The sequence below is a fragment of the Roseovarius sp. THAF9 genome, from assembly GCF_009363715.1.
Classification (GTDB): domain Bacteria; phylum Pseudomonadota; class Alphaproteobacteria; order Rhodobacterales; family Rhodobacteraceae; genus Roseovarius.
Genome location: NZ_CP045404.1, coordinates 673,215 through 726,762 on the forward strand (window position 1 = coordinate 673,215; position 53,548 = coordinate 726,762).

66 protein-coding genes (2 of these 66 only partly in view) are annotated in these 53,548 nt (G+C 62.7%); 52 read left to right on the forward strand and 14 right to left on the reverse strand.

What is annotated here, in order from left to right; genetic code table 11:
• The 7 genes from FIU86_RS03340 to FIU86_RS03370 form a co-directional block, all read left to right on the forward strand.
• Positions 1–493: the 3' portion of a DUF2125 domain-containing protein gene (locus FIU86_RS03340; RefSeq protein ID WP_172977416.1), read on the forward strand. It extends 1,049 nt beyond the left edge of the window; only the last 493 of its 1,542 coding nucleotides appear in the window; its start codon lies beyond the left edge, outside the window; it ends in the stop codon at positions 491–493.
• Between the two features lie 87 nt (positions 494–580).
• Positions 581–2,101: a DUF2125 domain-containing protein gene (locus FIU86_RS03345; protein WP_172977417.1), complete on the forward strand. Its 1,521-nt coding sequence runs from the start codon at positions 581–583 to the stop codon at positions 2,099–2,101.
• Positions 2,064–3,629 carry a hypothetical protein gene (locus tag FIU86_RS03350; protein ID WP_152473785.1) on the forward strand — a complete coding sequence of 522 codons (1,566 nt, stop codon included), beginning with the start codon at positions 2,064–2,066 and terminating at the stop codon, positions 3,627–3,629. Before FIU86_RS03345 ends, FIU86_RS03350 begins: the two co-directional genes overlap by 38 nt.
• A gap of 112 nt (positions 3,630–3,741) precedes the next feature.
• Positions 3,742–5,085, forward strand: coding sequence for a TldD/PmbA family protein (locus FIU86_RS03355; RefSeq protein WP_152473786.1), 1,344 nt, complete (start codon positions 3,742–3,744; stop codon positions 5,083–5,085).
• The gene (locus tag FIU86_RS03360; RefSeq protein ID WP_152473787.1) at positions 5,072–5,863 is read left to right on the forward strand and encodes a 3'(2'),5'-bisphosphate nucleotidase CysQ; all 792 of its coding nucleotides are present in this window, start codon (positions 5,072–5,074) and stop codon (positions 5,861–5,863) included. The genes FIU86_RS03355 and FIU86_RS03360 overlap by 14 nt, the downstream gene beginning before the upstream one ends.
• 157 nt (positions 5,864–6,020) lie before the next feature.
• Positions 6,021–6,290 (forward strand): hypothetical protein, encoded by a 270-nt coding sequence (locus tag FIU86_RS03365; RefSeq protein WP_152473788.1) that lies wholly within the window; start codon positions 6,021–6,023, stop codon positions 6,288–6,290.
• A 47-nt stretch (positions 6,291–6,337) separates the two neighbouring features.
• On the forward strand, positions 6,338–7,240 hold the full coding sequence (locus FIU86_RS03370; protein WP_152473789.1) for a DMT family transporter: 903 nt from the start codon (positions 6,338–6,340) through the stop codon (positions 7,238–7,240).
• Here the strand turns inward: FIU86_RS03370 and FIU86_RS03375 are convergent.
• On the reverse strand, positions 7,173–8,000 hold the full coding sequence (locus FIU86_RS03375; RefSeq protein WP_152473790.1) for a glycosyltransferase: 828 nt from the start codon (positions 7,998–8,000) through the stop codon (positions 7,173–7,175). The two genes, FIU86_RS03370 and FIU86_RS03375, sit on opposite strands and share 68 nt — an antisense overlap.
• 457 nt (positions 8,001–8,457) lie before the next feature.
• Between FIU86_RS03375 and rpsL the strand changes: the two genes are divergently transcribed.
• The 15 genes from rpsL to rplP all read left to right on the forward strand — a co-directional run bounded on the left by rpsL (position 8,458) and on the right by rplP (position 19,110).
• On the forward strand, positions 8,458–8,829 hold the full coding sequence (gene rpsL, locus FIU86_RS03380; RefSeq protein WP_103762132.1) for a 30S ribosomal protein S12: 372 nt from the start codon (positions 8,458–8,460) through the stop codon (positions 8,827–8,829).
• A 12-nt stretch (positions 8,830–8,841) separates the two neighbouring features.
• Complete coding sequence (gene rpsG, locus FIU86_RS03385) at positions 8,842–9,312, forward strand: 30S ribosomal protein S7 (protein WP_057796812.1); 471 nt, start codon at positions 8,842–8,844, stop codon at positions 9,310–9,312.
• Positions 9,313–9,333: 21 nt separating this feature from the next.
• Positions 9,334–11,457, forward strand: coding sequence for an elongation factor G (gene fusA / locus FIU86_RS03390; protein ID WP_152473791.1), 2,124 nt, complete (start codon positions 9,334–9,336; stop codon positions 11,455–11,457).
• The gene (locus tag FIU86_RS03395) at positions 11,454–12,215 is read left to right on the forward strand and encodes a hypothetical protein (RefSeq protein WP_152473792.1); all 762 of its coding nucleotides are present in this window, start codon (positions 11,454–11,456) and stop codon (positions 12,213–12,215) included. The genes fusA and FIU86_RS03395 overlap by 4 nt, the downstream gene beginning before the upstream one ends.
• Before the next feature lie 47 nt (positions 12,216–12,262).
• Positions 12,263–13,438, forward strand: coding sequence for an elongation factor Tu (gene tuf / locus FIU86_RS03400; RefSeq protein WP_152473753.1), 1,176 nt, complete (start codon positions 12,263–12,265; stop codon positions 13,436–13,438).
• 154 nt (positions 13,439–13,592) lie between these two features.
• A complete protein-coding gene (gene rpsJ / locus FIU86_RS03405; protein WP_103762134.1) occupies positions 13,593–13,907 on the forward strand; it encodes a 30S ribosomal protein S10 in 315 nt (104 codons plus the stop codon).
• Between the two features lie 12 nt (positions 13,908–13,919).
• Complete coding sequence (rplC, locus tag FIU86_RS03410) at positions 13,920–14,786, forward strand: 50S ribosomal protein L3 (RefSeq protein ID WP_152473793.1); 867 nt, start codon at positions 13,920–13,922, stop codon at positions 14,784–14,786.
• A complete protein-coding gene (rplD, locus tag FIU86_RS03415; protein WP_152473794.1) occupies positions 14,783–15,400 on the forward strand; it encodes a 50S ribosomal protein L4 in 618 nt (205 codons plus the stop codon). Before rplC ends, rplD begins: the two co-directional genes overlap by 4 nt.
• Positions 15,397–15,693, forward strand: a complete 297-nt coding sequence (locus FIU86_RS03420) for a 50S ribosomal protein L23 (protein ID WP_103762137.1) — start codon at positions 15,397–15,399, stop codon at positions 15,691–15,693. Before rplD ends, FIU86_RS03420 begins: the two co-directional genes overlap by 4 nt.
• Positions 15,694–15,976: 283 nt before the next feature.
• Positions 15,977–16,183: a cold-shock protein gene (locus FIU86_RS03425; protein WP_057794967.1), complete on the forward strand. Its 207-nt coding sequence runs from the start codon at positions 15,977–15,979 to the stop codon at positions 16,181–16,183.
• 282 nt (positions 16,184–16,465) lie between these two features.
• Positions 16,466–17,308: a 50S ribosomal protein L2 gene (gene rplB, locus FIU86_RS03430; protein WP_103762138.1), complete on the forward strand. Its 843-nt coding sequence runs from the start codon at positions 16,466–16,468 to the stop codon at positions 17,306–17,308.
• Between the two features lie 3 nt (positions 17,309–17,311).
• Positions 17,312–17,590, forward strand: a complete 279-nt coding sequence (gene rpsS, locus FIU86_RS03435) for a 30S ribosomal protein S19 (RefSeq protein WP_057794973.1) — start codon at positions 17,312–17,314, stop codon at positions 17,588–17,590.
• A gap of 3 nt (positions 17,591–17,593) precedes the next feature.
• Positions 17,594–17,974 (forward strand): 50S ribosomal protein L22, encoded by a 381-nt coding sequence (gene rplV / locus FIU86_RS03440; RefSeq protein WP_152473795.1) that lies wholly within the window; start codon positions 17,594–17,596, stop codon positions 17,972–17,974.
• Entirely contained in the window at positions 17,974–18,684 is a 711-nt protein-coding gene (rpsC, locus tag FIU86_RS03445; protein WP_103762140.1) for a 30S ribosomal protein S3, read from the forward strand. The genes rplV and rpsC overlap by 1 nt, the downstream gene beginning before the upstream one ends.
• A 12-nt stretch (positions 18,685–18,696) precedes the next feature.
• Positions 18,697–19,110 carry a 50S ribosomal protein L16 gene (gene rplP, locus FIU86_RS03450; protein ID WP_103762141.1) on the forward strand — a complete coding sequence of 138 codons (414 nt, stop codon included), beginning with the start codon at positions 18,697–18,699 and terminating at the stop codon, positions 19,108–19,110.
• 141 nt (positions 19,111–19,251) lie between these two features.
• On the opposite strand, the gene FIU86_RS03455 is transcribed toward rplP, so the two are convergent.
• Together FIU86_RS03455 and FIU86_RS03460 are read right to left on the reverse strand one after the other, a co-directional pair.
• The gene (locus FIU86_RS03455; RefSeq protein WP_152473796.1) at positions 19,252–20,187 is read right to left on the reverse strand and encodes a hypothetical protein; all 936 of its coding nucleotides are present in this window, start codon (positions 20,185–20,187) and stop codon (positions 19,252–19,254) included.
• 135 nt (positions 20,188–20,322) lie between these two features.
• A complete protein-coding gene (locus FIU86_RS03460; RefSeq protein ID WP_152473797.1) occupies positions 20,323–21,030 on the reverse strand; it encodes a hypothetical protein in 708 nt (235 codons plus the stop codon).
• 89 nt (positions 21,031–21,119) lie between these two features.
• On the opposite strand from FIU86_RS03460, the gene FIU86_RS03465 reads away from it, so the two are divergent.
• Complete coding sequence (locus FIU86_RS03465) at positions 21,120–21,740, forward strand: 2OG-Fe(II) oxygenase family protein (protein WP_152473798.1); 621 nt, start codon at positions 21,120–21,122, stop codon at positions 21,738–21,740.
• A 31-nt stretch (positions 21,741–21,771) separates the two neighbouring features.
• Here the strand turns inward: FIU86_RS03465 and FIU86_RS03470 are convergent, their stop codons facing one another.
• On the reverse strand, positions 21,772–22,212 hold the full coding sequence (locus tag FIU86_RS03470) for a GFA family protein (protein ID WP_152473799.1): 441 nt from the start codon (positions 22,210–22,212) through the stop codon (positions 21,772–21,774).
• 306 nt (positions 22,213–22,518) lie between these two features.
• On the opposite strand from FIU86_RS03470, the gene rpmC reads away from it, so the two are divergent.
• The 11 genes from rpmC to rpmD all read left to right on the forward strand — a co-directional run bounded on the left by rpmC (position 22,519) and on the right by rpmD (position 26,814).
• Positions 22,519–22,719 carry a 50S ribosomal protein L29 gene (gene rpmC / locus FIU86_RS03475; RefSeq protein WP_057794983.1) on the forward strand — a complete coding sequence of 67 codons (201 nt, stop codon included), beginning with the start codon at positions 22,519–22,521 and terminating at the stop codon, positions 22,717–22,719.
• 11 nt (positions 22,720–22,730) lie between these two features.
• A complete protein-coding gene (rpsQ, locus tag FIU86_RS03480; protein ID WP_103762145.1) occupies positions 22,731–22,961 on the forward strand; it encodes a 30S ribosomal protein S17 in 231 nt (76 codons plus the stop codon).
• Positions 22,962–23,041: 80 nt separating this feature from the next.
• A complete protein-coding gene (rplN, locus tag FIU86_RS03485) occupies positions 23,042–23,410 on the forward strand; it encodes a 50S ribosomal protein L14 (protein WP_103762146.1) in 369 nt (122 codons plus the stop codon).
• Between the two features lies 1 nt (position 23,411).
• The gene (rplX, locus tag FIU86_RS03490; protein WP_057794992.1) at positions 23,412–23,723 is read left to right on the forward strand and encodes a 50S ribosomal protein L24; all 312 of its coding nucleotides are present in this window, start codon (positions 23,412–23,414) and stop codon (positions 23,721–23,723) included.
• Entirely contained in the window at positions 23,716–24,279 is a 564-nt protein-coding gene (rplE, locus tag FIU86_RS03495; protein WP_103762147.1) for a 50S ribosomal protein L5, read from the forward strand. The genes rplX and rplE overlap by 8 nt, the downstream gene beginning before the upstream one ends.
• 18 nt (positions 24,280–24,297) lie before the next feature.
• Positions 24,298–24,603 (forward strand): 30S ribosomal protein S14, encoded by a 306-nt coding sequence (gene rpsN, locus FIU86_RS03500; RefSeq protein WP_152473800.1) that lies wholly within the window; start codon positions 24,298–24,300, stop codon positions 24,601–24,603.
• Between the two features lie 13 nt (positions 24,604–24,616).
• Positions 24,617–25,009 (forward strand): 30S ribosomal protein S8, encoded by a 393-nt coding sequence (gene rpsH / locus FIU86_RS03505; protein ID WP_103762149.1) that lies wholly within the window; start codon positions 24,617–24,619, stop codon positions 25,007–25,009.
• Positions 25,010–25,022: 13 nt separating this feature from the next.
• The gene (gene rplF / locus FIU86_RS03510; protein WP_152473801.1) at positions 25,023–25,556 is read left to right on the forward strand and encodes a 50S ribosomal protein L6; all 534 of its coding nucleotides are present in this window, start codon (positions 25,023–25,025) and stop codon (positions 25,554–25,556) included.
• Positions 25,557–25,568: 12 nt separating this feature from the next.
• A complete protein-coding gene (rplR, locus tag FIU86_RS03515; protein ID WP_152473802.1) occupies positions 25,569–25,928 on the forward strand; it encodes a 50S ribosomal protein L18 in 360 nt (119 codons plus the stop codon).
• A gap of 118 nt (positions 25,929–26,046) precedes the next feature.
• Complete coding sequence (gene rpsE, locus FIU86_RS03520) at positions 26,047–26,622, forward strand: 30S ribosomal protein S5 (RefSeq protein WP_057795007.1); 576 nt, start codon at positions 26,047–26,049, stop codon at positions 26,620–26,622.
• A gap of 3 nt (positions 26,623–26,625) precedes the next feature.
• A complete protein-coding gene (gene rpmD, locus FIU86_RS03525) occupies positions 26,626–26,814 on the forward strand; it encodes a 50S ribosomal protein L30 (protein WP_057795009.1) in 189 nt (62 codons plus the stop codon).
• 172 nt (positions 26,815–26,986) lie between these two features.
• Here the strand turns inward: rpmD and FIU86_RS03530 are convergent, their stop codons facing one another.
• Together FIU86_RS03530 and FIU86_RS03535 are read right to left on the reverse strand one after the other, a co-directional pair.
• Positions 26,987–27,574: a DUF4230 domain-containing protein gene (locus FIU86_RS03530; RefSeq protein WP_172977418.1), complete on the reverse strand. Its 588-nt coding sequence runs from the start codon at positions 27,572–27,574 to the stop codon at positions 26,987–26,989.
• Positions 27,575–27,770: 196 nt separating this feature from the next.
• Positions 27,771–28,484, reverse strand: coding sequence for a VWA domain-containing protein (locus FIU86_RS03535; RefSeq protein WP_254703928.1), 714 nt, complete (start codon positions 28,482–28,484; stop codon positions 27,771–27,773).
• A gap of 46 nt (positions 28,485–28,530) precedes the next feature.
• Between FIU86_RS03535 and FIU86_RS03540 the strand changes: the two genes are divergently transcribed.
• Entirely contained in the window at positions 28,531–28,914 is a 384-nt protein-coding gene (locus FIU86_RS03540) for an ectoine synthase (protein ID WP_152473804.1), read from the forward strand.
• A 9-nt stretch (positions 28,915–28,923) separates the two neighbouring features.
• Here the strand turns inward: FIU86_RS03540 and FIU86_RS22685 are convergent, their stop codons facing one another.
• Positions 28,924–29,529, reverse strand: coding sequence for a hypothetical protein (locus FIU86_RS22685; RefSeq protein ID WP_216647199.1), 606 nt, complete (start codon positions 29,527–29,529; stop codon positions 28,924–28,926).
• Positions 29,530–30,057: 528 nt separating this feature from the next.
• On the opposite strand from FIU86_RS22685, the gene FIU86_RS03550 reads away from it, so the two are divergent.
• The gene (locus FIU86_RS03550) at positions 30,058–30,345 is read left to right on the forward strand and encodes a hypothetical protein (protein WP_152473805.1); all 288 of its coding nucleotides are present in this window, start codon (positions 30,058–30,060) and stop codon (positions 30,343–30,345) included.
• Positions 30,346–30,457: 112 nt separating this feature from the next.
• On the opposite strand, the gene FIU86_RS03555 is transcribed toward FIU86_RS03550, so the two are convergent.
• Positions 30,458–30,700, reverse strand: coding sequence for a hypothetical protein (locus tag FIU86_RS03555; RefSeq protein WP_152473806.1), 243 nt, complete (start codon positions 30,698–30,700; stop codon positions 30,458–30,460).
• Positions 30,701–30,874: 174 nt separating this feature from the next.
• Here FIU86_RS03555 and FIU86_RS03560 point away from each other — a divergent pair, with 174 nt between their 5' ends.
• The 8 genes from FIU86_RS03560 to rplQ all read left to right on the forward strand — a co-directional run bounded on the left by FIU86_RS03560 (position 30,875) and on the right by rplQ (position 36,843).
• The gene (locus FIU86_RS03560) at positions 30,875–31,369 is read left to right on the forward strand and encodes a response regulator (protein ID WP_172977419.1); all 495 of its coding nucleotides are present in this window, start codon (positions 30,875–30,877) and stop codon (positions 31,367–31,369) included.
• A 147-nt stretch (positions 31,370–31,516) separates the two neighbouring features.
• On the forward strand, positions 31,517–31,990 hold the full coding sequence (gene rplO, locus FIU86_RS03565) for a 50S ribosomal protein L15 (RefSeq protein ID WP_152473808.1): 474 nt from the start codon (positions 31,517–31,519) through the stop codon (positions 31,988–31,990).
• 109 nt (positions 31,991–32,099) lie between these two features.
• A complete protein-coding gene (secY, locus tag FIU86_RS03570; RefSeq protein WP_152473809.1) occupies positions 32,100–33,464 on the forward strand; it encodes a preprotein translocase subunit SecY in 1,365 nt (454 codons plus the stop codon).
• Entirely contained in the window at positions 33,461–34,105 is a 645-nt protein-coding gene (locus FIU86_RS03575) for an adenylate kinase (RefSeq protein WP_152473810.1), read from the forward strand. The genes secY and FIU86_RS03575 overlap by 4 nt, the downstream gene beginning before the upstream one ends.
• 262 nt (positions 34,106–34,367) lie before the next feature.
• Entirely contained in the window at positions 34,368–34,736 is a 369-nt protein-coding gene (gene rpsM / locus FIU86_RS03580) for a 30S ribosomal protein S13 (protein ID WP_103762161.1), read from the forward strand.
• Between the two features lie 15 nt (positions 34,737–34,751).
• Positions 34,752–35,141, forward strand: a complete 390-nt coding sequence (gene rpsK, locus FIU86_RS03585) for a 30S ribosomal protein S11 (protein ID WP_007817184.1) — start codon at positions 34,752–34,754, stop codon at positions 35,139–35,141.
• A gap of 117 nt (positions 35,142–35,258) precedes the next feature.
• Entirely contained in the window at positions 35,259–36,275 is a 1,017-nt protein-coding gene (locus FIU86_RS03590; protein WP_057795023.1) for a DNA-directed RNA polymerase subunit alpha, read from the forward strand.
• 145 nt (positions 36,276–36,420) lie between these two features.
• The gene (gene rplQ / locus FIU86_RS03595; RefSeq protein WP_152473811.1) at positions 36,421–36,843 is read left to right on the forward strand and encodes a 50S ribosomal protein L17; all 423 of its coding nucleotides are present in this window, start codon (positions 36,421–36,423) and stop codon (positions 36,841–36,843) included.
• A gap of 81 nt (positions 36,844–36,924) precedes the next feature.
• Here the strand turns inward: rplQ and FIU86_RS03600 are convergent, their stop codons facing one another.
• Both FIU86_RS03600 and FIU86_RS03605 read right to left on the reverse strand, forming a co-directional pair.
• The gene (locus tag FIU86_RS03600; protein WP_152473812.1) at positions 36,925–37,380 is read right to left on the reverse strand and encodes a host attachment family protein; all 456 of its coding nucleotides are present in this window, start codon (positions 37,378–37,380) and stop codon (positions 36,925–36,927) included.
• Positions 37,373–37,618 (reverse strand): hypothetical protein, encoded by a 246-nt coding sequence (locus FIU86_RS03605; RefSeq protein ID WP_103762164.1) that lies wholly within the window; start codon positions 37,616–37,618, stop codon positions 37,373–37,375. Before FIU86_RS03605 ends, FIU86_RS03600 begins: the two co-directional genes overlap by 8 nt.
• A gap of 177 nt (positions 37,619–37,795) precedes the next feature.
• Between FIU86_RS03605 and FIU86_RS03610 the strand changes: the two genes are divergently transcribed.
• From FIU86_RS03610 to FIU86_RS03635, 6 genes are all read left to right on the forward strand, one after another.
• Positions 37,796–39,181 carry a trypsin-like peptidase domain-containing protein gene (locus FIU86_RS03610; protein ID WP_152473813.1) on the forward strand — a complete coding sequence of 462 codons (1,386 nt, stop codon included), beginning with the start codon at positions 37,796–37,798 and terminating at the stop codon, positions 39,179–39,181.
• Between the two features lie 2 nt (positions 39,182–39,183).
• Positions 39,184–40,515, forward strand: coding sequence for a replication-associated recombination protein A (locus tag FIU86_RS03615; protein ID WP_152473814.1), 1,332 nt, complete (start codon positions 39,184–39,186; stop codon positions 40,513–40,515).
• A 301-nt stretch (positions 40,516–40,816) separates the two neighbouring features.
• Positions 40,817–42,430, forward strand: coding sequence for an ABC transporter substrate-binding protein (locus FIU86_RS03620; protein ID WP_152473815.1), 1,614 nt, complete (start codon positions 40,817–40,819; stop codon positions 42,428–42,430).
• Between the two features lie 194 nt (positions 42,431–42,624).
• A complete protein-coding gene (locus FIU86_RS03625; RefSeq protein ID WP_152473816.1) occupies positions 42,625–43,581 on the forward strand; it encodes an ABC transporter permease in 957 nt (318 codons plus the stop codon).
• 12 nt (positions 43,582–43,593) lie between these two features.
• Positions 43,594–44,826: an ABC transporter permease gene (locus FIU86_RS03630; protein ID WP_152473817.1), complete on the forward strand. Its 1,233-nt coding sequence runs from the start codon at positions 43,594–43,596 to the stop codon at positions 44,824–44,826.
• 6 nt (positions 44,827–44,832) lie between these two features.
• Entirely contained in the window at positions 44,833–46,533 is a 1,701-nt protein-coding gene (locus FIU86_RS03635) for an ABC transporter ATP-binding protein (RefSeq protein WP_152473818.1), read from the forward strand.
• Between the two features lie 75 nt (positions 46,534–46,608).
• Here FIU86_RS03635 and FIU86_RS22985 read toward each other — a convergent pair whose 3' ends face one another.
• The 3 genes from FIU86_RS22985 to carB form a co-directional block, all read right to left on the reverse strand.
• Complete coding sequence (locus FIU86_RS22985; protein ID WP_302848757.1) at positions 46,609–46,731, reverse strand: hypothetical protein; 123 nt, start codon at positions 46,729–46,731, stop codon at positions 46,609–46,611.
• 108 nt (positions 46,732–46,839) lie between these two features.
• A complete protein-coding gene (locus tag FIU86_RS22990) occupies positions 46,840–46,962 on the reverse strand; it encodes a hypothetical protein (RefSeq protein WP_274592583.1) in 123 nt (40 codons plus the stop codon).
• Between the two features lie 219 nt (positions 46,963–47,181).
• Positions 47,182–50,478 (reverse strand): carbamoyl-phosphate synthase large subunit, encoded by a 3,297-nt coding sequence (gene carB, locus FIU86_RS03640; protein WP_152473819.1) that lies wholly within the window; start codon positions 50,476–50,478, stop codon positions 47,182–47,184.
• Positions 50,479–50,630: 152 nt separating this feature from the next.
• On the opposite strand from carB, the gene FIU86_RS03645 reads away from it, so the two are divergent.
• Complete coding sequence (locus FIU86_RS03645; RefSeq protein ID WP_152473820.1) at positions 50,631–51,755, forward strand: aminodeoxychorismate synthase component I; 1,125 nt, start codon at positions 50,631–50,633, stop codon at positions 51,753–51,755.
• Positions 51,710–52,348, forward strand: coding sequence for an aminotransferase class IV family protein (locus FIU86_RS03650; protein WP_152473821.1), 639 nt, complete (start codon positions 51,710–51,712; stop codon positions 52,346–52,348). The genes FIU86_RS03645 and FIU86_RS03650 overlap by 46 nt, the downstream gene beginning before the upstream one ends.
• A 3-nt stretch (positions 52,349–52,351) precedes the next feature.
• Here FIU86_RS03650 and FIU86_RS03655 read toward each other — a convergent pair whose 3' ends face one another.
• Positions 52,352–53,548, reverse strand: the 3' portion of a protein-coding gene (locus tag FIU86_RS03655) for a cyclopropane-fatty-acyl-phospholipid synthase family protein (protein ID WP_152473822.1). Its footprint extends 36 nt past the window's final position; only the last 1,197 of its 1,233 coding nucleotides appear in the window; the start codon falls outside the window, past its right edge — the gene reads right to left on this strand; the stop codon is at positions 52,352–52,354.

Here is a 53,548-nt window from a genome sequence, read left to right on the forward strand (position 1 = left end):
GTCGGACATGATCTGGGGCATTTTCGATCCCGCAGGCCAGTTGCCTCGTGACCCGGCGACGATCGACCTGGACCTGACAGGGACGGCCAAGCTGTTCTTCGACCTGTTCGACCCCGAGCAGATGGAAGCAGCGGAAACCGGCGAGTTGGGTGTGCCGGGCGAGCTGAACACGCTGGATATCAACACCCTGACGGTCAGCGCAGCGGGTGCGGAACTGACCGGCGAAGGGGCGTTCACTTTCGACAACTCCGATCTGGAGACCTTCGACGGAATGCCGGCGCCGGACGGGTCGGTCGACCTCAAGCTGACCGGCGCGAACGGGCTTCTGGATACGCTGATTGCCATGGGCATTGTCCCAGAGGAACAGGCGATGGGCGTGCGCATGATGATGGGCATGTTCGCGGTTCCCGGCGACGGCGAGGACACGCTGAACTCGACGATCGAGGTCAAGAGCGACGGACAGGTCCTTGCGAACGGGCAGCGTCTGCGCTGAACCCGACCGAGGTGAAGACATTTGCGGGGGCCGGACGATCCGGCCCTTCGTGCTTTTGACGATTGAGCTCTGATGAAAGGTGAGCCTATGACGTATTCCCGTGTTTTCCCCGTGATCCTGAGCGCTTCGGCTGTGGCGCCGGTGACGGCGCTGGCCGATGTGACGGCCGACGACGTCCTGACCAACATGATGGCGCCGGCCCGGGCCTTTGGCTTTGAGGTCACTGCCGAGCCGGTGCGCGAAGGCGACAGCCTGCGGGTCGACAGCATGGTCATGACCTATGCGATGCCGATGGATGCGGGCGTGGCGCGGCTGAGTTCGAACGGCTTCACCCTGACCGAACAGGGCGACGGCAGCGTGGCGCTTGCCTATCCCGATGGAATGACAGCGGAGATCACCTTCACCTTGCCCGAGGAGGGTGAGGTGATGTCCGCGTCTCTGGTTTACGAAGGGTTCGACACTCCGACCATTGCCACCGGCTCGCCGGGGCAGGTGAGCTATGACGGGGCGTTCGAGAACGCGCGGTTCGCCTTGACCGACTTCACCGTGCCGGACGAAGGCGTGGTGGATGTTTCGGTCGAAGGCACTTTGACCGGGACCAGCCAATACGAGATCATCGAGGGGGATATCGTGAGGGTGTCGATGTCCACCACCTCGGACAGCATGACCTTCGACACGAAATTCAGCGATCCGCAAGGCGCTGTGTCGAGCGGGCAGCAAAAGATGACTGGCGGGACCTCGGAAGTGGAACTGGCGATCCCGGCCGGGCAGGTTGACCTGCTGAACCTTGACGATGCGCTGCGCGCCGGGCTGATGCTTTTGGCCAAGACCGGGGGTATGCAGGTGGACGGCACCACGGTGACCGCGGTCGAGGACATGGAGATGCGCCAGACCACGGCCTATACCATGGAGAGCAGCGATGTCGCGCTGAGCGAAGACGGGCTGTCGGTGGGCGGCGCCTATACCGATTTCGCGTTCGAGTTCGTGATGCCGCCGGAAATGCCCTTTCCGATTGCGGGCCAAATCGGACGCAGCGAAGGCCAGATCACGGCGCCGGTGACCGAGACCGATGGCGCGGTGCCGGTCGAATTTCTTATGACGCTGGAAGAGGTGACCCTGGACGAGGCGATCTGGGCCCTGTTCGATGCAGAGGAACAACTGCCGCGCGACCCGATGACGGTGGTTTTTGACCTGTCCGGCGAAGCCGTGCTGAGCCGCGATCCGCTGGATATCATGCGGATGATGAACGTGTCCCCGACAGAGGAGACACTGGACCGGATCGAGAACGTTCAACTGAACGACCTGGTGGTGCGAGCCGTGGGCGCGGAGCTTACCGGCAGCGGTGCTTTCGAGGTCGATAACGAGGATTACGAGACCTTCCCCGGCATGCCCGCTCCGAATGGTAGCGTCGATCTGCGCGTCAGCGGTGCCAATGGCCTGATCGATACACTGGTCGCGATGGGACTTGTGCCTGAGGAGCAGGCCATGGGTGCCCGCATGATGATGGGCATGTTCGGCACACCCGGTGAGGGCGAGGATGTGATCACCTCGACCATCGAGGTGACCGAGGATGGACAGGTGCTGGCCAACGGCCAGCGGCTGCGGTGAGCCGGTGAGGGTCTGGCAGGGAATCGCGCTCGCGGCGCTGTGCGTTCCGCGCGCTGCGCTTGCCGACCTGACGGTCGAGGAGGCGTGGGGCGTCTGGACGACCCAGTTCGAGGCGCTGGGCCTTGATTGGGAAGCCGATGTTGTGCCCGAGGGCGATGCGCTGGCGGTGGGACCGATCTTTCTTTCGATGCAGTTTCCGGGGCTTCCGCTTGAGATGACCCTGCAACTGCCAGGGCCCCGTTTCGTGCCCGATGCCGGGGAAATAGTGGTGCAGTTGCCCACCTCCGAGGCCATGCCGTTCAGCGTGGCTACGACCGGCGACGCGGAAGACGGATTTAGCTCGTCCGGTGCGTTCGCCTGGCGAATGGAAGACGTCAGCGTGCGGATGCGGCAGACCGACGCCGGGATTGAGACACGCTGGAGCGGCGAAAACTTCGAGATCGACATGACCGAATACGGTATTGGCGGTCAGCCCTTTCCGGCTGAGTACCGGTACGTTCAATCCGGTTTCGACATCACGCAGATCAGCCGGATCGACGACGCTTGGCTGGACTTCACGCGCCGCGGCGTGGCCGGGCAGGTGGTGATCGACTATGGCTATGGGGACCAGAGCAGCCCGGAGGGTCTGGCCGGTACGCTGAGGCGTGACGAGGTCGAAACCCTGACCGAGCTGCGCCTGGCGCGCGGCGGGCCGACGCTGGACCGCCTGCCGGAGCTTGCCGAGGCCGGCATGATGTTCCGACACGAGGCCGCGGCCAAGTCCGGCTTTGACGAGGACGACGAATGGTATGCCGGCGAGCAGATCGCTTCCAGCGAGACCCGGTGGACCAACATCACGGGCCTTTTCACGCTGAAGGGCGACGGTTTGGGTGTCGTGTCGGGGGCGGACGCGGCCGAGATGCAGATGACGGACGAGTTATTGGGCATCAGCGTGGACGTTGAGGCGGCGCGAATCCTTTTGGACCTGGCAATGCCGGTCTTGCGGGCGGTCGAGCCGCAGGATTACGCGCTGCGGTTCGAATTGGACGGGCTGACACTGTCGGAAGAGACCTGGACTGCGTTTTTCATGTCCGACGCGCTTCCGCGACAAACGGCGGATCTGAAGGTCGATCTGGGCGGCGAGGCGATCCTTCTGGAGACGTTGTTCGACCTTGCCGCGTTAGGCCAATCGTTCAACGGACCCTTGCCGGTGTCGATCGAAACGCTGGACCTCAGGGCGCTGGACGCCCGGTTCTGGGATGCGGAACTGGCGGGAAAGGGCGCGGTGAGATTCGATCACAGCGCGCCGCAGGCCTTCGACGGGTTCCCGGCGACGGAAGGCGACGCCACGTTCGAACTGATCGGCGTTCAGGGCCTGCTTGACCGGCTTACAGAGGCCGGCGTTCTGACGATCGATGACGCTATGTCGGCGCGGATGATGATGGGCATGTTCACCGCACCGGTGGATGGCGAGGACGACGCGGTGCGTGCCGAGGTAGAGCTTTTCGGCGACGGGCAGGTCGTGGTGAACGGGCAGCGCCTGCGCTGACTGCCCGGCGCCCATGCCTTGCGCCCGTTTCGGCAGCGCAGTAGATCGGGCCCTGACCAAATTCTCACACGCCTGCGCGACGTCGGACGCGCGCAGCATACAGGAGAGCTTTATGCCCGTGACACCGGAAAACCTGACCGAAGCGCTTTTGGCGGCGGCGCATAAGGCCGGGGCCGACGCGGCAGATACGGTGGCCGTCGAGCGGCGATCCCAGAGCATCGGTGTCCGGGCCGGAACCTTGGAACAGGCGGAGCGATCGGAACGCGTCGAGGTCGGCTTGCGTGTCTTCGTGGGGCAGCGTCAGGCCTGCGTCGGCGCGTCGGACACACGGGAAGAAACCCTCGTGATGTTGGCCGAACGCGCGGTGGCCATGGCCCGCGAGGCGCCCCAGGATCCGTTCGCCGGGCTGGCGGAGCCGGACCAGCTGGCGCAGAGCTGGGATGTCGCGGCGCTGGAATTGCACGACCCCGGTTCAGAACCGGCAGCGCCCGACATGCAGGAGGCCGCGTTGGCGCTGGAGGCTGCTGCGATGGCCGTGGATGGCGTGACCCAGGTTCAGGCGTCGGCCGATCACGAGGTCGAGCATATGCACATGGCGGCGACCAACGGCTTTTCCGGCGGGTTCACCAGCAGCGCTCGCAGCCTGAGCGCAGTTGCGATTGCCGGGCAGGGCACGGGGATGCAGCGTGACTATGATGCGGATACGCGCGTATTCGCCGCCGACCTGCGCACACCGGAGGAGATCGGGACGCGGGCAGGGGAACGTGCCGCTGCGATGCTGGACGCGAAGAAGCCTTATACCGGGTCCTATCCGGTGCTGTACGACGAGCGCGTGGCCGCGAGCCTGATCGGGCATCTGCTGGCCGCGATCAACGGTGGTGCGGTGTCGCGCGGGGCGTCGTGGCTGATGAACCGGATGGGCGAGCCCGTGCTGCCTGACGCGCTGTCGCTGACCGACGATCCGCTGCGCCCGCGCGCGCTTGGCTCGCAGCCTTTCGATGCCGAAGGGTTGCCGGTGGCAAAGCGGGCGCTGGTCGAGAACGGGGTGCTGAAGTCGTGGATTCTGGACCTGGCCACGGGGCGCAAGCTGGGGCTGCCGTCGACGGGTCATGCGCGGCGGGCGCCATCCTCGGTGCCGTCGCCTCTGTCGACCAACGTGGCGCTGACGCAGGGCGACAAGAGCCGTGAAGAACTGATGGCGGAGATGGGAACGGGCCTGTTGGTGACGTCCATGATCGGCTCGACGATCAATCCCAATACGGGTGATTATTCCCGCGGGGCGTCCGGGTTCTGGATCGAGAAGGGCGAGATCGCGTTCCCGGTGAACGAATGCACCATCGCGGGCAGCCTGCCGGAGATGCTGCGCGGGATCATTCCGGCCAATGACGCGCGGCCCTGGAAATCGCGCGTGGTGCCGTCGCTGCTGGTCGAAGGGCTGACCCTTGCCGGCAACTGAGCTGGATCTTCTGATTTCTGCGGCACGGGCGGCGGGCGAGGTCGCCTGCCGCTATACCGGTCCCGAGGCGCGGGTCTGGGACAAGCCGGGCGGCGCGGGGCCGGTCACCGAGGCCGACCTGGCGGTGAACGAGGTGCTGGCCGAGCATCTGCGCGGCGCACGGCCCGAGTATGGCTGGCTGTCGGAGGAAAGCGCCGACACGCCCGAGCGGCTGTCGCGTGACCGGGTGTTCATCATCGACCCCATCGACGGCACGCGCAGCTTCATCGAGGGCACGCGGACCTGGGCCCACGCGCTGGCCGTCGTCGAGCGGGGCGCGGTGGTGGCGGGCGTGGTCTATTTGCCGATGCGGGACATGATGTATGCCGCCGCGGCCGGGCAGGGGGCGACGCTGAACGGCAAGCGCCTGAAAGTCAGCGATGCCGGGGCGCTGAACGGAAGCAGCATGTTGGCGGCGAAACCGAATTTCGACGCGCGGCACTGGCGGGCCGGGCGTCCGCCCGAGATGGACCGGGGGTTCCGCCCGTCGCTGGCGTATCGGCTGGCGCTGGTGGCCGAGGGGCGGTTCGACGCGATGATGACCCTGCGCGGCGCGTGGGAGTGGGACATCGCGGCGGGTGACTTGATCTTGCGCGAAGCCGGCGCGGTGACTTCGGACCGGGAAGGAAAGCCTCTGCGGTTCAACAACCCGATGCCGAAGCTCGACGGGGTTCTGGCCGCGAATCCGGTGGTGCATGGCGCGCTTCTGGAGGCGCTGGCGCCCGGGGCTGCGATCTGATCCGAGTGTGCGGCTGCGCCGCGCAGGTTTGGTTTTGTTCGAGTATTTTCGGAAGGATGAAACGCCAGCTGAGCGACAGATTGGCGCGTTTCTCCGCTTGCCGTCGAACCGCGTTCGGCCCGACCTAGGTTCCCGTTTCCAAGATGGGAGACGGTATATGGACGGACAGACGATCGAGCAGGACGCGCGGACTGCGGAATACCTGCGTCAGAAGGAGATCTTCGAGCGCAGCATGGCGGACCTGCGGCGGGACTGGCGCAAGCGAGAGGCGGGGGGCCATGCGGTGATGGCCGTGGCCTACAGCCTTGAAGGTGCAAGCCGGAAGGAGACTTGGCTGGGCAAGGCCGTGACGGTGTCGAAATACGCGCTTATCACCTTTGCCGCGGTGCTGCCGAACCTGGCGATGATATTGATGCTGGCGGACTGACGCGCTTGGCGCTTGTACCGGGGTCGGCGCCGGTCTAGAGCCGGGGCATGACACGTTCCGAAAACCTGACCGGCGCCTTGCTGATGATGGCGTCGATGGCGTGCTTCACGTTCAACGACACCGCGATGAAGGCGATGGCGGGGGACGTGCCGCTGTTCCAGTTGCTGTTGTTGCGCGGGATGATCACGACCGTGCTGGTGGCCTGTATCGCGTGGCGCATGGGCGCGTTGAAGGCGAGCCTGCCGCGCCGGGACTGGGGGTTGATGGCGTTGCGTACGGCCGCCGAGGTCGGCGCGGCCTATTTCTTTCTGACGGCGCTGTTCAACATGCCGCTGGCCAACGTGACGGCGATATTGCAGGCCCTGCCGCTGACCATCACGCTGGCCGCTGCACTGTTCCTGCGCGAGCCGGTGGGGTGGCGGCGGATGGTGGCGATCCTTGTGGGCTTTGCCGGTGTGCTGCTGATCGTGCGACCCGGGACGGATGACTTCAATTTCTATGCGGTTTACGCGCTGCTGGCGGTGGGCTGTGTCACCGTGCGGGACTTGTCGACGCGGCGGTTGTCGAAGGACACGCCGTCGATGTTCGTCACGCTGCTGACATCCATCGCAACGATGACGATTTTCGGGCTTTTGAGCCTTGGCGTCGACTGGGCGCCGATGGGGATGCGGGAGGCCGGTCTCGTCGGAACCGCCTCTTTGTTCATCATCGGCGGGTATCTGTTTTCGATCATGGTGATGCGGGTGGGCGAGATCAGTTTCGTCGCCCCCTTCCGCTATACCGGGCTGTTATGGGCGATGCTGCTGGGCTTCGTGGTATTCGGGGAATGGCCCGCGACGCTGACCCTGCTGGGGGCTGCAATCGTGGTGGGCAGCGGGCTGTTCACCCTTTACCGCGAGTCGCAGCTGGGACGGAAAAGGCCGCTTGCACAGCCGCCTCGTCGACATTGAAGCGGGCCTTGAAAAAGGCGCGCTGATCGTCAGTCAGGGGCGCCAGCCCCTTGGTGCTGGTCCGCGCGTGGCTGTCGTTGTCGTCATGAAGGGCGCGCAGGTACATGTGGGTCTCGGGCTCAATCAGGGTCGGCATGGAATGGTGCAGCTTGTGATGGCCGTAATTCATCACCGTCTTGGGGTCGCCGGGGCGGAAGAGCACGGCCAGACCGCAGGCCAGGAACTGGCCCTGGATGTCGTGGGCGAGGATGCCGTCGGGGGTCAGCTTGACGGAATAACCGCGGGAATATTCGATCACCATATTCTGCCACCCGGCACGTAGCTTGCCGGCCAGCCGGGCGGTGCGGCGAATGCCGCGGATGAAGTTGGTGCCCACGGCGTCGTCGTCATCGAGGCGAAACTGCAGGGACTCGTCGTCGTCGCCCGCGGCAAGCTCGTGCTGAATGGCCAACTGCATCGCGGTGCGGTGTTTCATCGGCTCGGCGGTGACGATCTTGATCTGCTCGACCGGGGCGCAGATGTCGTTGAGCCGGTCCCACCAGGGCTTGGGCATCCGCTCTCCGGTCAGGACGATGAAGGTAAAGCGCTTGTCCTTCTGCCCTGCAATAGAGGGCAGGGTGAGCGCCTCGAAGTGGCGAAAGCGCAGCTCCATCCGCTCGGGCGCATAGAGATAGGCCTCGCGCTCCTCGACGGTGTCGTGCATGCGTTTGAAGCCGCCGAGCGCGGGATAGGAAAAGCGGCATATACCGATTGCGCGCATGGAGCGGGGCACCTTCGAGACGTGGTGGCCGCATGGTTGCAAATGCGCGTGAGGCGGGCAAGCGGGAAACCGGGGTTGCCGGTGGCAGTGCCGGGCGTTAGGGCGTGTTGGCGGTGGCGTGACAGGTTTCCTGTCCTGCGCATCCGGGCTTTTTTGTTAGGGGCATACCGTGTCGCCATCCAGGGCGGATGGGAGTGTTGACAGCCGTCCCGACTCCCCCTATACGCCGCTCATCTCGACCTCGGGGGCCGCCCTGAATGTCGAACTCAAAATTCTAGTGGACAAGATCCGGGCCGTTTGAGTGCCCCGATCCTCTGGGAACCCGCCGCGTCGTTTACCTCGGAATGGAAACGATTGCGGTATTTGCGCATTGCGGACGCGTTATGTGCGAGGAACTGAAACCGCGCGGGGGTGACCCGGTGCAAACACATGTGTTGAGAGACGGGAAAGAGACCCTATGCCAACGATCCAACAGCTGATCCGCAAGCCGCGGCAGCCGAAAACAAGAAGCCAGAAGTCGATGCACCTGCAAGGGTGCCCGCAGAAGCGCGGCGTGTGCACGCGCGTCTACACCACCACGCCCAAGAAGCCGAACTCGGCCATGCGGAAGGTTGCCAAGGTGCGCCTGACCAATGGTTTCGAGGTCATCAGCTATATCCCCGGCGAAAGCCACAACCTTCAGGAGCACTCGGTGGTCCTGATCCGTGGCGGCCGTGTGAAAGACCTTCCCGGTGTGCGTTACCACATCCTGCGCGGTGTCCTGGATACCCAAGGCGTCAAGGACCGCAAGCAGCGTCGTTCGAAATACGGCGCCAAGCGTCCCAAGTAAGAGGAATTTCAGATGTCTCGTCGTCACGCCGCTGAAAAACGTGAAATCCTGCCCGACGCCAAGTATGGCGACCGGGTTCTGACCAAGTTCATGAACAACCTGATGATCGACGGCAAGAAGTCGGTTGCGGAGAAAATCGTCTACAACGCGCTCGATCGCGTCGAAGACAAGGTCAAACGCGCGCCCGTGGAAATCTTCCACGAAGCGCTGGACAACATCAAACCGTCGGTCGAGGTCCGCTCGCGCCGTGTCGGTGGTGCCACCTACCAGGTTCCGGTCGAAGTTCGCCCCGAGCGCCGCGAGGCGCTGGCGATCCGCTGGCTGATCACCGCCTGCCGTGGCCGCAACGAGAACACGATGGAAGAGCGCCTGGCAGGCGAGCTTCTGGATGCCGTGAACTCGCGCGGGACCGCCGTCAAGAAACGTGAAGACACCCACAAGATGGCCGAGGCGAACAAAGCCTTCAGCCATTACCGCTGGTAAAACCCTAGAGGCATTTGCATCATGGCACGCGATTATCCGCTCGAACGCTACCGCAACTTCGGCATCATGGCCCATATCGACGCAGGCAAGACCACCTGCTCGGAACGGATCCTGTTTTACACCGGCAAATCCCACAACATCGGTGAGGTGCACGATGGTGCGGCCACCATGGACTGGATGGAGCAGGAGCAGGAACGCGGGATCACCATCACGTCGGCCGCCACCACCACCTTCTGGCAGTGGCAGGAAGACCCGACGAAAGAGGGCACCGACGACACCAAGTTCCGGATGAACATCATCGACACGCCCGGCCACGTCGACTTCACCATCGAAGTCGAGCGTTCGCTGGCGGTGCTTGACGGCGCGATCTGCGTGCTGGACGCCAACGCGGGTGTCGAGCCCCAGACCGAGACCGTCTGGCGCCAGGCCGACCGCTACAAGGTGCCGCGCATCGTCTTCGTCAACAAGATGGACAAGATCGGTGCCGACTTCTTCAACTGTGTCGAGATGATCGAAGACCGCACCGGCGCGAAAGCCGTGCCGATCGCCATGCCGATCGGTGCCGAGAACGAGCTGGAAGGCATCATCGACCTGGTCACCATGGAAGAGTGGACCTGGAAAGGTGAAGACCTGGGCGCGTCCTGGACCCGCCAGCCCATTCGCGACGACCTCAAGCAGCTGGCCGACGACTGGCGCGCCAAGCTGATCGAGAACGCCGTCGAAATGGACGACGACGCGATGATGGAATACCTGGAAGGCAACGAGCCCGACATCCCGACGCTGCGGCAACTGATCCGCAAGGGCACGCTGTCGCTGAGCTTCGTTCCGGTTCTGGGCGGTTCGGCGTTCAAGAATAAGGGTGTGCAGCCTCTGCTCAACGCCGTTGTCGACTATCTGCCGAGCCCGCTCGACGTGGTCGACTACATGGGCTTTGCCCCCGATGACGAGACCGAGACTCGGAACATCCCGCGTCGCGCGGACGATTCCATGCCGTTCTCGGGCCTGGCGTTCAAGATCATGAACGACCCGTTCGTCGGCTCGCTGACCTTCACGCGCATCTATTCGGGCGTGCTGAACAAGGGCGACACGATCCAGAACTCGACCAAGGGCAAGAAAGAGCGCATCGGCCGAATGATGATGATGCACTCGAACAACCGTGAAGAGATCGAAGAGGCATTTGCCGGCGACATCATCGCGCTGGCCGGTCTGAAGGACACCACCACGGGTGACACGCTGAGCGATCCCAAGGAACTGGTGGTTCTGGAAACCATGACCTTCCCCGACCCAGTGATCGAGATCGCAGTCGAGCCCAAGACCAAGAACGACCAGGAAAAGATGAGCCAGGGCCTGGCCCGTCTGGCCGCCGAGGATCCGTCCTTCCGCGTCGAGACCGACATGGAGAGCGGTCAGACCATCATGAAGGGGATGGGCGAACTTCACCTCGACATCCTGGTTGATCGCCTGAAGCGCGAATTCAAGGTCGAAGCCAACATCGGTGCGCCGCAGGTGGCCTATCGCGAGACCATCAGCCACGAGATCGAACACACCTACACCCACAAGAAACAGTCGGGTGGTTCGGGTCAGTTCGCCGAGGTGAAGATGATCATCTCGCCAACCGAGCCGGGCGAAGGCTATTCGTTCGAAAGCCGCATCGTCGGTGGTGCCGTGCCGAAGGAATACATCCCCGGCGTCGAGAAGGGCATCGAGAGCGTGATGGATAGCGGCCCGCTGGCCGGCTTCCCGGTCATCGACTTCAAGGTCGCGCTGATCGACGGCAAGTTCCACGACGTGGACTCGTCCGTGATGGCCTTTGAAATCGCGGCACGGATGGGCATGCGCGAAGGTCTCCGCAAGGCCGGCGCGAAACTGCTGGAGCCGGTCATGAAGGTCGAAGTGATCTCGCCGGAGGAATACACCGGCAACGTGATCGGCGACCTGACCTCGCGTCGTGGGCAGGTTTCGGGACAGGAGCCGCGCGGCAACGCCATCGCGATCAACGCGAACGTGCCGCTGGCCAACATGTTCGGTTACATCAACACGCTGCGTTCGATGTCGTCGGGCCGTGCCCAGTTCACCATGCAGTTCTCACATTACGAGCCTGTGCCGTCGAACATCTCGGAAGAGATCCAGGCGAAATACGCGTGACCTCGGAAGTGACAAGAGCGAATACCGGTATGTTGAGAAGAACTGTTCTGTTTGGTGTAATGGCGGTTGGCTTGGCAGCTTGTGCCGGGCCAGCCCCGAAAGAATCGCTGCTGAACGAAGCTTCGCGGTCGAACCTTCGCATTACAGAGGTCGTCGTTGATGTGAGTAATATGGGTGAGAAAACCAAAGGCCGGGCGGTCTCGTCTGAAAGCGTCAAGTCGTTGGTGACCCAGTCGGCAAATGTTATGCTGCGCGGGCAGGGCAATGGCCCGCGTGCGGCGCGCGCCGAACTGTCTGTCGATGATGTGAATATCATCACGGCCGGTCAGTCGATGCTCATCGGAGGTGAAAGCACGATGACCGGAAGTCTGTCATTGGTTGATCCTCGCACCGGTGACGTTCTGTTGCCGCCCGCGAAGGTTTCGTCGGGTGGCGGCGGTTGGGCTGCGGGAGGCATCATCGCCGTCGCTACCCGCGACGACGCCTCAACTGAATTGCGCCAAATGTCCCAAGAGTTTGTCGCAAGATCCCGAATCTTGGTTTTCGGTGCACCTCCGGGTCAAGCGCCTTCCACGACATCGCGGAATACCATTTCGACCTCTTCGGGATCATCTTCGGAACAGGTGTCCGGTAACGATGCCGCAGTGCGTCGCGCGGAACTCGAAGCGCGGGCCAAGCATGACGGGCCGTGTCACACATTGGCCTGTGAGCAGGACATTGCCCGGGCGCGAAAAGCCGCGAAACAGAACAGCAACTGAAACACAGACAAACGTAACACGATAATACGAAGGAAAGGGAACTTCCCATGGCAAAGGAAAAGTTTGACCGTTCGAAACCGCACGTGAACATCGGGACCGTTGGTCACGTTGACCACGGCAAGACGACGCTGACGGCGGCGATCACGAAGTATTTCGGTGACTTCCGCGCGTATGACCAGATCGACGGTGCGCCGGAAGAGAAAGCGCGCGGGATCACGATCTCGACCGCGCACGTGGAATACGAGACCGAGAACCGTCACTACGCGCACGTCGACTGCCCCGGCCACGCCGACTACGTCAAGAACATGATCACCGGCGCCGCCCAGATGGACGGCGCGATCCTGGTGGTGAACGCGGCCGACGGCCCGATGCCGCAGACCCGCGAGCACATCCTGCTGGCGCGCCAGGTGGGTGTTCCCGCGCTGGTAGTGTTCCTCAACAAGGTCGACCAGGTCGATGACGAGGAACTGCTGGAGCTGGTCGAGATGGAAGTGCGCGAGCTTCTGAGCTCGTACGACTTCCCGGGCGACGACATTCCGATCATCGCGGGCTCGGCGCTTGCGGCGATGGAAGGCAACAACCCCGAGATCGGCGAAGAGAAGATCCGCGAGCTGATGGCGGCGGTCGACGACTACATCCCTACCCCTGAGCGCGCCGTGGACCAGCCGTTCCTGATGCCGGTCGAGGACGTGTTCTCGATCTCTGGCCGCGGCACGGTTGCCACGGGCCGGATCGAGCGTGGCCTGATCAAGGTCGGCGAAGAGATGGAGATCGTGGGCCTGAACAAGAACAAGAAGACGACCTGCACGGGCGTCGAGATGTTCCGCAAGCTTCTGGACCAGGGCGAGGCCGGCGACAACGTTGGTCTGCTGCTGCGCGGTATCGAGCGTGATGCCGTCGAGCGCGGCCAGGTGCTGTGCAAGCCGGGTTCGGTGACGCCGCACACGAAGTTCGAGGCCGAGGCGTATATCCTGACCAAGGAAGAGGGTGGCCGTCACACGCCGTTCTTCGCCAACTACCGTCCGCAGTTCTACTTCCGCACGACGGACGTGACGGGCACGGTGACGCTGCCCGAGGGCACGGAGATGGTGATGCCGGGTGACAACCTGAAGTTCGAGGTCGAGCTGATCGCGCCGATCGCGATGGAAGACGGCCTGCGCTTCGCCATCCGCGAAGGCGGCCGCACCGTCGGCGCCGGCGTCGTGTCGAAGATCGTCGAGTGATCTGAGGCAAAGCGTCATCCCGGGCAAGGTCCGGGGTGATCCAGAGTTACCGGGTGCTGACCGAGGTCGGCACCCGGCCCCACTTTAGGCGCGACGAAGGGCGGCAATTCCGCTTCTCTTCCTCTCCGCTGGAACCCTGTTAGGGATAAGAAAAATGGCCGTAGCTAGCCAAAACATCCGTATCCGCCTGAAGGCGTTCGACTACCGTGTGCTGGACGCCAGCACGCAGGAGATCGTGAACACCGCCAAGCGGACCGGCGCAGACGTACGCGGGCCCATCCCGCTGCCGAACAAGATCGAGAAGTTCACCGTTCTGCGTGGCCCCCACGTGAACAAGAAATCGCGCGATCAGTTCGAGATCCGGACGCACAAGCGTCTCTTGGACATCGTTGATCCCACGCCCCAGACCGTCGACGCGCTGATGAAGCTCGACCTGGCTGCCGGCGTGGACGTGCAAATCTCGGTTTAAGGAGGGCAGGACATGTTGCGCTCTGGTGTAATCGCAAAGAAAGTCGGCATGACCCGGCTTTTCATGGAAGACGGCAAGCAGATCCCTGTGACCGTTCTTCAACTGGACAAACTGCAGGTCGTCGCCCAACGCACGCCCGAAGAACACGGCTATGCCGCTGTTCAGCTGGGTGCAGGGACCGCCAAGGCGAAACGGACGTCGAAAGCCATGCGTGGCCATTTCGCCGTCGCCAAGGTGGAACCCAAGCGCAAGGTCGCGGAATTCCGCGTGGCGCCCGAGAACATGATCGACGTGGGCGAGGAAATCACCGCGAACCACTATTTCGAAGGTCAGTTCGTGGACGTTTCCGGCACCTCGATCGGTAAGGGCTTTGCGGGTGCGATGAAGCGGCACAACTTCGGCGGTCTGCGGGCCAGCCACGGTGTGTCGATCAGCCACCGCTCGCACGGCTCCACCGGTCAGTGTCAGGACCCCGGCAAGGTGTTCAAGGGCAAGAAGATGGCCGGTCACATGGGTGCTGCCCGCGTGACGACGCAGAACCTGCAAGTGGTGAAAACCGACGCCGACCGTGGCCTGATCATGGTCAAGGGCGCGGTTCCCGGCTCGAAAGGTGGTTGGGTGACGATCAAGGATGCGGTGAAGAAACCGTTCCCGGAAAGCGCCATTCTGCCCGCCGCTCTGAAATCGGCCGCAGCCGAAGCAGAGAAAGCCGCGGAAGAAGCCGCAGCCGCCGCAGCCGCCGAGGCCGAGGCCGAAGCACAGCGCCTGGCCGAAGAGCAGGCAGCCCAGGAAGCCGCCGCGCTGAAAGAGGCCGAAGCCGATATCGAGGCTGAAAAGTCCGATGATGCCGGCGAAGAGAAGAAGGACGGTGAGGAATGAAACTCGACGTGATCAAACTCGACGGCGGCAAAGCCGGTTCGGTCGAGCTCTCGGGCGAGATCTTTGATCTCGATCCGCGTGCCGACATCCTGCACCGCGTGGTCCGCTGGCAGCGCAATAAGGCGCAGCAGGGCACTCACAAGGTGAAAACCCGGTCCGAGGTCAGCTATTCGACCAAGAAGATCTATCGCCAGAAGGGCACCGGTGGCGCACGCCACGGCGACCGCGGCGCGCCGATCTTCCGCAAGGGCGGCATCTACAAGGGCCCGGTCCCGCGCAGCCATGCGCATGACCTGCCCAAGAAGGTGCGTCAGCTGGGCCTGAAGCACGCGCTGTCGGCCAAGGCCAAGGCGGGTGAACTGGTCGTGATCGAGGCCGCCGAAGGTGCCGCCAAGACCAAGGAACTGGCCAAGCAGGTCAAGGACCTGGGCTGGAAGCGCGCGCTGATCATCGACGGCGCCGAGGTGAACGAGGGCTTTGCCCGCGCCGCGGCCAACATCGACGGTCTGGACGTGCTGCCCAGCATGGGCGCGAACGTATACGACATCCTCAAGCGCGACACGCTCGTGCTGACCAAGGCGGGTGTCGAAGCACTGGAGGCTCGGTTGAAATGAGCGCGAAAGCAGAACATTACGATGTGATCCGCAAGCCCGTGATCACCGAGAAGGCCACGATGGCGTCGGAAGCGAACGCCGTTGTTTTCGAGGTGGCCATGGACGCCGCGAAACCCCAGATCAAGGAGGCCGTCGAGGCGCTCTTTGGTGTGAAGGTGAAAGCGGTCAACACGTCCATCACCAAGGGCAAGCAAAAGCGGTTCCGTGGCATCATGGGCCGCCGCAAGGACGTCAAGAAAGCCTACGTGACGCTCGAAGAGGGCAACACGATCGACGTGACGACCGGGCTTTGAGGTTTGGTGGGTTGAAAACCCACCCTACGAGATTGGCCCCCGTCGAGAGATCGGCGGGGGTTTTCCGTTCGGCGCGTCCCGGCGTTTTATCGCCCGAAATCAACGGACCAGCGGGCGCGGACCGTGATTTTCATTGACGTGAATCACCTGAGCGCCCATATGGACGGTGCTACGTTACTACCTATCGACCCTTTCTCCTTTACGGCGACTGGCTTTCGATCTTGTCATGACGCCGCCAAGCTGCCGCATACTGCGGGCAGCAACATCTAAAGGAGACACGGAAATGGCCAACGGCACCGTGAAATGGTTTAACACCACCAAAGGCTACGGCTTTATCGCACCGGAATCGGGCGGCAAGGACGTTTTCGTTCACATCTCGGCCGTCGAGCGTTCGGGCCTGACCGGCCTGGCCGACGATCAGAAGGTCACCTATGACCTGGAATCCGGCCGTGACGGACGCGAGAGCGCCGTCAACATCGCGCTGGCGTAAGGGCTCCTGGCGGCATTGCCGCCGGCCTTTGAAAACCGTGAACCCCGGGCGCAGGCGTGGCCGGGGTTTTTCTTTGGGAGAAAGGCTTGACCCCAAGGGTGGTCTTTCGTACACGACCCCATCCGCAAGGCCCCGGATTCGTCCGGGGCTTTGCCGTTGTTCGCGAGAACACCTGAGCCGGGCACCTAAGGGGGCCTATAACCATGGTGGGTTTTCACCCACCCTACATAGGTGGAGCTGGACATTCCGGTTTCGCCGTTTGCTAAACGGAAGACAGAAAGCATGGCACTCAAGTCGTACAAGCCGACGACGCCGGGCCAGCGCGGGCTGGTGCTGATCGACCGTTCGGAGCTGTGGAAAGGACGTCCCGTCAAAGCCCTCACCGAGGGTCTGACGAAATCGGGCGGCCGGAACAACACCGGGCGGATTACCTCGCGTCGTCGCGGGGGTGGCGCCAAACGCCTTTACCGGATCGTTGATTTCAAACGCAACAAGATCGACGTGGCCGCAACCGTCGAGCGGATCGAATACGACCCGAACCGGACGGCATTCATCGCGCTGATCAAATACGAAGATGGCGAGCAAGCCTACATCCTGGCGCCGCAGCGCCTGGCCGTGGGTGACAGCGTCGTCGCCTCGCCCAAGGCCGACATCAAGCCCGGCAACGCGATGCCGTTCCAGGGCATGCCGATCGGCACGATCGTTCACAACATCGAGCTGAAGCCCGGCAAGGGCGGCCAGATCGCACGTGCTGCCGGCACCTATGCCCAGTTCGTGGGCCGCGACGGTGGCTATGCCCAGATCCGTCTGTCCTCGGGCGAGTTGCGCATGGTGCGTCAGGAGTGCATGGCGACCGTTGGTGCCGTGTCGAACCCCGACAACAGCAACCAGAACTACGGCAAGGCCGGCCGCATGCGCCACAAGGGCATTCGCCCGTCCGTGCGCGGCGTGGTCATGAACCCGATCGACCACCCCCATGGTGGTGGCGAGGGCCGAACCTCGGGTGGTCGTCACCCGGTGACGCCCTGGGGCAAGCCGACGAAGGGTGCGCGCACCCGTAACAAGAACAAGGCGTCGCAGAAGCTGATCATCCGCTCGCGTCACGCCAGGAAGAAGGGCCGTTAACACATGAGCCGCTCTGTATGGAAAGGCCCCTTCGTCGATGCCTACGTCCTGAAAAAGGCCGAAGCATCGCGCGAGTCGGGGCGCAACGAAGTCATCAAGATCTGGTCGCGCCGTTCGACGATCCTGCCCCAGTTCGTGGGCCTGACGTTTGGCGTGTACAATGGTCACAAGCATATCCCCGTCAACGTGTCGGAAGATATGATCGGTCAGAAATTCGGTGAATACGCGCCGACCCGTACCTATTACGGGCACGCCGCCGATAAAAAAGCGAAGCGGAAGTAAGTCATGGGCAAGGAAAAGAACCCCCGCCGCGTGGCTGACAACGAAGCGATGGCAAAACTGCGCATGCTTCGCACCAGCCCGCAGAAACTCAACCTGGTGGCCGCGATGATCCGTGGCAAGAAGGTGGACAAGGCGCTGAACGATCTGACCTTCTCGAAGAAGCGGATCGCGCAGGACGTGAAGAAATGCCTTCAGTCCGCCGTGGCCAACGCCGAGAACAACCACAACCTCGATGTCGACGATCTGATCGTGGCCGAGGCCTATGTGGGCAAGAACCTGATCATGAAACGCGGCCGTCCGCGCGCCCGTGGTCGGTTCGGCCGGATCATGAAGCCGTTCTCAGAGATCACCATCAAGGTGCGTGAAGTCGAGGAGCAAGCCTAATGGGTAACAAAGTCAATCCGATCGGCATGCGCCTGCAGGTGAACCGCACCTGGGACAGCCGCTGGTACGCCGATACCAAGGATTACGGTGATCTTCTGCTGGAAGACATCGCGATCCGTGATTTCATCAAGAAAGAGTGCAAGCAGGCCGGCATCAGCCGCGTGATCATCGAGCGTCCGCACAAGAAGTGCCGCGTCACGGTGCACACCGCGCGTCCAGGCGTGATCATCGGCAAGAAAGGCGCCGATATCGAGACCCTGCGCAAGAAGCTGGCGGCGATGACCGACAGCGAACTGCACCTGAACATTGTCGAGGTCCGCAAGCCGGAACTGGACGCGGCCCTGGTGGGTGAAAGCATTGCCCAGCAGCTGGAGCGTCGTGTCTCGTTCCGCCGCGCGATGAAACGTGCCGTGCAGAACGCCATGCGCATGGGGGCCCTGGGGATCCGGGTCAACGTCGCGGGCCGCCTGGGCGGTGCCGAGATCGCACGGACCGAATGGTACCGCGAGGGCCGGGTTCCGTTGCACACGCTGCGTGCCGACATCGATTACGCCAATATCGAGGCCAGCACGCCCTACGGGATCATCGGCATCAAGGTCTGGATCTTCAAGGGCGAGATCATGGAACATGATCCGGCAGCCCGGGATCGCAAGGCGCAGGAACTTCAGGACGGCCCGGCACCTCGTGGTGCTGGTGGCGGCCGCCGCTGAGGAGGATGAGAAATGCTTCAACCAAAGCGCACTAAATTCCGTAAGATGTTCAAGGGCCGGATCAAGGGCGAGGCCAAGGGCGGCTCTGATCTGAACTTTGGCACTTACGGCCTGAAAGCGACCACGCCCGAGCGCGTGACCGCCCGTCAGATCGAGGCAGCCCGTCGGGCCATGACGCGTCACATGAAGCGTCAGGGCCGCGTCTGGATCCGGATCTTCCCGGACACGCCCGTGACATCCAAGCCCGTCGAAGTTCGGATGGGTAAAGGTAAGGGCTCGGTCGATTTTTGGGCCTGCAAGGTCAAGCCCGGCCGTGTGATGTTCGAGATCGACGGGGTCGGCGAGGCGGTTGCCATGGAGGCCCTGCGCCTCGCGGCGATGAAACTGCCGGTCAAGACCCGCGTCGTGGTTCGGGAAGACTGGTGACGTCATTCGCGTGCGAATGACGCGTGCGGGAAAGCGATTGACGCAGTCAATTGCGGTCGCAGTCCAGTAAGAAAAAAGAACCCTCGTCGAGTGATCGGCGGGGGTTTTTTGTTGGCCTTGGGGGCGTGGAGTTGAGCGGCGCTACGTGAAGAGCGTTACGTCCCTATCCAGATCGAGGCCGAAGGTGTCTTGCAAAAAGACGGTGGCGACAATCTGGTAGCTGGCGTCGGGGTCTTCGGGGCGTGCGGAGTCGAACGTCATCCGCAAAGCCGTTCCATCTGCAGTTTCTTCAGAGTCCACCAAATTCAGCGTGTGCGCGCCGCTGATCTCGTCATGCGTGTCGCGCAGATCAAGTTCAAGCTGATCTACGCCCGGCTCGAAGTCGGTGAGTATTGCGATCGTGTCTCTGACAACCGGCGTTTCGACTTCGCCGATGACATTTCCGAACTCGTCGAATTCGAACAGGAGTTCCTCGGGCAACTGGGTAAAGGCGTAATCCGTGGTGGTGACATCCAGAGTAATAGTATCGGCACCCTCGCCGCCGCTCAATTCGAAGGCTGAGGCGCTGGGATCCGTTGCCACCTCGTAGTTCAGGATGTCGTCGCCCTCGCCGCCGGAGATGAATGACGGCCCCGAAGTTATGAACGGGCCGTTGGCGGGTGTGGACGACTGGTTGAACGATTGCGAGACATTGATCACATCGTCGCCCGCATCACCATTGACCCACGAGGATTGGGGGCGCAAGTTCATTTCATCATCGCCTTCACCGCCCGAAATGGTGGACTCGAACGTGACTGCGTTGATCGTGTCGTTTCCGTCGCCCCCATCAATCTGGGCAGTGTCGGCGAAGGCAAGGTCGATCAGATCGTTCCCACCGCCCGCCGAAAGTGAATCCAAGGCCAATGTAGGTTCGCCGCCCGAAATCGTATCGTCGCCCTCGGAACCTGTGATCGCTTCCTGATCTGTCACATCGATCTCGTCACCCTCTGGGAGCGCCTCAGCCTGGTCATCGTCCGAGCCATCGAAGATCATTGCGCTTGCGCCAATGCCAAGCAATGCCAGCAGAATAAGTTCCATAATATCCTCTCGTTACAAACCTTTATGACGGGTCGCATAACTCAATCTTAGAAACAATCTTAGGTAGTATTGCGTTCAAAAAATCGCAACTATGTGACATATCTAACATGGGAAGGGCATGGTTACCCAAACGACCTATCCGCCCATTATCACGCGCACCTGTGTTGCATAGGCGTCATAAGTCATCGTTGCCTTGTTGCCAGCGACCCCGTCGTAATAGCTGCGTCCCGAAGGGATGGGCAGGCCGGCCCAGATCTTGGCAAGGTTGAGCATGAAAGTGTCGACGCTCATCTCGCCCGCCTTGACCTTCATCAGCCCTGCGTCCCCCAGCAGAAGGTCGGCAAGCCGGTCCTGCACCGCAGGGCTGAACCGGGTGCTGGCGGGCAGGTCGAGGCGCGCGGCGGAGTGGCGCAGCGTCGGTGGGATGAACTGGTATCGTCCGATTGCGTGGGGCTGGCCGGGGGTGGCCTCGATCCAGTCGTATATGTCCTGCAATGTCATGTCGGTGGGACGGCGGGGTGGCTTGACGCGCGCGCCGTGCTGAACCGCGTCATAGTCCGCGCGCCCGGCCTCGGCTCGCGCGATCAGGTCGCGCAGGCGGGCGGCCTTGGTCCCGCCGTGGCGCAGGGGTGCATCGAGGCGGCCCGGCAGGGCAGCGAAGAGACCGCCGTCGGCCCTGTCCACAAAGAGGCTGGCGGAGGATATGGCGTCTCTGGGTTTCGACTGGGTCGAGAAAAGTGGCTGACGCGCAGCGAACAGGCTGCCGGTGGCCGGGTCCGCCGCAACGGGGCCTGCAAGGCCAAGGCCGACGCAGAGGCTGGATACCGCGATGGTTCGGATCATGCTTGCCCCCTTCTGGTGCTGGGGGCGTTATGGAGCAAAGATCTGAAGAAATCCTTGCCTTCGGCCCGCCGCGCGGTAAGACGCGGGGCATGGCTGATATCAAATCTCTCTTCGTGACCCGCCTTTACCGTGCCGCCCTGTCGGAGCATGGCCCCAGCATTGATCCGGATGAAATGGAGGCGTCGTGCTATGCCATCGCCGAAGATGACGAGGCCGGACAGGAATGGTGCGAGGAGAACGGGTATCCCGGCTATACGTCCTATGCCTCGCTGACCGACTTGCCGTGGCGTTTTCCGATCTTTGCCGATCTGGTGAAGTCGCTGGACGCGCATGTGGCGGCCTTCGCCGAGGACCTGGAATTCGATCTGGATGGTCGCGACCTGAAGCTGGAGGATATCTGGATCAACATCCTGCCAGAGGGCGGAACGCATTCATCGCATTTGCATCCGCATTCGGTGATTTCTGGGACGACCTATGTCGCGATGCCGGATGGCGCCAGCGCGCTGAAGCTGGAGGACCCGCGCTCGGCCCGGATGATGGCGGCGCCGGGGCGGAAGAAGGACGCGCGGGAAGAGTTGCGGACCTTTATCTATGCCAAGCCCAATGTGGGTGACGTGCTGCTTTGGGAAAGCTGGCTGCGGCACGAGGTGCCGATGAACATGTCCGAGGAAGAGCGGATCAGCGTCAGTTTCAACTACGCCTGGGGGTAGGCCCCGCCACCGCTGCGGCGGGGCGCAAAGGTCAGGCGGCCGGTTGCGGCCAGCTGAATTCGGGGCGCAATCCGTCATAGACGGGGCGGCCATCGTCTGGCTTGGCGTAGCCTTTGCTTTCGTCCCAGAACGCGTGATAGGTCGCATCGGGGAAGGCGGCGTCGTCATAGCCCATGACGTTGGGCACGGCCACGCGGATACGCTTTTGCTTGTCGTCCAGCATCAGCGCGGCGCCGCAATCGGCGCAGGTGCACAGCTCCAACGGGCCGTCGGGGTTGTCGGCGTTGAAGGGCTGGCGTTTCATGTCGCCGCCCTCGGCCTTGAGGTCGCCCCAGTTGAAGAAGGCCACGTGGGTCGTGTGCTGGCCGGTAACGTTCTTGCAGACGTTGCAGTGGCACTCGTGATTGTCGATCGGTTCGGCGCTGGCGGTCACCTTGACGTGATCGCAGCCTCCGGAATACGGGCTGGACATGGTTTTCTCCTCCTCTTTTGTCGGGCGCAGACTAAGCGCGCCCGGGGCCTATCTCACGCGGGCAGGGCGGCGTCTGGCAAGATAGACATTGGTGGTGCGGCAGGCGCGGGGTGTCGGCGCGGCGGGCAAAGGGGTATTTCGCCAAACTTTCCCTTGCCCTGAACCCGCACCTCCCTTATACGGCCCAAATCCACGGGTCCCCGCGTTTTGCGGGGATTCGTTTTTGACATTCATCCACCGGGGAAACCGTGTGACCCTGAGCCATCGAGCAGGGGCCGGCCGGTGTTTTGAGAAGGGACGATGGCCATGAACGCCACCGAATTGCGTGATAAAACGCCGGACCAGCTTCGTGAGGAGCTGTCCAACCTGAAGAAAGAGCAGTTCAACCTGCGCTTTCAGGCAGCGACCGGGTCGCTGGAGAACCCTGCGCGGATCAGAACGGTCCGTCGCGATGTGGCACGTGTGAAAACCGTGTTGAACGAAAAAGCCGCCTCGGCTGCTGAATAAGGAGAGCCACCATGCCCAAGCGCATCCTGCAAGGCGTCGTGACCTCCGACGCAAACGCCCAGACCGTCACCGTTTCGGTCGAGCGTCGCTTCAAGCACCCGGTGCTGCAAAAGACCATTCGTAAGTCCAAGAAGTACCGGGCTCACGATGAGAAGAACGCTTTCAAGGTCGGTGACTCTGTTCGCATCATCGAATGTGCGCCGAAATCGAAAACGAAACGCTGGGAGGTTTTGGAAGCCTAGGCTTTCGAACCTTTCGGTTTGATCGAAACCATGGGGCCAACACGCCGGAAAGGCTGACCCCTTAGGTCGGGAGAAACCTAATGATCCAGATGCAGACCAATCTGGATGTTGCTGACAACTCCGGCGCACGCCGGGTGCAGTGCATCAAGGTCTTGGGTGGTTCCAAGCGCAAATATGCGTCCGTGGGCGACATCATCGTCGTCTCGGTCAAGGAAGCCATCCCGCGCGGCCGCGTGAAGAAAGGTGACGTCCGCAAGGCCGTCGTCGTGCGCACCGCCAAAGAGATCCGCCGTGAAGACGGCACCGCCATCCGCTTTGACCGCAACGCCGCCGTGATCCTGAACAACGCAGGTGAACCGGTGGGCACGCGTATTTTCGGACCGGTGGTTCGTGAGCTTCGCGCGAAGAACTTCATGAAGATCATTTCGCTCGCCCCGGAGGTGCTGTGACATGGCTGCCAAACTGAAAAAAGGCGACAAGGTCGTCGTCCTGTCCGGCAAGGACAAGGGCAAGGAAGGCACGATCACGTCTGTCGATCCCAAGGCCGGCAAGGCCGTGGTCGACGGTGTGAACATGGCCATCCGCCACACCCGCCAGAGCCAGCAAAGCCAAGGCGGACGTCTGCCCAAGGCGCTGCCGATCGACATCAGCAACCTGGCTTTTGTCGACGCCAACGGCAAACCCACCCGCGTCGGCTTCAAGATGGAAGGCGACAAGAAGGTGCGTTACGCCAAGACCACGGGGGACGTGATCGATGCTTGATACCGAAAATTACACCCCGCGTCTGCGCCAACAGTTCCGCGACACGATCAAGGCGGCGCTGAAGGAAGAGTTCGGCTATACCAACGACATGCAGATCCCGCGCCTGGACAAGATCGTCCTGAACATCGGCTGCGGCGCCGAAGCGGTGAAGGATTCCAAGAAGGCCAAGTCGGCCCAGGAAGACCTGTCGACCATCGCCGGCCAGCACGCCGTGATCACGACGGCCAAGAACTCCATCGCCGGGTTCCGGGTGCGTGAAGGCATGCCGCTGGGCGCCAAGGTGACCCTGCGCGGCAACCGAATGTACGAATTCCTTGACCGTCTGATCACCGTGGCCATGCCGCGGATCCGCGACTTCCGCGGTGTGTCGGGCAAGTCGTTCGATGGCAACGGCAACTATGCCATGGGTATCAAGGAGCACATCGTTTTCCCCGAAATCAACTTCGACAAGGTCGACGAAGTCTGGGGCATCGATGTCATCATCGCAACCACGGCGCCGACCGACGCTGAAGCCAAGGCGCTGTTGAAGCACTTCAACATGCCCTTCAACAGCTAATCGCGAGGAATTTGAAACATGGCTAAGAAAGCAATGATCGAACGCGAGAAGAAGCGTCAGCGCCTGGTGAAGCAATACGCCGCCAAGCGGGCCGCTTTGAAAGCGATCATCAACGATCAGGAAAAGCCGATGGAAGAGCGCTTCCGGGCCTCCCTGAAACTGGCGCAACTGCCGCGCAACAGCTCGGCCACCCGCCTGCATAACCGCTGCCAGCTGACCGGCCGGCCGCATGCCTATTACCGCAAGCTGAAGATCAGCCGGATCGCTCTGCGCGACCTTGGCTCGTCGGGTCAGCTTCCCGGTATGGTCAAGTCGAGCTGGTAAGGAGGGATATGAGATGAACGATCCTATCGGCGATATGCTCACCCGCCTGCGGAACGCAGGTATGCGTGGCAAGTCCACCGTCATGGTCCCCGCTTCCAAGATGCGCGTGCGCGTTCTGGATGTGCTGGCCGACGAAGGCTACATCCGTGGCTACGAAAGCGCCACGGACGACAAGGGCCACCCGGCCCTCGAAGTGAGCCTGAAGTATTTCGAAGGCGCCCCCGTGATCCGCGAGATGAAGCGGGTCTCCAAGCCCGGCCGCCGGGTTTACATGGGCGTCAATGACATCCCGTCGGTCCGTCAGGGCCTGGGCGTGTCGATTGTCTCCACCTCCAAGGGTGTGATGTCGGATGCGAACGCGCGCAGCCAGAACGTTGGCGGCGAAGTGCTTTGCACGGTATTCTAAGGAGGCCTGTGTAATGTCTCGTATCGGTAAACAACCCGTGGCCTTGCCCGATGGCGTTTCCGCCACCGTTTCGGGCCAGACCATCGAGGTCAAAGGCCCCAAGGCGACCAAGAGCTTCACGGCGACCGACGACGTGTCGATCCAAGTGGGCGAGGGCGCCATCACGGTGACGCCGCGCGGCAAGTCCAAGCGCGCCCGTCAGCAGTGGGGCATGACCCGCACCATCGTCGCCAACCTGGTGCACGGCTCGCGCGAGCCGTTCAAGCAGGAGCTGGAGATCCGCGGCGTGGGCTACCGGGCTCAGATGCAGGGGAACATCCTGAAGCTGAACCTCGGCCTGAGCCACGATGTGGATTTCGAAGTTCCGGAAGGTGTGACTGTCACGGCCCCCAAGCCCACCGAACTGGTGATCGAGGGCCATGACAAGCAACTCGTCGGTCAGGTCGCGGCCAATATCCGCGACTGGCGGCGCCCCGAGCCCTACAAGGGCAAAGGCATCCGCTACAAGGGCGAGTACATCTTCCAGAAGGAAGGCAAGAAGAAGTAAGGACGCGAGAAAATGGCAAACAGCAAGAGACAACTGTTCCAGAAACGCCGCATGCGCGTCCGGAGCAAACTTCGCAAGGTCAATGCCGGCCGTCCCCGTCTTTCGGTGCACCGTTCGTCCAAGAACATGAGCGTGCAGCTGATCGACGATCTGAACGGCGTGACCCTGGCCTCGGCCTCGACCCTGGAAAAGGACCTGGGCTTTGTCGGCAAGAACACGTTGGAAGCGGCCGCCAAGATCGGCGCGACCATCGCGGAACGCGCCAAGAAAGCAGGCGTGACCGAAGCGCAGTTCGACCGTGGTGGGTTCCTCTTCCACGGCCGGATCAAGGCGCTGGCCGATGCCGCCCGTGAGGGTGGCCTGAAGATCTAAGTGTAGAGGCCCCGGATCGTGTCCGGGGCCTCTCGATGATCCGGGCGCCGGGCCTGATCCGGTGCACCAGGGTTGAACAGACTGGGCTTGAGAGGCCCGCCATGAAAGGACGCCGAGAATGGCAAGAGATGACAATCGCCGTGGGGGTCGCGATCGCGACGAAACCCCGGAATTCGCCGATCGCCTGGTTGCGATCAATCGTGTTTCGAAAACCGTGAAGGGTGGTAAGCGCTTCGGCTTCGCCGCGCTCGTCGTTGTGGGCGACCAAAAGGGCCGGGTTGGCTTTGGCAAGGGCAAGGCCAAGGAGGTCCCCGAGGCCATCCGCAAGGCGACCGAGCAGGCCAAGCGCCAGATGATCCGCGTGCCGCTGCGCGAAGGCCGCACGCTGCACCACGACATGGAAGGTCGCTGGGGCGCCGGCAAGGTCGTCATGCGGACCGCGCCGACCGGTACCGGTATCATCGCCGGTGGTCCGATGCGGGCCGTGTTCGAGATGCTGGGCGTGCAGGACGTTGTTGCGAAGTCCACGGGCTCGCAGAACCCCTACAACATGATCCGCGCCACCCTGAACGGCCTGCAAAAGGAAAGCAGCCCGCGCATGGTCGCACAGCGTCGCGGCAAGAAGGTCGCCGACATCCTGCCCAAGCGTGACGAGGCCCCGGCCGAGTCGTCCCACGTCGCAGAGGAGGCGTAAACCATGGCAAAGACCATCGTCGTCAAGCAGGTGGGCTCGCCCATCCGCCGCCCCGAGATCCAGCGCAAGACGCTGATCGGGCTGGGCCTGAATAAGATGCACCGGACCCGCGAGCTGGAAGACACGCCGTCGGTCCGTGGCATGATCAACAAGATCCCGCACCTTGTGGAGATCGTTGAAGAGAAGGGCTGAGGCCCCGGTGGGTTTTTACCCACCCTATGGAAATAACGCCCCGGTCAGGGATGGCCGGGGTGTTTTTTGTCTTAGGAGTCAAAGTGTATTTTTATCCAGCGAGAAACGCTTCCGAGCCTATTATGCTCACCTGCAGCCGAAATTCTTTTGAAAATTGATAACAGTACGTTCACTAACTCGCGTGATCTAATTCATCGATCATCGTGTGATCATAACCAACGTCGAGCAGTAGGGTCTTCACCCATTGTTCCATTTCATTTTGAGAAGGCAAACCTCCATTTGTTCTTATGAATTTATCAGCTTCAAGTTTAAGTGCTGTCCGAATTTGAGACTCAATTTCTGAGTTGCTGCTCTTGAGAAGGCGGCTTAGGCCGGTTGCATCGCGATCTACAACAACCGTATCTTCATCGATTTCCGCGGAAAGAAGCTGCAATTCTGGCAGTTCCACGTCAAATCCGCCGGGCGCGCTTTCGTTGCGAATTAGTTTCGCCAATTCAAGGTCGACACCATACGAAAGAGTAACTGTTCCGTACGCGAGTGTTTGATCTTCGCCAAAGAAAGTTTCGCTGTCGTCTCGGGTCACGATTGAGTTTGTGACTATCCGTTGTGTCGTGAGCTTGGCCACTGTTTCGCTTCGGATCAACTGCGCGGCACCAGAAAAGGTGGGAGGGCCGAAAACCGCATTGAAAGCAAGTGCTCCGCATGCGCCTACCGCGATGGCGCAAACCGAAAGACCGTACCAACGAAGCTTACTTGCCATCGGTTTCATCTAAATTGGAACAAACCGAAGTATTGCAAAGACTGCGACGACCACCAAAAGAATAGAAAGTAACTTCACCTGAAGCGCTCCCAGTACGACATATCGCTCCTAACCTAGACGCTGAGTTCTCTCTAGTTAATACTTCATGAATATTTCTTATTCGAACTGGAAAAAAGCTAAAACAAGAGTTCACACCCTAGCCGACCAGCGCGCATCCCAACGTCTTGCGCAGCGCCTCGGTCAACTCGTCCACCGTTTCCGTCGCCACGTACATGCCGCCCGTCTGATCCGAAATGCAGCGCGCGATTGAGGAGCCGTCTTTGTAGATCCTGGCCTCGGGGCTGTCCCAGGCGAAGGGGTCGGGCACCACGCGGAAGCCGATGACGTGGACGGTGAGGTTGGCGGAGGTGGCGGCAAGCTCGGCCCCGAGCGCACAGGGGCGACCGCCGCAGGTTTCGTTGCCGTCGGTCACCAGCACGATGATGCCCGGCGTGGTGGTGTGGTTCAGAACGCGGGCGGCCTCGGCCACGGCTTCGGTCAGGGGCGTCAGGCCGGCTGGGTCCATCAGGTCGAGGGCGTTGATGATGGGCTGTGCCGCGTCCGCGACCGGCGGGAACTTGAGGTTGATGCCATCGCAGGAGCCTTCGGGGCCGGGACCATAGGTCAGAAGGCCCACGCGGCGCATCGGCGCGATCTGGGGCAGGGCGCGGCGCAGGGCGGTGCGGGCGTCCTCGATCCGGGTGGGGGCGGTCTGGTCGAACCCGACCTCTGCCATGGAGGCCGAGCCGTCAAAAACCAGCATCGCGTCGCGGCTGCAGTCCTGCGCCACGGCCCGCGGCACGACAGGAAGCGTGCAGGCCAGTGCAGTAAGCGTTGTCAGCAGGGCGCGTTTCATATTCAGATGAGACATCGCGGCGGGTCTGAAATCAAGGCTGGCCCTTTTTAGGAGATACAGGATGTTCGTTAAGACGTTGGAAGACGTGATCGGTACCGAGGACCATGCCAAGGGCGAGGCCTTTGAAAGCAGGCGGCTTTTGCTGGCCCGGGATGATCTGGGCTATTCGTTTCACGACACGATCGTGAAGGCCGGGACCGTGCAGCTCTTGGAATACAAGGACCACGTTGAGGCTAATTACTGTATCGAGGGAAAGGGCGAGGTGGAGAACGAGACCACCGGCGAGGTCTGGCCGCTGGAGCCGGGCGTGATGTACGTGCTGGACCAGAACGATCCGCATATCGTGCGGGCGGAGACCAACCTGCGATTCATCTGCATTTTCACGCCTGCCTTGACGGGCCGCGAGGATCAGGACAAGACCGAGGCGGCACCCGATCCGGAGTGATGATGCGCGTCAATCACACAGGCGCGTATAGCTTTCGCGGCTGAAATCATAGCGTGAATTGATGCCATAGGGTGACGTGTAAACATCTGATTTTTCGGTCGGTTCACAAGTTTCGTCGCCCAGGCGGCAATTGGGACGGATCTCGGTGCGGGAGACCTGGCATAACACCTGTTCTTGGGTGCGAGGGGCCGCCGCTGTATCCTGGTCGAGGTCCATTTCGGTGAGGTCGACAAGGTGGCCGGCCTTGCGCCCGATACCGCGCGTCTCAAACGTGAGCGGGTTGTCGAGGTGGAGGGTCTTCTGGCCGGCGAAGCTTTCCTCGGCGCTGTGCCAGACCGTGCCGTAATCGAAACGCACGCGGTAGGTTCCGGGAGGGACGAGAACGCGGAAGAAGACGCCGCCGCGGATATAGGCGGCAAGCGCCGGGGTGGCGGTTTCGGTGTCTGTCAACGTGACGATATAGTCCGCGCCGGGCGGGCTTTTGACCTGCAAAGGAAAGGTGAGGGGCAGGCCGGTGCGGTTCCACATCAGGCCGGGATCGGGCCGTTCGTCAGCGGCGAGGACGGTGCCGGACGAAAGGAAGGCAAGGGCGGTGAGGACAAGAACGACGCGCATGTGATGAATGTAGGGGCGGGCGGCCGGAAGGGCAAAAGCTGTCTGGCGACTCGAGCGTTAACGCCGCGAGAACGCCGAAAGCCATGTCGGTATTGCGTCGGTATCCCCAGCCGTATCGCGACGGAGCCTTTGTTGGGGCCCTTCCGATTAACGGGCCGAGCTGTGGTGGTGGCCGAAGAGGTGATCTTCGAGCAGCCCATAGCTTTGGCAACGAAGTGCCGGCTGGCCTGTTACGGGGGATGTCCGACCGGCGCGACCCGGTGCCGGAGCCGCAGTCGCAGCGGTTGGTTTTCGTGGTCAACCAGGGCGCTGGGCTGGACGAAATGAACCCGGACAATAACTCGGCCCGTCCTGAGAGCGCGGTCGAGAGCCCGGTTTTGCCACAATTTCCTCGGAGACTCTCCCTATGCATCTCTCATTAGCCGGACATTGAAATCAGTACCTTGGGAATTCTAATGGCGATCGGGCCTGAGCCAGACCCGCGTTTTGCGGTAACGCTGGACTGACCCGAGCAAAGGCAAACGGGCAATGGCGACCTTATATAACCTGATCGAGGTCACGAGCATCAGTGCGGGCACGACCTATTCGGAGGAGAATGGGAACCTGCTTGGCGTCGTCGACGGTGCCAGCGGATCGAGCATCACGCGATCAGCGCCGCGTCGTTGGCGCGAAATCTGCATGTGCGCCCAATCCGCATCGCGGCCGTGGCGCTGGGGCGGGGCCTGCCCGAGGCGCGCGCAAAGCGTCGCGCTTGCGATGTTGGGTGCCAGCCGTAATGCGGCCAAGGGCGATGGTCCCGCGCGGCTGTTCGCGTAGGGCGGACGGGGCCGGTGGCTGGTGGAGCAGCATCTAAAGGACGCGCGGGCGTTCGCCTGAGGGGATTCGGTATTTGAGGAGGGCATGGCGGGGTTTCACCCACCCTACGGGCCTATTCGTCTGCGGGGGGCCTGTTGGGGTTCGCGGAGATCACCCCGAAATCCTTGGAGGCCGAGCCGCCACCGGCGATGCTGAAATACCCTTCGGCGGCCAATCCGCGCTTGAGCAACTCGCGCACGGCGGCGGCCCGGCTGGGCATGTGAGCCTTGAACCGCCAATCGTCAAGCGCCTTGAGCTCGTCCTCCGAGATCATGACTTGTAACCTTTCCAGGCGTTTGGAACTGGAATTGGGCATGCGTGCGTCCTTACGGGATCTCGGCGATCGACCTAGGTCTATCCTCAAGCCAATCAAGCTGCGTCAGTTACTCAAGATACGCAATTTTTGCACATAACTCTACTTGAGAAATGTTGTCATATTAAGACAATGAAACCATTGGTAAAATTCCGGGAGGTGGTTATATGCTGTCTTATGAAAGCACATTCCGAAAATGACGTTCAAAGTTTAGTTTCCCGACCGGACGCGCAACCGGACGCTGAAAGCGACGGCAGCATTGCAGCCGTCGCCGCGCCGCCGGGCGCGCCCGGCCATGGTGTGCTGCGGCGGGTCCTGGTGGTCGAGGATGATCCGTTGATCGGCGAGGACATCGCCTGCACGCTGGACGAATGCGGGTTCAGCGTGGTTGGCCGGGTGCAGACGCTGGGCGACGCGATGCAGTTTGTACAGGATCGTGCCGGGCAGTTGGACTGCGTCGTGTTGGATATCGACCTTGGCGGACAAAGTTGCCAACCGCTGGTGGCGTTGCTGGAGACGCAGAAAGTGCCCTATGCGCTGATCACGGCCCACAGCCAGGATGTGGTGCACGAACTGGGGTTCAAGGCCCCCGTGATCGAGAAACCATTCCAGACGGCGCACTTGTCGACGCAGCTTTCGGGGCTGTTTCCGCAAGAGCGGCCAGAGGCCTGACGCGGGCGGGGACATCGCCCCTTGATCGGTCGGCGCAACGGGTCTATACGCCCCCGGTGGTCAGACATGACCCGATTCACATGAACCAAGACATGCCGTGGTTGGCCCTATCGCTTCGGGGGTCACATCCGGCTTAGGAGAAGCGACATGAAACTGAATGAACTGCGCGACAACGAAGGCGCGACCAAACGCAAGAAACGTATCGGCCGTGGCCCCGGCTCTGGCATGGGCAAGACCGGTGGCCGTGGTATCAAGGGTCAGAAATCCCGTTCGGGCGTGGCGATCAACGGCTATGAAGGCGGTCAGATGCCGCTTTATCAACGGCTGCCCAAGCGTGGCTTCAACAAGCCGAACCGCAAGAAATTCGCCGTCGTGAACCTGGGCATGATCCAGAAATTCGTCGACGCCAAGAAGATCGACGCAGGGTCCACCATCACCGAGGACACGCTGGTGGAAAGCGGCCTGGTGCGCCGCAAGCTGGACGGCATCCGCGTTCTGGCCAAGGGCGAGGTCTCGTCCAAGCTGACGCTGGACGTCACCGGTGCTTCGAAATCGGCGGTCGACGCGGTCGAGAAAGCCGGTGGTTCGCTGAACGTGGCGAGCGCAAAGGCGGCTGAATAAGAGGTTGTGAGCGGGCGTCTCGCCCCTTACATACACCCCTAGTTTTCCTTATAAACGCCGCCTGGCCGGAAAACGGCCTAGGCGGCGTTTGCATAAAAAAGAGATCCGCATGGTATCTGCAGCAGAACAAATGGCGGCGAACACGAGCTGGTCCGCCCTGGGCAAGGCCACCGAGCTTCGCAAGCGCATCTTCTTCACCATCGGCCTGCTTATCGTCTACCGGATCGGGACATATATCCCGGTGCCGGGCATCGACGGGGCAGAGCTGCGCAACTTCATGGAAGGCGCGGCATCGTCGATCGGCGGGATGCTGTCGATGTTCACCGGCGGGGCGCTGGGGCGGATGGGTGTCTTTGCGCTGGGGATCATGCCCTATATCTCGGCCTCGATCATCGTGCAGCTGATGACGGCGATGGTGCCGGCATTGGAGCAGCTGAAGAAAGAGGGCGAGCAGGGGCGCAAGAAGATCAACCAGTACACGCGCTATGGCACGGTGTTCCTGGCCACACTGCAATCCTATGGTCTGGCCGCGTCGTTGCAGGCGGGGGATCTGGCCTCGGATCCCGGGTTCTTCTTTATCGCAAGCTGCATGATCACGCTGGTCGGCGGCACGATGTTCCTGATGTGGCTGGGCGAGCAGATCACCGCCCGCGGCGTGGGCAACGGTATCTCGCTGATCATCTTCGTGGGCATCATCGCCGAAGTGCCTGCCGCGCTGGCGCAGTTCTTTGCCAGCGGCCGGTCGGGCGCGATCAGCCCGGCGGTGATCATCGGCGTAATCGTGATGGTCGTGGCGACGATCGCCTTCGTGGTGTTCATGGAGCGCAGCCTGCGCAAGATCCACATCCAGTATCCGCGCCGGCAGGTGGGGATGAAGGTCTATGACGGCGGGTCGAGCCACCTGCCCGTCAAGGTGAACCCGTCGGGCGTGATCCCGGCGATCTTCGCCTCGTCGCTGCTGCTGTTGCCGGCCACGGTCAGCACCTTTTCGGGCAGCGACACGGGGCCGTTCATGTCGACCCTGCTGGCCTATTTCGGGCCCGGGCAGCCGCTTTACCTGGTGTTCTTCACGGTGATGATCGTGTTCTTTGCCTACTTCTACACCTACAACGTGGCCTTCAAGCCCGATGACGTGGCCGACAACCTGAAGAACCAGAACGGGTTCGTGCCCGGCATCCGCCCCGGCAAGAAGACGGCGGAGTATCTGGAATATGTGGTGACGCGGGTCCTGGTGCTGGGCTCAGCTTACCTTGCGGCAGTTTGTCTCCTCCCGGAGATCCTGCGTGGACAGTTCGCCATACCTTTCTATTTTGGCGGCACTTCGGTCCTGATCGTGGTATCGGTGACCATGGACACGATCCAGCAGGTCCAGTCGCATCTTCTGGCGCACCAGTACGAGGGCCTGATCGAGAAGTCGCAGTTGAGCGGCAAGGGCCGTAAACGGTCGCGCAGAAAAGGGACAGGACGTCGATGAATATCATACTTCTCGGACCGCCGGGGGCCGGTAAAGGCACGCAAGCGCATATCCTCGTGGAAGAGCGGGGCATGACCCAGCTGTCGACGGGCGACATGCTGCGCGAGGCCAAGGACAGCGGCACCGAGATGGGCAAGATCGTGGCCGACGTGATGGCCCGCGGCGACCTTGTGACGGATGATATCGTGATCGGTCTGATCCGCGAGAAGATCAACGGCGACAAGGGGGGCGGTTTCATCTTTGACGGCTTCCCCCGGACGCTGGCCCAGGCCGACGCGCTGGCCGAATTGCTGGCCGAAACGGGCGAGACGCTGGATGCGGTCGTCGAAATGCGGGTCGATGACGAGGCGCTGGTGCAGCGCATCACGGCACGCTCGACCTGTGGCGGGTGCGGTGCGGTCTATAACGACATCACGAAGCCCTGGCCCGAGGATGGCAAATGTGCCAATTGCGGCTCGACCGACGTGAAGCGCCGGGCGGATGACAACGAGGACAGCCTCAAGCAGCGGCTGATGGAATACTACAAGAAGACCTCGCCGCTGATCGGGTATTACTATGCCAAGGGCGATCTGAAAACGATCGACGGGCTGGGTGAGATTGACGAGGTCAAGGCGGCGATTGCGGGCGCGTTGGAAGGCTGAACGCCGCCTGTGCGCCCATGCAAAATGGCCTTTAAACCTTGAGGTTTTGCCGATGCGCACAATTCTCTTGACAGAGGGTTGACGCCTCGGGCGTTTGCTTCTAGACGACACCATCTCTGACGAGAACATGATTCCCGCGCGGGTCGCGCCCGTGCTCGAATCGATCACCTGAATTCAGCTGCGGCCCGAAGCGTAACGCCTCGGGCCTACGTTGTGAAAAAAGGGTCTGGAGCTACGGACCCGCAACGAAAGGACATGACACGTGGCACGTATCGCCGGCGTTAACATCCCGACCCACAAACGGGTCCCGATCGCCCTGACCTACATCACCGGAATCGGCCAATCCTCGGCCAAGGCCATCTGCGAGGCCGTCAATATCGACCTGACCCGCCGGGTCAACGAGCTGAGCGACACCGAAGTGGTCGCCATGCGCGAGCATATCGACGCCAACTACATGGTCGAAGGCGACCTGCGCCGTGAAGTGCAGATGAACGTCAAACGCCTGATGGACCTTGGCTGCTATCGCGGCCTGCGCCACCGCCGGAACCTGCCGGTTCGCGGCCAGCGCACCCATACCAACGCACGCACGCGCAAAGGCCCCGCGAAGGCCATTGCCGGCAAGAAGAAGTAAGGGAGGGCTGACAGAATGGCACGAGATACCCGCCGGACCAAGAAGAAGGTCTCCAAGAATATTGCCACGGGCGTGGCGCATGTGAACAGCTCGTTCAACAACACCAAGATCCTGATCTCGGACGTGCAGGGCAACGCGATCGCGTGGTCCTCGGCCGGCACGATGGGCTTCAAGGGGTCGCGCAAGTCGACGCCCTATGCTGCCCAGATGGCCGCCGAAGATGCCGGCCGCAAGGCGCAGGAACATGGCATGAAGACGCTGGAAGTCGAAGTGCAGGGGCCCGGGTCGGGCCGCGAGAGCGCGCTGCGTGCGCTGGCTGCCGTCGGCTTCAACATCACGTCGATCCGCGACGTGACGCCGATTGCCCACAATGGTTGCCGCCCGCCGAAGCGTCGCCGCGTCTAAGACCGATTTTCTGGGTGGGGCCGCGTGAATTTTCACGGCCCCATTCCGTTATTTTGAAACCTCGAGCGTCTCGGAGGCCTGTGGACATGGGGCCGGGGACAAGGATGGAGGGACCGCATGATCCACAAGAATTGGGCAGAATTGATCAAGCCGACGCAGCTTGAGGTGAAGCCGGGCAACGACCCGCTGCGCCAGGCGACCGTCGTGGCCGAACCGCTGGAGCGTGGCTTTGGCCTGACGATGGGCAACGCGCTGCGCCGCGTGCTGCTGTCGAGCCTTCAGGGTGCGGCGATCACCAGCGTGCAGATCGACAACGTGCTGCATGAGTTTTCCAGCATCGCCGGTGTTCGTGAAGACGTGACAGATGTGGTGCTGAACCTCAAGGGTGTCGCGATCCGCATGGAAGTCGAAGGGCCCAAGCGCCTGTCGATCTCGGCCAAGGGGCCGGGCGTAGTGACCGCCGGCGACATCGCCGACAGCGCGGGCATCGAGATCCTGAACAAGGAACACGTGATCTGCCACCTCGACGAAGGCGCGGACCTGTTCATGGAGCTGACCGTGAACCAGGGCAAGGGTTATGTCGCCGCCGACAAGAACAAGCCGGAAGACGCGCCGATCGGCCTGATCGCCATCGACGCGATCTATTCGCCGGTGGTGAAGGTCAGCTATGACGTGCAGCCCACGCGCGAAGGCCAGGTTCTGGACTATGACAAGCTGACGATGAAGCTGACGACCGATGGCTCGCTGACGCCGGAAGACGCCGTGGCCTTTGCCGCGCGTATCCTGCAGGACCAGCTGTCGATCTTCGTAAACTTCGAAGAGCCGGAGTCGGCGCAGCGTCAGGACGACGACGACGGGCTGGAATTCAACCCGCTGCTGCTGAAGAAAGTGGACGAGCTGGAGTTGTCGGTGCGGTCGGCGAACTGCCTGAAGAACGACAACATCGTCTATATCGGCGATCTGATCCAGAAGACCGAAGCCGAGATGCTGCGCACGCCGAACTTTGGCCGCAAGTCCTTGAACGAAATCAAGGAAGTGCTGTCGGGCATGGGTCTGCACCTTGGCATGGATGTCGAGGACTGGCCGCCGGATAACATCGAAGATCTGGCGAAGAAGTTCGAGGATCAGTTCTGAGACAAGGTGGGATGAAATCCCACCCTACGTAGGGTGGGTTTCAAACCCACCCTCGGGCGCAACGCCCCAAGGAGAGCCGGTGACACGCATCGCCGGTCGGACAAAGCAAAACAGCCCGTAGAGGGCACCAAATGGAGTAAGAAACATGCGTCACGCACGAGGCTACCGCCGCCTGAACCGCACCCACGAGCACCGCAAGGCGCTGTGGGCGAACATGGCCGGCTCGCTGATTGAACACGAACAGATCAAGACCACTCTGCCGAAAGCCAAGGAGCTGAAGCGGGTCATCGACAAGCTGGTCACGCTGGGCAAGCGCGGGGACGTTCACGCCCGCCGCCAAGCCGCCGCGCAACTGAAGCAGGACATGCATGTCGCCAAGCTGTTCGACGTGCTGGGCCCGCGTTACAAGGAGCGCCAGGGCGGGTACGTCCGCGTGCTGAAGGCCGGTTTCCGCTATGGTGACATGGCGCCCATGGCGATCATCGAATTCGTCGAGCGCGACCGCGACGCCAAGGGTGCCGCCGACAAGGCCCGCGTTGCCGCAGAGGACATGGACGGCGAGGCGTAAGCCCCTGTTTCTGCCGACTGGAAACAGAAACGCCGCCGGGGACAACCGGCGGCGTTTTTCGTTGTCGTCGATGTTGCGCGATCAGGCGCTTTCAAGCTCTTTCTTGACCAGCTTCTCGATCTCGTCGACGGGATGACCCGCGAGGTTCTTGGGGATCTCGCTGACCACTTTCGACGTGACCTCCTTGTGCATGTCGTCGCGTAGATGGCCCAGCACCTTTGGCGCGGCGACGAGAATCAGGCGGTCATATTCGCCTTTGTGCGCGGCGTCGTAGAGGATATCCGACAGGTCGGCGGCGAAGCGCTCCTTTTGCAGTTCGTGCCAGTCAGTGTCATCCATCGCCGACATCTGCTGAACCCCGGTGTCCTGCATCCGGCCGGGGCGGTTGGCCGATTGCTCGATATCCGAGGGGTTTTCCTGCTCCTCGGTGTCCATGACCTCGAGGTTGGGGTCTTGGTGGTCGGTGAGGTTGCGCAGGAAAAGCGCCTTTTCGCTGTCGGTCACCACGACCCATGTGCCTTGCTTGAGTTCAGTCATCGCGTTTCTCCTTGCCGGTGCCGTGATGGCCGCCGAGATTGCCTTCGCCCTTTTCGTCTTCCTTGGTGACGCGGGTCGCGCCGGCGTCGTCATTCGTTGCGCGTTTGAGCGAGTCGCGCGTGCCGACCTTGCGTTCGAGATTGCCGTCGGCGCGGCCTTGCTGGTCGGGGGTGGGGACGTCTTCGACGAACTCTTCGGTTTCGCTTTTGCCGTCCTTCGATCTGTATCGTTCAGCCATGGTGGTACCTCCTGTCTGGAAAACGCCGCGTGGGGCGGCGGGTTCCATCGGGCGATGCGGTTGTCGGGGGCGGGAGCGAGGGGCCAGCCCCTCGCGCTCCCCGGAGTATTTCGGGAACGATGAAGGGCGGGGCTTGGATGCTTGCATCAAGGGCGCTGGGGGCGCATATCACGGGGTATGGTGAAATGGATATATGCCCTAGTCCTGTCCGTAACGCTGGCGGTGCCGGCGGAGGCGGAGATGCGCGTGCCCAAGAGCCAGGGCGAGATCAGCATGGGCTTTGTGCCCGTGGTGAAGGAGGCAGCCCCCGCGGTGGTGAACATCTATGCCAGGCGGGTGGTGAACACGCGGTCGAGCCCGTTCCGGGGAGATCCGTTCTTCGAGGACTTCTTTCGCGATTTCGGCGGGCCAAGGCAGCGGGTGGAGAACTCGCTGGGATCGGGCGTGATCCTGAGCGCGGACGGGATCGTGGTGTCGAATTACCACGTGGTGGGGATGGCGACGGACATTCGCGTGGTGCTGAACGACCGGCGGGAATTCGAGGCGCGGGTGCTTTTGTCGGACGAGGAGAGCGACCTTGCGGTTCTGAAGCTGGAGGGCGCGGCAGACATGCCGGCGCTGGAGTTGCGCGACAGTGACACGGTCGAGGTGGGAGAGCTGGTGCTGGCGATCGGCAACCCGTTTGGCGTTGGACAGACGGTGACCAGCGGGATCGTGTCGGGGCTGGCGCGGTCGGGGGCGGCCACGGGCAATGCACGGGGGTATTTCATCCAGACGGACGCGCCGATCAACCCCGGCAATTCGGGCGGGGCGCTGGTTGATATTCGTGGCCGGCTGGTGGGGATCAATACGCGGATCCTGAGCCGATCGGGTGGGTCGAACGGGATCGGGTTTGCCATTCCTGCCGCTCTGGTGGCGCAATTCGTGGCGCAGGCAGAGGCGGGAAACACCGTGTTCGAGCGGCCCTGGGCCGGGATCAGCGGCCAGCCGGTGACGGCGGACATGGCCGAGGGGATGGGCCTGAATGTGCCGGGCGGGATCATCATTTCGCAGCTTCATCCCGCGAGCCCGTTTGCCGAGGCCGGATTCGAGGCGGGCGACGTGATCACCGCAGTGGACGGGCAGGCGGTGAATGCCGCGCCGGAGATGATTTACCGGATGTCGGTGGCCGGAATCGGCGGCGAGACGCGGGTGACGCGGGTGCGGGACGGCGTGGCAGAGGATGTGGTCCTGAGGCTGGGGGCCGCGCCGGAGGAGCCGCCGCGGGAGGTGACCGAGACCGGGGCGCGGAGCGTGATCCCGGGGATGGTGCTGGGCAATATCAACCCTGCCGTCATTGCAGAACTGGGCCTGCCGCTGATGGCGGACGGTGTCGTGGTATTGGAGCCGGGGCGTGCCGGATTGCGGGCCGGGTTGCGGCAGGGGGACATCCTGCGAGGGATCAATGGCGTAGCCGTCGAGGCCCCCGGCATGGTCGAGCCGCTGCTGGAGGCAAGCGGACGGTGGCTGAGCCTCGACGTGCAGCGGGGCACGCAGCGCAGCACGCTGCGATTCAGGCTGTAGCCATGGGAGATCTGTTCGATACCGGCGCGAGTGCAAGCGACGACAAGGCGCATGACAGCGCGCCGCGCCCGTTGGCCGACCGTTTGCGGCCCAGGGCGCTGGCCGAGGTGATCGGGCAGGAGAAGGTGATCGGGCCGGATGGGCCGCTGGGTGTGATGCTGGCCTCGGGCAGCCTGACGTCGCTGGTGTTCTGGGGGCCGCCGGGGGTGGGCAAGACCACCATCGCGCGGCTGCTGGCGGATGAGACGGACCTGCATTTCGTGCAGATCAGCGCGATCTTTTCCGGCGTGCCGGAGCTGCGCAAGGTGTTCGACGCGGCCAAGCACCGGCGGGCAAACGGGCAGGGGACTCTGCTGTTCGTGGACGAGATACACCGTTTCAACAAGGCGCAGCAGGACGGGTTTCTGCCGCATATGGAGGACGGGACGATCCTGCTGGTGGGAGCCACCACCGAGAATCCGAGTTTCGAGCTGAACGCGGCCTTGCTGAGCCGGTCGCAGGTTCTTGTGCTGGAGCGGCTGACCCTGGCGGAGCTGGAGCGGCTGGCGCAACGGGCGGAAAAGGAGCTGGACCGGGCGCTGCCCCTGGACGGCGAAGCGCGCGAGGCGCTGCTGGAGATGGCGGACGGGGACGGGCGCGCGCTGCTGAACCTGATCGAGCAGGTGGCGGCGTGGAAGACCGATGCGAAGCTGGATACCAATGCCCTGACGGCGCGGCTGATGAAGCGGGCGGCGCAGTACGACAAGTCGGGCGACGCGCATTACAACCTGATATCCGCGCTGCACAAGTCGGTGCGCGGGTCGGACCCGGATGCGGCGCTCTACTGGTTGGCGCGGATGCTGGACGGGGGCGAGGACCCGCGATACCTGGCGCGGCGGATCACGCGGATGGCGGTGGAGGATATTGGCCTCGCCGATCCGCAGGCGCAGGCGGTGTGCCTGCAATCGTGGGAAACCTACGAGCGGCTGGGCAGCCCGGAAGGTGAGCTGGCACTGGCGCAGGCGGTGACCTATCTGGCGCTGGCGCCGAAGTCGAACGCGGCCTATGTGGCCTACAAGGCGGCGATGCGGGCCGCGAAGAAGACCGGCAGCGAGCCGCCGCCCAAGCACATCCTGAACGCGCCTACAGGACTGATGAAGGAGCAGGGATACGGATCGGGCTATGCCTATGACCACGATGCCGAGGATGCGTTTTCTGGGCAGAATTACTTTCCCGACACGATGGAGCGGCCCGAGTTGTACAAGCCGGTCGAGCGCGGGTTCGAGCGGGAATTGGGCAAGCGGGTGGCCTATTTCGCCAAGCTTCGGGCGCGCAAAGACGACGCGGGGGGCTAGACGATTCCCACGCGGCGATTGTTGCCGGTGCGCGGAAATGTCGTTTTTTGAACAGTCGGTCATTAACCCGCGTCAGGGCGCGAAAACGCCTTGATTGCAAGCGGTTCAACAGTGCTGGCTAGCGTTTTGAACGTGCGAAAAAATTTCGTGATCCGCCATATGAAGGCTGGAAGCGACATTTTTTTCGTGTTTTGGTAACATCATGTCGTAAATGAGCCGCCCGTTCAGGGGAAACGACGCAAAGCTGCTTCGAAGGGCCGCGAAAGATGGCCTGGGAACAGAATAGTCATAGGGAGACATCATGACTGATATCAAAGATCAACTTCTGCTGGATCGACTGGCAGACGCGGCCCGCGAAGGGAAGATCTCGCGCCGGTCGTTCATGCACTACGCCGCCGCCGCGGGTCTGACCACCACGGCTGCGACCGGCCTGTGGACCGGCGCCGCGAAGGCGCAGCCCGCCAAGGGCGGCACGTTCCGCCTTGGCATGCACGACGGTAACACGTCGGACACGCACGACCCCGGTACTTACGTGACCTTCTCGATGATCCAGGTGGCGCACACCTACCGATCCTACCTGACGCTGATCGAGCCCGATGGCTCGCTCGGGCCGGACCTGGCCAGCGAGTGGAGCGCGAGCCCGGATGCGAAAGAATGGACCTTTAAGATCAACGACAACGCCACGTTCCACAGCGGCAACAAGGTGACGGCGAACGACGTGATCGCGTCGATGAACCACCACCGCGGCGAAGAGACGACCTCGGCGGCGAAGGCGCTGCTGTCGGATGTCGAGGAGCTTATCGACAACGGTGACAACTCGGTCACCTTCGTGCTGGCTTCGGGCAATGCCGACCTGCCGTGGCTGATGACCGACTATCACCTGGCGATCGTACCGGCGAACGAGGACGGGTCGGCAAACTGGCAGTCGGGCGACGGTTCCGGCCCCTACAAGATGGAAGAGGCCGAGTTTGGCGTGCGCTACAGCCTGACCCGTCACGAGGGCTGGCATCTGGAAGGCGCCTACTTCGATGACCTGCAACTGATCGTTCTGAACGACCCGAACGCGCGTCAGACGGCGCTGGTTACGGGCGACGTGGACGCGGTGACGCAGCTGGAGCTGAAGACGCTGTCGCTGTTGCAACGCGACCCCAACATCGAGATCGACGACGTGCCGTCGGCGGCGGCCATCACCATGCCGATGCTGTGTGACACGGCACCGTTCGACAATGTGGACGTGCGCAACGCGCTGAAGCTGGCGCTGAACCGGGATGAGCTGATCGAGAAGATCGCGTTCGGTGCGGCCACCAAGGCGAACGATTTCCACCATTCGCCCGCGATGCCGTACTTTCCGGAAGGCATCGAGCAGCGTGAATACGATCCCGATCAGGCGAAATCGCTGCTGAAGAAAGCCGGCGCCGAGGACCTGACGGTGAACCTGAGCGTGGCCGACTCGGTCTTCTCGGGCGCGGTGGACATGTGTGTTCTTTACGCCGAGCATGCCAAGGCCGCGGGCATCACGATCAACGTCAACCGCGAGCCGAACGACGGTTACTATTCCGACGTGTGGCTGAAAAAGCCGTGGTGCGCGGTGCAGTGGGGCGCGCGTCCGACACCGGACGTGATGTATTCGCTGGCCTACAAGGACGACGCGGCCTGGAACGAGAGCCGGTGGCAGAACGAACGGTTCAACGAACTGCTGCTGCAGGCCAAGGCCGAGCTGGACGATGCCAAGCGCGCGGAAATGTACCGCGAGATGGCGATCCTGGCGAAGGACGATGGCGGTACCGTCATCCCGTTCTTCCCGAACTTCGTCTACGCGCGTCGCAAGAACGTGCAGCACGGCGAGAACCTTGCACCCAGCTGGCAGATGGACGGCGCGCGCGCCTGCAGCCGCTGGTGGTTCGCCGACGCATAAGAGGTTTTGCCCCGGTACCAAGGTGCCGGGGCAAACTTTTGGAGGGGGCGGGACACCGCCCCGTCCGGGCCGACGGGACGGCCAATAAAGCGCAGCAATAGCGCATGGGGCACGTCACACCGTCATAACATAATAAGCTGTGCGGATGCGGCCCGGGGACGGGCAAGGCGGACGCCCAACAGCAGGAGGGACATATGGGAGACATCTTAACGCTTGTCGGCAAGCGTCTCGGTCTCGGATTGATCATCCTATTGGTGATCTCGTTGATAATCTTCTTCATGGTCGAGCTGCTGCCCGGTGACATCGCGCAAGCGGTGCTGGGGCAGTCGGCGACACCGGAGAACCTTGCGGCGCTGCGCAGGGAAATGGGCCTCGACCAGCCCGCGATCGTCAGATACCTGGCTTGGCTGAGCGATGCCGTTACCCTGGATTTCGGTAGCTCCATCGTGACCGACGCGCGGGTGACCGAGATCATCGGCGAGCGGTTCATGAACACGCTGTTCCTTGCGGCCTATGCGGCAGTGATCGCGGTGCCGGTGTCGATCATCCTCGGCGTGATCGTGGCGCTGTTGCGCAACTCGATCTTCGATCGGGTGGCGAACGTCGTCTCATTGTCCTTCATCTCGTCGCCGGAATTCTTCCTGGGCTACATCCTGATCCTCTATTTCGCGGTCAAGTGGGGCATGTTCCCGGCCATCGCGAGCCTGAGCGAGGGGATGAGTTTCCTCGATCTGCTGGAACGCACCTTCCTGCCAGCGCTGACGCTGGTGCTGGTGGTCATGGCGCACATGATGCGGATGACCCGCGCGGCGATCATCAACCTGCTCGCCAGCCCCTATATCGAGATGGCGCGCCTGAAGGGCGCACCGCCCTGGCGGGTGATCGTGAAACACGCGCTGCCCAACGCCTGGGCGCCGATCATCAACGTGGTCGCGCTGAACCTCGCGTACCTGATCACCGGCGTGGTGCTGGTGGAGGTGGTGTTCGTCTATCCGGGCATCGGCCAGGCGCTGGTGGACGCGGTTTCGAAACGCGACTTCCCCGTAGTGCAGGCCTGCTGCCTGATCTTCGCGGCGACCTTCATTCTTCTCAACCTTGCGGCCGACGTTGGTGCGATCCTCACCAACCCGCGTCTGCGGCACCCGAAATAAGGAGGGCGGACCATGGTATTTGTAATCCTCTACTTCGCCCTGCTGCTCCTGCTGTCATGCGGGGCGGCCTATTACAATCAGCGGTCGGCGTTCCTGCTGCTGTTCTCGCTGACGCTGGTGTCGCTGGTGCTTGCGATCATCGGGGGCATTCCGGCGCTGCGCTTCGTGGCGATTGCCGCGGGACTGCTGCTGGCGGCGGGCATGATGTCCTACGCGTTCCGCGAGTTCCTGACGGCGCTGGCGAGCGACGAGATGGCCAAGGAGCTGCGCACCGCGCCGCTGACCGCGGCCTTCGGGATGTTCGTGATCTTCGTCGTGGCGATCATGGGCATCTTCGCCCCGGCCATCGCGCCGCATGGCGAGGCCGAGATCATCAGCCAGGCCTTCGCGCCGCCGGACAACAACATGCTGCTTGGCGCCGACCAGCTGGGCCGGGACATGTTCAGCCGTATCATCTATGGCGCGCGGAACACCGTGGCGCTGGCGCTGTGCGGCACGGTGCTTGCGTTCATCCTGGGCGCGATGGCGGGCCTGTTGGCGGCCACGAAAGGCGGGTTCTTTGACGGCACGATGGGCCGGATCGCGGACGTGATCATGTCGATCCCGTCGCTGATCTTTGCGCTGCTGATGCTGTCGATCTTCGGCGGGTCGCTGGCCGCGCCTTCGACCAGCTTCTGGCTGCTCTTTGGATTTGCCGTGGTCGTGGGGGCGCTGTTCCTCATGGCGGCGGCGTATTCGGCGATCAGCTGGGTGGTCGGCGCCGCGATTGTCGCCGGTGTGGCCTTTGCCTTTGCGCTGGCGGGCACGTCGCTGTTCGACGCCTCCGAGATCATCCTGATCCTTGTGGTCGCGATCATCTACTCGCCGCGGGTCTTCCGCCTGACGCGGGCGGTCGCGGGCAACGTGGTGGTGATGGACTATATCGAGGCCGCCAAGCTGCGCGGTGAAAAGAACTGGTACCTGATCCGGCGGGAGATCCTGCCGAATTCGACCGCGCCGCTGGTGGCGGAGTTCGGGCTGGAGTTCTGCTTCGTGTTCCTGCTGATCGCGGGGCTCAGCTTCCTTGGGCTTGGCATCCAGCCGCCCACGGCGGACTGGGGGTCGATGGTGCGGGAGAACGCGACGCTGATCTCGTTTGGTGAGATCACGCCGCTTATTCCGGCCGCGTCCATCGCGCTGTTGACCGTGGCGGTCAACTTCGTGGTGGACTGGATGCTGCACCGGTCCTCGGGCTTGAAGGAGTAAAACGACATGGGCTTGAAAAAAACAGATGTCCTTCTGAAAATCCGGGACCTGAAGATCCAGGGCTACTCGGACGAAACCTGGGTCGACATCATCAAGGGTGTCGACCTGACCCTGCATCGCGGCGAGGTGATGGGCCTGATCGGGGAATCCGGGGCGGGCAAATCCACCATCGGCGCGGCGGCGATGGGCTATGCCCGCGACGGCACGCGGATCGTGGAGGGCTCGTCGATCGAGTTCGACGGGATCGAGCTGACCACGTCGTCGGAGGCCGAGAAACGGGCGCTGCGCGGATCGCGCATCGCCTATGTGGCCCAGTCGGCGGCGGCGTCGTTCAACCCAGCGCACAAGCTGATCGACCAGCACACCGAGGCGCCGGTGCAGTACCGCATCAAGAAGCGGCTGGAGGCGCAGGAGGACGCGGTCGAGCTGTATGAGCGGTTGCGCCTGCCCAATCCGGGCGAGATCGGATTTCGGTATCCGCACCAGGTGTCGGGCGGCCAGTTGCAGCGGGCGATGACGGCGATGGCCATGTCGTGCCGGCCCGACCTGATCATCTTTGACGAGCCGACGACGGCCTTGGACGTGACCACCCAGATCGAGGTGCTGGCGGCGATCCGCGATATCGTGGATCAGTTCAACACTGCGGCGATCTACATCACGCACGATTTGGCCGTGGTTGCGCAGATGGCCGACACGATCAAGGTGCTGCTGAAGGGCGAGGAGGTTGAGGAAGCGCCGACCGACCAGATGCTGGAAAATCCGCAGGAGGATTACACCAAGTCGCTTTGGGCGGTGCGCAGCTTTACCAGCCCGCAGAAGCATCGCCCGACGGATGGCACGCCACCGCTGATTTCGGTCAAGAACGTGGATGCGTCTTACTCCAACGGGCCCAAGATCCTCGATGACGTGTCGTTCGACATCTACGAGGGGATGACGGTGGCCGTGGTGGGCGAATCCGGGTCGGGCAAGTCCACGACAGCGCGGGTGATCACCGGGCTGTTGCCGCCCTCGAAAGGCGAGGTTCTGTTCAAGGGCGAGCCCTTCCCGGCAAGTTACAAGGACCGCTCGAAGGACCAGTTGCGGCAGTGCCAGATGATCTATCAGATGGCCGATACCGCATTGAACCCGAAGGTGCAGATCTCGGAGATCATCGGGCGGCCGGCGCAGTTCTATTCGGGTCTGAAGGGCACGGCGCTGAAGACCCGTGTCGATGAATTGTTGGACCTGATCGAACTGGAGCCGTCGAAATACTACAACCGGTATCCGCCCGAGCTGTCGGGTGGGCAGAAACAGCGGATCGGGATTGCCCGGGCGCTGGCGGCGGAACCCACCTTTATCGTCTGTGACGAGGTGACCTCGGCGCTGGACCAGCTGGTGGCGGAAGGCATCCTGCGGCTGCTGGACCGGCTGCAGAACGAGTTGAACTTGGCCTATATGTTCATCACGCACGACCTTGCCACGGTGCGGTCGATCGCCGACGAGGTGGTGGTGATGCAGAACGGGCAGGTGGTGGAGCAGGGGCCGAAGGACGACATGTTCACGCCGCCGCACCACCCCTATACCGACCTGTTGCTGAGCTCGGTGCCGGAGATGGATCCGAACTGGCTGACGACGCTCTTGGAAGAGCGCGGCGTCGACAATATCGGCGACGCGGCCACGGCCAAGATCGACCCGGACGACGACAAGGTCGAGGGCACGCAGGTCTGAGCCTGGCGGTCAGCAACAAAAAACGGCGCCCCGGAGACAGGGCGCCGTTTTCTTTTGATGAATTCGTAAGGTGCGTTAGCCGGTGATGGCCATGCCCGACAGGACCATCGCGCCGACGATCAGGGCGTAGACGATTACCACGGCCTGCCACGTGGCGCTGTGGGCCTGCAATTCGCGGATCAGTTGGTCACGGTTCATGGCGGGTATCCTTTTCAGAGACGCCAAAGGCGCTAAACGAGTCTCACGTTCAACGCCGAAGGGATTGGTCGAGATGTTCTGGTGTGGCGCGGGCGCCGGGGTGTCGGGTTAGCTGATGATGGCGGAGGCCGACAGGATCAGCGTACCGACGAGGATACCGTACACAAGAACCACCGACTGCCAGGTGGCACTATGCATACGAAGTTCCCGGTTCAATTCATCGCGGGTCATGTTTGGCCTCCTTTGGCTAGCGGTCGCTCAAGCGGAACAGGTCGTTTGCTCCTACAATCCATCTAGTCAAAAATTATGGCGGCGCAATCCAAATTCGTTTCGGATTCTATGAAAATTTTGCATAGCCGATCTGGCCGCAGGACATGGCTGCGGGGGTTCTGGAAAGATATAATGTTTTCAAACTCTTGCGCGGGTGCGCTCCGCGCAAGGAAATTTTGGTCAGGCGGTGCCCTGTAGCGGCATTACCACAAGATCGCCTTCCTGCCGGGCCTTCATGGCCAGTGCGGCGGCATGAGCGGCGGCGGCAGTCGTGTAATAAGGGATCTTGTCGTAGAGCGCAACCGAGCGAATCTCGCGGCTGTCTTCGACGGCTTGTATACCCTCGGTTGTGTTCATGACAAGGCTGATCTGCCCGTCCTTGAGCATGTCGACCACGTCGGGGCGGCCCTCGTAGACCTTGTTGACGACCTCGCAGGCGATGTCGTGGCCTTCGAGAAAGGCCGCGGTGCCGCGGGTGGCGACGATGGCAAAACCCAGATCGACAAGAACCTGTGCGGTCTCGACCAGTTGGGGCGTCTTGTCGTCGTCCTTGATCGAGAAGAAGACCTTGCCACCTTCGGGGAACTCGACGCCCGCGCCCATCTGGGCCTTGAGGAAGGCGCGGGGGAAGGAGACGTCCCAGCCCATGACCTCGCCCGTCGAGCGCATTTCAGGGCCGAGGATCGTGTCGACGCCGGGGAAGCGGGCGAAGGGCATCACCGCCTCCTTGACCGAGAACCACGGCATCGCGGGATCTGCTAGCGTCATCTGGTCGGCCATGGGCAGGGTGCCGGGCTTGGTATCCGACGGGTAGGCGCCGCGATGGGGGAAGGCCGAGAGCGGCTCGCCAGCCATGAGGCGCGCAGCGATGGAGGCGATGGCCGAGTCCGTGGCCTTGGCGACGAAGGGGACCGTGCGGCTGGCGCGGGGGTTCACCTCGATCAGGTAGATATCGTCGCCCTGGACGGCGAATTGGACGTTCATCAGGCCGACCACGTTCAGCGCCTTGGCGAGCGCGCGGGTCTGGGCGTCGATCTCGTCGATGATGGGCTGGGGCAGGGTGTGAGGCGGCAGGCAGCAGGCGCTGTCGCCCGAGTGCACGCCGGCCTCTTCGATATGTTGCAGGATGCCGGCGACATGGACGTTTTCACCGTCCGAGAGCGCGTCGACGTCGCATTCGATGGCGCCCGAGAGGTAGCCGTCGAGCAGAACGGGGCTGTCGCCCGAGACGATGACGGCCTCGTTGATGTAGCGCTCCAGTTGGCCCATGTCGCGGACGATTTCCATGGCGCGGCCGCCCAGCACGTAGGAAGGGCGGATTACAAGCGGGAAGCCGATTTCCTCGGCGATGGCCAGCGCCTCGGCATCGGAATGGGCGATGCCGTTCTTGGGCTGCTTGAGGTTCAGCTGGTTCACTAGCGCCTGGAACCGCTCGCGGTCTTCGGCAAGGTCGATGGCGTCGGGCGTGGTGCCGAGGATCGGGATGCCCTCGGCCTCGAGGTCGTTGGCGAGTTTGAGGGGTGTCTGGCCGCCGAACTGGACGATCACACCGTGCAGCGTGCCGTTCTCCTGCTCGACGCGCAGGATTTCCATCACGTGCTCGAAGGTCAGCGGCTCGAAATAGAGCCGGTCGGAGGTGTCGTAGTCGGTCGAGACCGTTTCGGGGTTGCAGTTGACCATGATGGTCTCATAGCCGGCATCCGTCAGCGCGAAACAGGCGTGACAGCAGCAATAGTCGAACTCGATCCCCTGGCCGATGCGGTTGGGGCCGCCGCCGAGGATGACGACCTTCTTGCGGTCGGAGGGGCGCGCCTCGCATTCCACCTCGCCCATCATGGGGGCTTCGTATGTGGAGTACATGTAAGGCGTCTGGGCCTCGAATTCGGCGGCGCAGGTGTCGATGCGCTTGAACACGGCGACGACGCCTTGCGCGTGGCGGGCGCGGCGCACGTCGGCCTCGGTAAAGCCGGTGAGCTTGGCGAGGCGGGCGTCGGTGAAGCCCATCATCTTCAGGCGGCGCAGACCCTTTTCGTCGGCGGGCAGGCCGTCCTGCCGCACGGCATCCTCGGCCTCGACGATTTCGCGGATGCGGGCGAGGAACCACGGGTCGAACTTGGTGGCGGCGAAGATCTCGTCATCGGTCAGACCGTGGCGCATGGCCTGGGCGATGGTGCGCATCCGGTCCGGGGTCTGCTGGCTGATCGCCTTGATGACGGCGGTCTTTTCCGGCGCGCCGTCGATTTCGATCTCGTCAAAGCCAGTCAGGCCGGATTCCATCGAGGCCAGCGCCTTTTGCATCGATTCGTGGATGGTGCGGCCGATGGACATCGCCTCGCCCACGGACTTCATCGCGGTGGTGAGGTGAGGCTCGGAGCCGGGGAATTTCTCGAAGGCGAATTTCGGGATCTTGGTGACGACATAGTCGATGGTCGGCTCGAAGCTGGCCGGAGTCACCTTGGTGATGTCGTTGTCGAGCTCATCCAGCGTGTAGCCGACGGCCAGCTTGGCGGCGATTTTCGCAATCGGGAAGCCGGTGGCCTTGGACGCCAGCGCCGAGGAGCGGGAGACGCGGGGGTTCATCTCGATCACGACCATGCGGCCGTCGTCGGGGTTGATGGCCCATTGCACGTTGGAGCCACCGGTCTCGACCCCGATCTCGCGCAGGACGGCAATACTGCCGTTGCGCATGATCTGGTATTCCTTGTCCGTGAGCGTGAGGGCAGGCGCGACGGTGATGGAATCGCCGGTATGCACGCCCATCGGATCGACGTTTTCGATGGAGCAGACGATGATGGCGTTGTCGGCGCGGTCGCGCACGACCTCCATCTCGTATTCCTTCCAGCCCAGCAGCGACTCGTCGATCAGGATCTGGCTGACAGGCGAGGCGTCGAGGCCGGATTTGCAGTAATGTTCATAGTCGGCGCGGTTATAGGCCACGCCGCCGCCGGTGCCGCCCAGCGTGTAGGCGGGGCGGATGATCGCCGGAAGGCCCACATGTTCGAGGGCGGCCATGCATTCTTCCATGGTCTCGGCGATGGTGGCCTTGGGGTTTTCGATGCCCAGACGGTCCATCGCCTCGCGGAAAAGCTTGCGGTCCTCGGCCATTTCGATCGCTTCGCGGTTGGCGCCGATCAGCTCGACGCCGAATTTCTCCAGCACGCCCATGTCAGCCACGGCGAGCGCCGTGTTGAGGCCGGTCTGGCCGCCCATCGTAGGCAGGAGCGCGTCGGGGCGTTCCTTTTCGATGATGCGGGCGACCACTTCGGGGGTGATGGGTTCGATATAAGTGGCGTCGGCGAGGCCCGGATCGGTCATGATCGTGGCGGGGTTGGAGTTGACGAGGATGACGCGGTAGCCTTCCTCGCGCAGGGCCTTGCAGGCCTGTGCGCCGGAATAGTCGAACTCGCAGGCCTGCCCGATGATGATGGGGCCGGCACCGATGATCATGATCGATTTGATATCGGTTCTTTTCGGCATGTGATCCCCCGGTGCGGCGCAAATTGTTGGCCTTATATTCATTACGCGGGACAGCGCAAGGGGCATCGGTCTTTGCACGCAGTGCGACGTATTTGGCAGTGCACTCCGGGCCGCGATTGCATAGATATCCAGCCAAACAAAGAGGACGTCTGGTGCGAATCCGTTTCGATCATGGCCCCGAGGGGAGCGAATGCGCGTTCGAGCGCCCGGTCGAGGTGATCTCGGCGCGGGAAGCGGAGGACGTGCCGGCAGCCTTGGAGGCGATGGATGCGGCGCGGGGCGCGGGCCTGTGGCTGGCGGGATTCGCCAGCTACGAGCTTGGCTATGCGTTGGAGCCGAAGCTGGCGCCGCTGATGCCGGGGCGGCGGCGGGTGCCGTTGTTGCAGTTCGGGGCGTTCGAGGGGCCGGAGGCGGCGGCGGCGTTGCCGGAGCCTGCCGGGCGGCTGGACCATTTCGTGCCATTGTGGTCGGAGGCGCGATACACGCAGGCGTTCGACGCGGTGCATGCCCATATCTGTGCGGGCGATTTCTATCAGGCGAACCTGACATTCGCCTGCATGATGGAGGCGGTGGGCGCGCCGGGTGAGATTTACGCCGCGCTGGCCGCGATACAGCCGGTGCGGTTCGGCGCGATGATCGAGGCCGAGGGGCTGCCCGCGATCCTGTCACGCTCGCCGGAGTTATTTTTCCGCACCGATGGCGCGGGCGGGATCGAGACCAAGCCGATGAAAGGCACCCAGCCGCGCAGCGAGGACGTGGACGAGGACGCGCGGCGCTGCCGGTTCCTGATGGAGGATGAAAAGAACCGGGCCGAGAACCTGATGATTGTGGATCTGTTGCGCAACGATCTGGGGCGGATCTGCGAGATCGGCAGTATCGAGGTGCCGGAGCTGTTCACGGTCGAAAGCTTGACGACGGTGCACCAGATGACCTCGCTTATCCGGGGGCGGATGCTGGAGGGCACGGCGTTGTCGGGGGTGTTCCGGGCGCTGTTTCCCTGCGGATCCATCACAGGGGCGCCCAAGATGCGGGCGATGGAGATATTGGCGGGGCTGGAGGACGGCGCGCGCGATGTCTATTGCGGTACCATCGGCTGGGCCGCGCCGGACGGGCGGTCGGAATTCAACGTGGCGATCCGCAGTTTGCTTGTGGAGCAGGGACGTGCGACGCTGAACGTGGGCGGCGGCGTGGTCTATGACAGCACCGCCGCGTCGGAATATGAGGAAGCCCTATGGAAAGCCCGCTTCGCCCGCCGGCTGATTCCGGATTTCGCCTGATCGAGACTGGACTGTGGACGCCTGAAGCAGGTTTGCGGCTGGCCGGTTTTCATCTTGATCGGCTGCGCGCGAGCGCGGCGCGGCTGAGGATCGAGATGGACGGGCTGGATGCGGCGCTTGAGGCGGTCGAGGCAGACCGGCCAAAGCGGTTGCGCCTGACGGTGGATGCGGGCGGGCAGGTGGAAGTCACGTTGCATGAGTTTACGCCTGAACCCGAAGGCCGGGCATGGCGGCTGGCGGTGTCCGAGACGCGATTGATCGCGACCGATCCGTGGCTGACAGTGAAGAGCACCGAGCGTCACCTGTATGACCGGACGCGGGCGAAGTTGCCCGAGGGGGTGGAGGAAGTGATCTTTCTCAACTCCGATGGCGCGGTCTGCGAGGGGACGATCACCAATATCTTTGTCGACCGGGGCGACGGGCTGGAGACGCCGTCGCTGAGTTCGGGCGTGCTGCCCGGCGTGTTGCGCGCAAGCCTGATCGCGGAGGGCCGGGCGCGCGAGGCGGTGCTGACGCCGGAAGACCTGACCGGGGCGCGGGCGCTTTACGTGGGCAACGCGCTGCGCGGGCTGATCCCGGCGCGGCTGGTCTGAGGTTTATTCCGCGGCGTGGCGCAGGTCTTTGGCGGCGTCTTCGCTGTAGAGGTAATCGCGTGTGAGCGGCACGGCGTCCTGCTGCCGCGACAGCTGGAACTGGAACACGACCTGGCTGTTGTAGCGGAACGTCGCCTCGCAGGCGATGAGGTAGTAGCGCCACATCCGGCAGAAGCGGTCGTCATATAGCTCGCGGGCGCGGTCGATATTGGCCATGAAACGGTCGTGCCAGTGGCGCAGGGTTTCGGCGTAGTGCAGGCGCCAAACCTCGATATCGCAGGAGTGCAGCTGGTTGACCTCGATGGCGCGGGTCGCCTCGGACAGGGCCGGACAATAGCCGCCGGGGAAAATGTACTTCAGGATCCAAGGGTTGGTGGTGCCGGGCTCGTCCGTGCGGCCGATAGTATGGATGAGGGCGACGCCGTCCTCGGCCAGAAGGTCGTGCACATTGCGGAAATATTCGCGGTAATGCGGCACGCCCACATGCTCGAACATGCCGACCGACACGATGCGGTCGAAGGTGCCGGTGACAGCGCGGTAGTCCATCAGGTGGAACTGGACCTTGTCGGACAGACCCGCCTCGGCGGCGCGGCGCGTGGCCAGTGCGTGCTGTTCTTCGGAGAGAGTGACGCCCACGACTTCGGCGCCGTAGTCGCGCGCCAGCGTCAGCGCCATGCCGCCCCAGCCGCAGCCGATATCCAGCACGCGCATTCCGGGTTTGAGCAAAAGCTTGCGGGCGATGTGGTGTTTCTTGGCCACCTGCGCCTCTTCCAGCGTCATGTCGGGGCGGGCAAAATAGGCGCAGGAATATTGGCGGTCTTCGTCCAAGAACAGATCGTAAAGCTCGCCAGAAAGGTCGTAGTGATGGGCGACGTTGGCGCGTGACCGTCCCACCGGGTTGAATTGTTTCAACCAGCGGCTGGCATGGCGCATGAGGCCCAGCGGGCGGTGGAACCATGGGCTGCCTTGCCGGGCGATGTTGTCGACCGCGAGGTTGAGAAAGCCGCGCAGGTCGTCGTCTTCGATTGTGATCGTGCCGTCCATGTAGCCTTCTCCGACGGCCAGTTCGGGCGACAGAATGATTTTGCGCGGCAAAGCAGGGTCGTGCAGCGTCATCGCAACCGATGGCGTGCCGCCGTCGCCATAGCGCCGCGTCGTACCGTCGGGATAGGTCAGGCTGAAATCGCCGTTTCGGAACAG

Excerpts from the sequence above, each read along its gene's own strand:
- FIU86_RS03470 (WP_152473799.1), bottom strand. The coding sequence starts at position 22,212 with ATGTCCAGCCCGTATTCCGGAGGCTGCGATCACGTCAAGGTGACCGCC.
- rplC (WP_152473793.1), top strand. The coding sequence starts at position 13,920 with ATGTTGCGCTCTGGTGTAATCGCAAAGAAAGTCGGCATGACCCGGCTT.
- FIU86_RS03350 (WP_152473785.1), top strand. The coding sequence starts at position 2,064 with ATGGACAGGTGCTGGCCAACGGCCAGCGGCTGCGGTGAGCCGGTGAGG.
- rplX (WP_057794992.1), top strand. The coding sequence starts at position 23,412 with ATGGCTGCCAAACTGAAAAAAGGCGACAAGGTCGTCGTCCTGTCCGGC.
- FIU86_RS03420 (WP_103762137.1), top strand. The coding sequence starts at position 15,397 with ATGAGCGCGAAAGCAGAACATTACGATGTGATCCGCAAGCCCGTGATC.
- rplN (WP_103762146.1), top strand. The coding sequence starts at position 23,042 with ATGATCCAGATGCAGACCAATCTGGATGTTGCTGACAACTCCGGCGCA.
- FIU86_RS03625 (WP_152473816.1), top strand. The coding sequence starts at position 42,625 with ATGGGAGACATCTTAACGCTTGTCGGCAAGCGTCTCGGTCTCGGATTG.
- carB (WP_152473819.1), bottom strand. The coding sequence starts at position 50,478 with ATGCCGAAAAGAACCGATATCAAATCGATCATGATCATCGGTGCCGGC.
- FIU86_RS22990 (WP_274592583.1), bottom strand. The coding sequence starts at position 46,962 with ATGACCCGCGATGAATTGAACCGGGAACTTCGTATGCATAGTGCCACC.
- rpsS (WP_057794973.1), top strand. The coding sequence starts at position 17,312 with ATGAGCCGCTCTGTATGGAAAGGCCCCTTCGTCGATGCCTACGTCCTG.
- FIU86_RS03630 (WP_152473817.1), top strand. The coding sequence starts at position 43,594 with ATGGTATTTGTAATCCTCTACTTCGCCCTGCTGCTCCTGCTGTCATGC.
- FIU86_RS03365 (WP_152473788.1), top strand. The coding sequence starts at position 6,021 with ATGGACGGACAGACGATCGAGCAGGACGCGCGGACTGCGGAATACCTG.
- rplV (WP_152473795.1), top strand. The coding sequence starts at position 17,594 with ATGGGCAAGGAAAAGAACCCCCGCCGCGTGGCTGACAACGAAGCGATG.
- FIU86_RS03375 (WP_152473790.1), bottom strand. The coding sequence starts at position 8,000 with ATGCGCGCAATCGGTATATGCCGCTTTTCCTATCCCGCGCTCGGCGGC.
- FIU86_RS22685 (WP_216647199.1), bottom strand. The coding sequence starts at position 29,529 with ATGCGCGTCGTTCTTGTCCTCACCGCCCTTGCCTTCCTTTCGTCCGGC.
- tuf (WP_152473753.1), top strand. The coding sequence starts at position 12,263 with ATGGCAAAGGAAAAGTTTGACCGTTCGAAACCGCACGTGAACATCGGG.
- rplR (WP_152473802.1), top strand. The coding sequence starts at position 25,569 with ATGGCAAACAGCAAGAGACAACTGTTCCAGAAACGCCGCATGCGCGTC.
- rplP (WP_103762141.1), top strand. The coding sequence starts at position 18,697 with ATGCTTCAACCAAAGCGCACTAAATTCCGTAAGATGTTCAAGGGCCGG.
- rpmD (WP_057795009.1), top strand. The coding sequence starts at position 26,626 with ATGGCAAAGACCATCGTCGTCAAGCAGGTGGGCTCGCCCATCCGCCGC.
- FIU86_RS03345 (WP_172977417.1), top strand. The coding sequence starts at position 581 with ATGACGTATTCCCGTGTTTTCCCCGTGATCCTGAGCGCTTCGGCTGTG.
- rpsQ (WP_103762145.1), top strand. The coding sequence starts at position 22,731 with ATGCCCAAGCGCATCCTGCAAGGCGTCGTGACCTCCGACGCAAACGCC.
- rplQ (WP_152473811.1), top strand. The coding sequence starts at position 36,421 with ATGCGTCACGCACGAGGCTACCGCCGCCTGAACCGCACCCACGAGCAC.
- FIU86_RS03465 (WP_152473798.1), top strand. The coding sequence starts at position 21,120 with ATGGCTGATATCAAATCTCTCTTCGTGACCCGCCTTTACCGTGCCGCC.
- rplD (WP_152473794.1), top strand. The coding sequence starts at position 14,783 with ATGAAACTCGACGTGATCAAACTCGACGGCGGCAAAGCCGGTTCGGTC.
- FIU86_RS03620 (WP_152473815.1), top strand. The coding sequence starts at position 40,817 with ATGACTGATATCAAAGATCAACTTCTGCTGGATCGACTGGCAGACGCG.
- FIU86_RS03540 (WP_152473804.1), top strand. The coding sequence starts at position 28,531 with ATGTTCGTTAAGACGTTGGAAGACGTGATCGGTACCGAGGACCATGCC.
- rpsG (WP_057796812.1), top strand. The coding sequence starts at position 8,842 with ATGTCTCGTCGTCACGCCGCTGAAAAACGTGAAATCCTGCCCGACGCC.
- rpmC (WP_057794983.1), top strand. The coding sequence starts at position 22,519 with ATGAACGCCACCGAATTGCGTGATAAAACGCCGGACCAGCTTCGTGAG.
- fusA (WP_152473791.1), top strand. The coding sequence starts at position 9,334 with ATGGCACGCGATTATCCGCTCGAACGCTACCGCAACTTCGGCATCATG.
- rpsC (WP_103762140.1), top strand. The coding sequence starts at position 17,974 with ATGGGTAACAAAGTCAATCCGATCGGCATGCGCCTGCAGGTGAACCGC.
- FIU86_RS03615 (WP_152473814.1), top strand. The coding sequence starts at position 39,184 with ATGGGAGATCTGTTCGATACCGGCGCGAGTGCAAGCGACGACAAGGCG.
- FIU86_RS03560 (WP_172977419.1), top strand. The coding sequence starts at position 30,875 with ATGAAAGCACATTCCGAAAATGACGTTCAAAGTTTAGTTTCCCGACCG.
- FIU86_RS03635 (WP_152473818.1), top strand. The coding sequence starts at position 44,833 with ATGGGCTTGAAAAAAACAGATGTCCTTCTGAAAATCCGGGACCTGAAG.
- FIU86_RS03575 (WP_152473810.1), top strand. The coding sequence starts at position 33,461 with ATGAATATCATACTTCTCGGACCGCCGGGGGCCGGTAAAGGCACGCAA.
- FIU86_RS03550 (WP_152473805.1), top strand. The coding sequence starts at position 30,058 with ATGGCGACCTTATATAACCTGATCGAGGTCACGAGCATCAGTGCGGGC.
- FIU86_RS03650 (WP_152473821.1), top strand. The coding sequence starts at position 51,710 with ATGGAAAGCCCGCTTCGCCCGCCGGCTGATTCCGGATTTCGCCTGATC.
- FIU86_RS03610 (WP_152473813.1), top strand. The coding sequence starts at position 37,796 with ATGGTGAAATGGATATATGCCCTAGTCCTGTCCGTAACGCTGGCGGTG.
- FIU86_RS03455 (WP_152473796.1), bottom strand. The coding sequence starts at position 20,187 with ATGGAACTTATTCTGCTGGCATTGCTTGGCATTGGCGCAAGCGCAATG.
- rplO (WP_152473808.1), top strand. The coding sequence starts at position 31,517 with ATGAAACTGAATGAACTGCGCGACAACGAAGGCGCGACCAAACGCAAG.
- rpsL (WP_103762132.1), top strand. The coding sequence starts at position 8,458 with ATGCCAACGATCCAACAGCTGATCCGCAAGCCGCGGCAGCCGAAAACA.
- rpsJ (WP_103762134.1), top strand. The coding sequence starts at position 13,593 with ATGGCCGTAGCTAGCCAAAACATCCGTATCCGCCTGAAGGCGTTCGAC.
- FIU86_RS03535 (WP_254703928.1), bottom strand. The coding sequence starts at position 28,484 with ATGTCTCATCTGAATATGAAACGCGCCCTGCTGACAACGCTTACTGCA.
- FIU86_RS03425 (WP_057794967.1), top strand. The coding sequence starts at position 15,977 with ATGGCCAACGGCACCGTGAAATGGTTTAACACCACCAAAGGCTACGGC.
- FIU86_RS03590 (WP_057795023.1), top strand. The coding sequence starts at position 35,259 with ATGATCCACAAGAATTGGGCAGAATTGATCAAGCCGACGCAGCTTGAG.
- rpsH (WP_103762149.1), top strand. The coding sequence starts at position 24,617 with ATGAACGATCCTATCGGCGATATGCTCACCCGCCTGCGGAACGCAGGT.
- rplB (WP_103762138.1), top strand. The coding sequence starts at position 16,466 with ATGGCACTCAAGTCGTACAAGCCGACGACGCCGGGCCAGCGCGGGCTG.
- rplE (WP_103762147.1), top strand. The coding sequence starts at position 23,716 with ATGCTTGATACCGAAAATTACACCCCGCGTCTGCGCCAACAGTTCCGC.
- FIU86_RS03600 (WP_152473812.1), bottom strand. The coding sequence starts at position 37,380 with ATGACTGAACTCAAGCAAGGCACATGGGTCGTGGTGACCGACAGCGAA.
- rplF (WP_152473801.1), top strand. The coding sequence starts at position 25,023 with ATGTCTCGTATCGGTAAACAACCCGTGGCCTTGCCCGATGGCGTTTCC.
- secY (WP_152473809.1), top strand. The coding sequence starts at position 32,100 with ATGGTATCTGCAGCAGAACAAATGGCGGCGAACACGAGCTGGTCCGCC.
- rpsK (WP_007817184.1), top strand. The coding sequence starts at position 34,752 with ATGGCACGAGATACCCGCCGGACCAAGAAGAAGGTCTCCAAGAATATT.
- rpsE (WP_057795007.1), top strand. The coding sequence starts at position 26,047 with ATGGCAAGAGATGACAATCGCCGTGGGGGTCGCGATCGCGACGAAACC.
- FIU86_RS03355 (WP_152473786.1), top strand. The coding sequence starts at position 3,742 with ATGCCCGTGACACCGGAAAACCTGACCGAAGCGCTTTTGGCGGCGGCG.
- FIU86_RS03460 (WP_152473797.1), bottom strand. The coding sequence starts at position 21,030 with ATGATCCGAACCATCGCGGTATCCAGCCTCTGCGTCGGCCTTGGCCTT.
- FIU86_RS22985 (WP_302848757.1), bottom strand. The coding sequence starts at position 46,731 with ATGAACCGTGACCAACTGATCCGCGAATTGCAGGCCCACAGCGCCACG.
- FIU86_RS03370 (WP_152473789.1), top strand. The coding sequence starts at position 6,338 with ATGACACGTTCCGAAAACCTGACCGGCGCCTTGCTGATGATGGCGTCG.
- FIU86_RS03530 (WP_172977418.1), bottom strand. The coding sequence starts at position 27,574 with ATGGCAAGTAAGCTTCGTTGGTACGGTCTTTCGGTTTGCGCCATCGCG.
- FIU86_RS03605 (WP_103762164.1), bottom strand. The coding sequence starts at position 37,618 with ATGGCTGAACGATACAGATCGAAGGACGGCAAAAGCGAAACCGAAGAG.
- rpsN (WP_152473800.1), top strand. The coding sequence starts at position 24,298 with ATGGCTAAGAAAGCAATGATCGAACGCGAGAAGAAGCGTCAGCGCCTG.
- FIU86_RS03555 (WP_152473806.1), bottom strand. The coding sequence starts at position 30,700 with ATGCCCAATTCCAGTTCCAAACGCCTGGAAAGGTTACAAGTCATGATC.